Source organism: Paraburkholderia elongata (genome assembly GCF_013177735.1).
In the GTDB taxonomy this organism is placed as follows: domain Bacteria; phylum Pseudomonadota; class Gammaproteobacteria; order Burkholderiales; family Burkholderiaceae; genus Paraburkholderia; species Paraburkholderia elongata.
On record NZ_WOEZ01000187.1, the window covers coordinates 1 to 56,716 of the forward strand.

Sequence of the window (56,716 nt, forward strand, 5' to 3'; positions counted from 1 at the left end):
CAATCAGCCTTCAAATTGCTTTCATTGCGTGTCGACGACGAAGTGAGTCCGCAAACCGGCGCGAACTCAGTCGGACCTTGAAGTGTTTTGAATTACGCTTCACCTCAACTCCGACGGTCTCCTAGTGCTCGTCATTGCCGCTCTCGCGCTCGTCTACATTCAGGCGCGCGCTTCATGGTGGCTTGCCTTCATGATCGTCTGGGTGGCGGCCGCGCATGTTAGCGGAGTAGCGGGTCCGGTGGCGACGGCAGCGCTCGCGATCGTCTTCGTCCTCCCCGCCCTCGTCCTCACGATCAAACCGCTGCGGCGTGCGTGGCTCACGAAGCCGGTATTCGACATCTTCCGCAGAATCCTGCCGGAGATGTCGCCGACCGAGCGCGACGCAGTCGAAGCCGGCACCGTCTGGTGGGACGCCGAACTATTCTCCGGACGCCCGCATTGGGACACGCTGCTCGGCTACGGCCCGGCCACGCTCTCCGCTGAGGAACAATCGTTTCTCGATGTCGAATGCGAGCATCTGTGCGATCTCGCGAACGACTGGGAAACCACCATGGTGTGGCAGGACCTGTCGCCGGAAACCTGGCAATACATCAAGGAACGCGGCTTTCTCGGCATGATCATTCCGAAGCAGTACGGCGGCAAGCAGTTCTCCGCTTACGCGCATTCGCAAGTCATCATGAAGCTCTCCACGCGCTGCTCGGCCGCAGCCGTTTCGGTGATGGTGCCGAACTCGCTCGGCCCCGCTGAGTTGCTGATGCATTACGGCACCGAAGAGCAGAAGAACCACTATCTGCCGCGCCTCGCTCGCGGCGACGATATTCCCTGCTTTGCGTTGACGAGCCCTTACGCGGGCTCAGATGCGGCAGCGATTCCCGACGTCGGCATCGTCTGCAAGGGCACGTTTGAAGGCCGCGAAACGCTGGGTTTTCGCGTTACGTGGGACAAGCGCTATATCACACTCGGACCGATCGCGACTGTGCTCGGCCTCGCGTTTCGCGCGCTCGATCCCGACCATCTGCTTGGCTCGAATGAAGAACCCGGCATCACTTGTGCGCTGATTCCGACCGACCATCCGGGCGTCAACATCGGCCGACGTCACTGGCCGCTGAATGCGGTGTTCCAGAACGGCCCGAACTCGGGCAAAGACGTCTTCATTCCACTCGACTGGGTGATCGGCGGCCGCGCGCAAGTCGGCAACGGCTGGCGCATGCTGATGGAATGTCTCGCGGCGGGCCGCGCGATTTCACTGCCGTCCTCGAATGTGGGGATGGCGAAGATCGCCGTGCGCGGCACCGGTGCCTATGCCGCGATTCGCCGTCAGTTCCGCACCGCCGTCGGCAAGTTCGAAGGCGTGCAGGAAGCGCTCGGCCGCATGGGCGGCAATCTCTACGTGATGGACGCCGCGCGCCGCCTGTCCGCGCATGCGGTGGACCTCGGCGAAAAGCCGTCGGTGATTTCGGCGATCGCGAAGTATCACATCACCGAACGCGCCCGCATGGTCATCAACGACGGCATGGACGTCGCCGCCGGCAAGGGCATCTGCATGGGGCCGTCGAACTTTCTCGCGCGCGCCTATCAGCAGGTGCCGATTGCGATCACCGTGGAAGGCGCGAACATTCTCACGCGTTGCCTGATCATCTTCGGTCAGGGCGCGATTCGCTGTCATCCGTATGTGCTGAAGGAAATGGCGGCCACGCGCGAAACGGATCGCACCAAGGCGCTGCGCGATTTCGATGCAGCCTTCTTCGGCCACGTCAGCTTCACGCTTTCCAATGTGGTGCGCAGTTTCGTTTATGGCGTCACGGGCGGCGCATTCATCGCCAAGCCACGCACGGCGTACGCGCCGCTGCTGTCGTACTACCGCGCGGCGACCCGTCTCTCGACGGCATTCGCGTTGCTCGCCGACGTCTCCATGTTCGTGCTCGGCGGTGATCTGAAACGGCGTGAACGCATTTCCGGGCGTCTGGGCGATGTGCTCTCGCAGCTCTACCTGATCTCCGCGACGCTCAAGCGTTTCGAAGACGAAGGCCGTCAGGAAGAAGATCTGCCGCTGGTGCGCTGGGGCGTCGAAGATTCGCTGTACAAGGCGCAACACGCGCTCGACGGCGTGCTCGCGAACTATCCGAACCGCCTCGCCGCGGGTCTCGTGCGCGTGCTGGCATTCCCATTCGGCCTGCCGTATCGCGAGCCGTCCGATCGTCTCGGCACCGAGATAGCGGAGCTGATGCAAACGCCGGGCGCGGCGCGCAACCGCCTCGTGTCCGACTCGTACGTGCCGCATCCGGATGTCGATGCGCTCGGCTACGGCGAGCTCGTGTTCGAGCTGAATCCGCGCTTCACGCAGATCGACCAGAAACTGCGTGAAGCGGTCGAGCAAGGTCTGCTCGATCCGATGCCGCAGAGCCTGCCGCAACTGGCCGCGTGGACCGAAGCGGCCCAGCTAAAAGGCCTGATCGATGCCGACGATCGCCGCGTGCTCGAAGACTACGCGCGATATGGCGCGCAAGTCGTGCAGGTCGACGACTTCCCGCCCGACTTCGACATGCTCGCCAACTTGCAAAAACGCAAGGACACGCTCGAAAAGACGCTGGAGTTCGCGGCGTGAGCGCCTTAAAAAAACATCCAGCCGGGGCACACTCAGATGCCCCAAACTGGGTGCACACTGACACACGTCCGACGTACCCTTGCGGGACTTCCTTCGGCGCGTGGCCAGCGGAGCAACGAAAAATATGAACGACTCTTACCTGAACTTCGTCAATTCGCCGTTCGGCGCGCGCCTCGCGCGCTCGTTAGGCTTACCGAAGCCTGAGGTACTGCGCCGCTATCGCGCGGACCAGCCCGAATTCGACGGCCTGATCGCGATCGGCGCGGGCCGCGAACCGCATCTGCTCGACGCGCTCGCGAATCTCGTGACGAGCGTCGGCATGACCAGCGTTGCGCATGAAAGCGCGGGGCTGTGGGTGCCGCTCGCGAATCGCCATGGTCTGATGACGGGACGTTTCGAACCCGCGGAGTCCGGTTCGCACGGCAAGCTCAGCGCCCTGCTGTTCGATGCGAGCGGTATCGAAGACAGCAGCCAGCTTGAACCAGTGCACGGATTCTTCCACGACACGTTGCGCTCGCTCGGCAAGTGCGGCCGCATCATCGTGCTGGGGCGGCCGCCGGAAGCCTGCGCGACCCCGCGCCAATGGACCGCCCAGCGTGCACTCGAAGGCCTCACGCGTTCGCTCGGCAAGGAAGCGCGGCGCGGTATTACCGCGAATCTCGTCTACGTGGAGCAAGGCGCCGAGGACGGCATCGAAGCGACGTTGCGATTCTTTCTATCGCCGCGCTCCGCGTACGTGTCGGGCCAGGTGGTGCGCATTGGCGTGCGTGCCGGCGCCGATGCCTTGCCGGCGTTCGACTGGAATCAGCCGCTCGCGGGTCGGCGTGCCATGGTCACCGGCGCCGCGCGCGGCATCGGCGCGTCGATTGCGAGCGTGCTCGCCGCCGAGGGCGCGCACGTCATCGGCATCGACATCCCGTCGGCGCGCGACGCGCTCGATTCGACCATGCGCCAGTTGAACGGCACCGCCCTCGCCTTCGACATCGCCGCGCCCGAAGCGCCCGCGCAGATCGCCGCGGCGCTCGACGAACAGGGCGTGGATATCGTCGTGCACAACGCCGGTATCACGAAGGACAAAACCATCGCGAAGATGACCGACGCCGCTTGGCAAAGCGTGATCGACATCAACCTGTCCGCGCAGGAACGGATCGACGACGCCCTGCTCGCGGCCGGCATCTTGCGCGACGGCGGCCGCATCATCGGCGTGTCGTCGATCAGCGGCATTGCCGGCAATCTCGGCCAGACCAATTACGCCGCATCAAAAGCCGGCGTGATCGGCCGGGTGCAAAGCATGGCTCCGCATCTGCGCGGGCGCGGCATCACGATCAACGCGGTCGCGCCCGGCTTTATCGAAACGCAGATGACTGCGAAGATTCCGCTGACCATCCGCGAGGCCGGCCGCCGGATGAATTCGATGAGCCAGGGAGGCCAGCCGGTGGACGTCGCACAGACCATCGCGTGGCTTGCGCATCCGGGATCGGCGGGCGTGAGCGGCCAGATCGTGCGCGTGTGCGGACAAAGCCTGATTGGAGCGTGAGCATGGGTGAGCCGGGTGATCCGTTCACGAGTGGTCAGCGAGCGAGCGCGGCCCGTCCGAAGACCGTCGTCATCGAGCAGTTGCCCGCGCCGGCGAAGCTGTATGGGCGCGCGTTGTCCGGCATCGTCAAACGCGGGCGCGACACGCACTTGCCGGCGCTGCGCCTCGTGCGCCCCGCCGTGGCCCTCGACCCCGGGCCGATCTGGCGTTATGCGCGGGTCTGCGGCTTCATCCCCGAGCACGGTGTGCCGCTCACGTATCCGCATCTGCTGGCCTTCCCGCTGCATCTGCTGATGCTGACCGACCCGGCGTTTCCCTGGCCGGCGCTCGGCCTCGTGCATCTGGCGAACCACGTGCGGCTGCGCCGGCCGCTCGCTTACAAGGACATGTTGCGTGTCGAGGTGGAATTCGGCGCGCTGCTGCGTCACGACAAGGGCCAGGCGTTCGTGCTGCATACCCGCATGTACCGCCGCGGCGAAGCAGTATGGGACGGTGACAGCATCTATCTGAAACGTGGCGTGCCGGCGAGCGGCAGTCCGCTCGATCCGCTGGAACTCGGGCACGATGCGCTGGAACGCATCTCGCGCTGGCAACTGGCGCCGCAACTGGGCCGCGACTACGCGAGCGTGTCCGGCGACTACAACCCGATTCACCTGACTGCGCTGTCCGCGAAGGCATTCGGTTTTCCGCGCGCCATTGCGCATGGCATGTGGACGCTGGCGCGCGCCGCCTCCGCGCTGCAACCGCCGAAACCGCTCGCCGAAGCCACGCTTTCCGCCGAATTCAAGCTGCCGATGCTGCTGCCGGGCGAAGCGTCGCTGTGGAGCGCGTCGCCCTCGCTGATCGAACGCGACATCGAGGTACGCGACATTGCTGGAGAAAAACCGCATTTGCGCGGCCGTATGCAGTGGAAGCTGCTTTGACGCACCCGCAGGCACCTTCATGTTTTCGTCACCGCATGGAATTGAAGCCGCCCGAAAATCGTTGTTGAGCTAACAGACACACCAACGCAAAGAAGCCTTACTCACCAATCGCATCATTCGCACCGTTCAATAACCAGGGAACGACCCAAAGGAGCCGAGCATGTCCAACCCGCAGCCCGCCGTGCGCCGCGTCGCCATTATCGGCGGCAACCGGATTCCGTTTGCCCGCTCGAACACCGCTTACGCGACCGCGTCGAATCAGGATATGCTGACCTTCACGCTGCAAGGCCTGATCGACCGCTACAACCTGCACGGCGAACGCCTGGGCGAAGTGGCAGCCGGCGCCGTCATCAAGCACTCGCGCGATTTCAACCTCACGCGCGAATCCGTGCTGTCCACCACGCTCGCGAGGGAAACGCCGGCCTACGACGTGCAGCAGGCCTGCGGCACCGGGCTGGAAGCGGCCATTCTCGTCGCCAACAAGATCGCCCTCGGGCAGATCGAGGTGGGTATCGCGGGCGGCGTCGATACGACATCCGATGCACCGATCGGCGTCAACGAGCGCATGCGCAAGATCCTGCTCGAAGCGAATCGTGGCAAGAGCACCGGCCAACGCGTCGGTGCGCTGGCCAAACTGCGGCCGGGCATGTTTTTCAAACCGCTTTTGCCGCGCAACGGCGAGCCGCGCACCGGGCTTTCGATGGGCGAGCATTGCGAGCTGATGGCCAAGCGCTGGAACATCTCGCGCGAAGCGCAGGACGTGCTCGCTTACGACAGCCACCGCAAGCTCACCGAGGCGTATGCGCGCGGCTTCGTCAACGATCTGATGACACCGTACCGTGGCCTTGCGCGCGACAACAATCTGCGTTCCGACCTGACGCTCGAAAAACTCTCCGGTCTGAAGCCAGTATTCGATCGCGACGCAGGCACGCTGACTGCCGGGAATTCGACACCGTTGACCGACGGCGCTTCCGCCGTGCTGCTCGCAAGCGAAGAATGGGCGGCCAAACATGGGCTGCCGGTGCTGGCATATCTGAGCTGGTCCGAAACCGCCGCCGTCGACTTTTTCGACAAGAAAGAAGGCCTGCTGATGGCGCCCGCTTATGCCGTGCCGCGCATGCTGGCGCGCGCCGGGCTCACCTTGCAGGACTTCGATCTATACGAGATTCACGAAGCCTTCGCCGCGCAGGTGTTGTGCACGCTAGCGGCGTGGCAGGATGACGAGTATTGCCGCACGCACCTCGGATTGCCGGGGCCGCTCGGCGCGATCGATCGGGCAAAATTGAATCTGAACGGCAGCTCGCTCGCCACCGGCCATCCGTTTGCCGCCACGGGTGGCCGCATTGTCGCCGGACTCGCGAAAATGCTCGCCCAACTCGACAAGCCGGCCGGCACCGCGCGCGGGCTGATCTCGATCTGCGCGGCGGGCGGCCAGGGCGTGGTGGCGATTTTGGAACGCACACAAACAGATGAAGCCCCTGCTTCAGGAGACGACCGATGACACAGTCCACGCAAGCCCCGCTCCCGTCCGACGCCGGATCCACACCCCTCGCGAATGCAGCGGACCAGGTACCCGGTCAGGCGGCGAATCACGCGCCCAACACCGACGGCATCTGGTACGCCTCGTATCCGGCAGACGTGCCGCATGAGATCGACGTCAACCAGTACGAATCGGTCGTGCAGTTCTTCGACGAATGCATCGCGCAGTTCCGCGAGCGCGTCGCGTATGTGAGCGTCGGCGCGAACATGACGTACGGCGAACTCGGCCGCAAGGCGGCTGCGTTCGCCGCGTATCTGCAGAGCATCGGCGTGAAGTCCGGCGAGCGCGTCGCGATCATGCTGCCGAACACGTTTCAGTATCCGGTGTCGCTGTTCGGTGTGCTCAAGGCGGGCGGCGTGGTGGTCAACGTCAATCCACTCTACACGGTGCGCGAGCTTGCGCATCAACTGAAGGACAGCGGTGCGCAAACCATCATCGTGTTCGAGAACTTCGCGAAGACCGTTGAAGACGCGCTGCCTGGCACCAAGGTGCAGAACGTCATCGTGACGGGTCTTGGCGATCTGCTCGCCGACGGTTTGAATCTGAAGGGACGTCTGCTCAATTTCATGCTGCGCCACGTGAAGAAGATGGTGCCGAAGTACAACCTGCCGAAAGCGGTGCCGCTGCTCGAAGCGCTCTCGATCGGTTACACGCGGCCGCTGACGCCGGTGCGCCCCACTCACCACGACGTCGCCTTCCTGCAATACACCGGGGGCACCACCGGCGTGGCCAAAGGCGCGATGCTCACGCACAGGAACATCATCGCCAACCTGTTGCAGGCGAAGGTGTGGTCCGAAGGCCAATTGAGCGGCGACATCGAAACGGTGCTCACGCCGCTGCCGCTTTATCACATCTACTCGCTGACCGTGAACGCGCTGATCTTCATGGGACTCGGCGGGCGCAATATTCTGATCGCCAATCCGCGCGACATGAAGCGCGTGATGATGATCATCCGTCACGAGAAATTCACGGGCATGACGGCGGTGAACACGCTCTACAAAGCGTTCCTTGACAACGAGGAGTTCTGCAAGCGCGACTTCTCGAACCTGAAACTCGCGATGGCCGGTGGCATGGCCACGCAGAAGTCGGTCGCCGATCGCTTCAAGGCGGTCACCGGCAAGCCGATCATCGAAGGCTATGGGCTGACCGAGTGCTCGCCGATCGTGTCGATGAATCCGGTGGACCTGACCAATCTGCGCGACTTCGAAGGCTCGATCGGTTTGCCCGCACCGTCCACGCAAGTGCGCTTCAAGAAAGACGACGGTACGTGGGCGAACATCGGCGAAGCCGGTGAACTGTGCGTGAAGGGGCCACAGGTGATGAAAGGCTACTGGAATCGCCCGGACGAAACCGCCAAGGTGATCGACGACGATGGCTGGCTCGCCACCGGCGACATCGGCGTGATGGATTCGCGCGGCTTCATCCGTCTGATCGATCGGAAGAAGGACATGATCCTGGTGTCGGGCTTCAACGTCTATCCGAACGAAGTCGAAGACGTGATCGCGGCGCTTCCGGACGTGCGCGAAGTCGCCGCAATCGGCGTGCCCGATGAAGCGCAAGGCGAACGGGTGAAGGTGTTCATCGTCAAGCGCAATCCGTCGTTGACCGCCGAACAGGTGATCGCCCACTGCCGCAAGAACCTCACGGGGTACAAGGTGCCGAAGCTCGTCGAGTTTCGCGACGAGCTGCCGCAAACCAACGTCGGCAAGATTCTGCGCCGCGCGCTGCGCGACGAGGAACTCGCGAAGCAAAAACCTGCCTGACAGGCACGGCGCTCGATACCGCGCCTGGCGCCAACTTTTCGGAGAGATTCATGAAGCACAGCATGTCCGCACGCTCACGCCGTTTGTGCCGATCCGGCCGAGTGAGTGGTTCGAACCGCTCGCCGGCCTTCATGTGCCTCGCCCGTTTTTCGTCGGGGACCGCAACATTGAGTGCGTCCCTGACCGCTTCATTACGTGCGGTTTCATCGCGGGGACTCCTGGTCGGCGCGCTGGTGGCCAGCGCTGCTGCGATGGCGACGCCGCCGGCGTTCGCGCAGAACGACGATGCGCCGCCCGCGCTCGATACCGCCAGCGCCGGCGCCGTGAAAGCGCCCACCACGCCGTCCTCGCAGGTCGGCAAGCTCACGCTCGATCAGCAGGTCAAGTGGCTGCGCGCCGCGCAACAAAGCGGCGCAATGGAGAAGCTCGACGACGCGCAACTGGTCGCCCTGTTCCAGTCGCTCGATCCGCTTGCGTTGCCGCGTTACATCAAGGAAGGGCCGAACGGTTACCCGTCGTACGAGTTCATCATGTCGCGCTCGGAACGCATTCACGGCCAGTGGCCCGACAAGCCCGATCACATGCTGGTGCGCATCGCCCACGATCCTCTGCGGATCTACGCCAAGTGGCTGCCCGACGGTGCGCACGCCGGTCAGGAAATCATCTACGACGAATCAAGACGCACCGACGAAATGTATGGCCACCTCGGCGGCATCATGAACGTGATGCCGCTGTGGACCTCGCTTAACGGCGCCCTCGCCCGTGCGCAATCGAACCACCAGGTGCGCGATCTCGGCACCGAGTACATTGCCAATCAGTACCTCTCCGAAGACAAGAAATACATCGAGGCCGGCTTGTCACACTCGACCCAGGTGGAAGTGAAAACGATCGACGGCGTGCGCGTGGTGGCCTTCACCTTCGAAACGCCGACCGGCCAGCCGCAGTTCTATGCGAAGAAAGAAACGCTCGGGCTGGATCTGCGGCATCCGTATTTCCGCACGGTCGAGTCATATAACAATGACGGCAAGATCTTCGAGAAGATCGTCTTCGAAAGCATCACGCCGAAAACCTTCGACGACTCGACCTTCGATCCGAAGAACAAGGCCTATAAGTTCTAGCGAACAAGGCGCGGTGTCAGCGCGAAGGCGACATGCGCGATGGGCCCCGCGCCCTGCTCGTAGCTGTGCTCGCCCATGTGGCCTACGCGGGTGGCCAGTTCCTTGAGCACGAAATAATCGGATGCGCGTATGAGGCCGATCAGCGACGCCGGTGATTGCGCGGGCGTTTGCCTGAGACGCGGCGCAAGTGTGGTGTACCAGAGCACGCCGATGTCGTCGCCAGTTTCGAAAACAGGCAGCTTCATGTGGGCGACGTAGTCGGCGAATGCGGGGCCGCCCGCGAGGGTGGAATCGATCACGGCGAGCGTGTCGTGGCGAGCGGCTGCATGCGCGAGCCACGGCCACGCACCACCTGCCGCGGTCGAAAGCCATGCTCCGGTCATCATGAAAGTGCGGCGGTCCATAGCCTGGTCACGCCATCAGGTCTCGAATGTCACTCACGGCATTTGCCTCCCTCACACTTCACATCCGTCACGTACCTCACGCGCCTCACGTATAACCCCGCCGGTCGCGCCACGCCGCCGGCCAGATCCCTTGCTTGCCCGGCGCGAGAATACCGTTCGGGTCGAGTGCGTCCTTGATCGTTTCCGAGAGCCGCAGCAACGCGCCGTCGTTGAAACTGTACTGCGCCGCGGCGAAATCCATATACGCGAGATGCGCGCGATATTCGCCGTAACCCGCCGCGCGCGCATCGCTCATCAGCGAACGCACTAACTCGCCGGCCTGCTCGACCTGATTCGCGTCGTTACGGTCGAAGATCGCCGCGAAGATGTGATGCAGATGACGCACGCCCGCCGTAAAACCGCCGTAGTAATCGAAGCCGTATTCCGCCGCGCGCGCCTTGACCATCGTGTATTGGCGCAGCGCGTCGCGCCCGGTCGCCGGGCACACCGGCGCGAAGTCCACATGCGCGCCCGCGCCGCCGCGCCAGTCGAGCATGCGGAACGCGCTCATCGCCGGGATGCCGGCCAGGTTGCGATCGCCGCCCGCGGTGGGTTGCGCATCGCCCGCATAGCGAGCGGCCAAAAGTTTCGCCTGCGGCACGCGGGCGAACGCGCGCTGCACAATCGCATAGCGCGCGTCGATCAATTCAGGCGTCCCGTACAGCGCGAAATGCAGATTCCAGCGGCCCACATTCAGCTTGTCGAGCATCGCCGCCACCGCGTTCTCGGGCATCGCGCCTTTGCCTTCGTACCACTGCTGACGTGCCGACAGTCCCGCGGCCCGGCGCAAACCGCCTTCGATCACCGCGTTATTGCGGATCGTTTCATCGAGCCGCAACGGCCGCAAGAGTTCGACGATCGCTTCGAGATCCGCTTCGTGCCGAAACTGGATTTCGCCGAGCAGATACGCGGGCGGCGCGGGCATCAGCCAGACACCGAGCTTGGTGACGATGCCGTAGTTCGACTGCATGAACATCGCGTCGAAGGAAGGCCCATAGCCCGGTTGATACAGTTGCCACGTGGTACCGATTTCGATTCCGCCCATCCCGGTACGCAGCACGTCGCCGTTGGCGAGCACCACTTCCATGCCGCACTGCGCCGCCGCGTGATCGCCGTACGCGGTATAGCCAAAGCCGCGCTCGAGCGTATTGCCGACCACGCTGCCCCAACCCGCCGCGGGCGGATCGACCCAGAGCTTGTAGCCTTTGTCGCGCAAATGCGTGTAGAGATCGAAGTAGCTGACGCCCGGTTCGACCAGCGCGTAGGCGAGTGTTTCGTTCACTTCGATGATGCGGTTCATTCGCTGCAGATCGAGCACCACCGAACCCGCCAGCCGCGGCGCGGCGCCACCGTACGCGAAGTTGCGTCCGGTCGAGACCGTCCACAATGGAATGCGAAATTGATTGGCAATCCGCAACACCGCGCGAATCTCGTCGACGGATGCGGGCAGCAACGCGGCGGACGCGGAGAACGCTTCGCGCTCGCCGGGCGCGAACGGATCGAGATACGCGGCGAGCCCCGCCGCCGAGACTATCACCTGCGGCTCGCCGACGATCGAGCGCCAGCCGGCGAGCGCCCGATCGAACCCGGCGGCGGAAACTTTCGGCGGCAAGCTGCGCGTCAAGGTGTCTCCTTTGCGGCCACACGTGCGGGCGACGGCAAGCTAGCGGTGCATCCCCCCGCCGCTACCGGCGCCGTGCGACATGCCGCTCCATATGTGAGTCGACCCGCCGCCATGCCAGTTGCCGTGTGCACCCATTCCATGTGATCCGTGTCCATCACGCACGTGGTCCATGTGATGAAAATGATGGAAGCGGTCGACGAATACAACCGACACGCCAGCACCAAATATCACCGGCGGCCCCCAGTACCATTGATCGTAATAATACGCCGGTGCCGCTCCGAAGACCTGCACCGCGCCATCGTCTTCGACGATCTGCCAGCTGCCGTCCGGCTGCAAGCATGCACGGCCGGTAATCTGCTGCATGACGCCGTCAATTTCCGCTTGACCCACGACTAAGCGGCACGTCGAAGTGTCGTTCAACGGCGCATTCGCGTCCGATTGCGCCTCGACCGGCGCCGCGCAAGCGGTGCACAGGCACAGACACGCTACGCCGGAACACAGCCCCGTGCCGAACTGATGAAAAGTAAACATGATTTCGCTGCCTCGACGCGCCGGTGTTGCGACTTGCAAAAAGCGTGTCGCCACCGTAAAGACCCCGTCGGTTCGCCTCGCACGAGACCGTGCCGTCCCGGCGCGCATGCAGGGCGGGACAGCACGATCCTGCAGCAAGTAAACGAAACGCTGCGCGACGCTATTCCGACGGCGCGCGCGAGTGCAAGGCGTTTCTGTTACAGGGTGTTGCAGCGAGATCTTATGGGCGGCGTTTTGGCTGCCCAGGTGCTTTCCGTGCTTTCCGCGCTACTGCCAGGTCTCCGGTTTGCCGCCGAGCGCGCTGCACACCTCGATGGCAATCGAGCGCAGCTTGTCTTCCGCAATCGGCCCGGACAACGCGTAGCCCATGCGGTCGCTGACCCAGTAGAAAGTCCGGCGGTTACCGTCGCGGAACAGGCGGAACGCGGTTTCGTCGCGAGAGATCCCCGTGATGTACAGCGTGAGCCGCGCGCCGCTGCGATTCTCGTACATGAACTGCGCGGCCGGTCCCGCTTCGCCGGGCAACAAACGTCCACCCACCAGCGAGTAGCCGTACTCCTGCAACGACGGCACTGAAAGCGGCCGGTTCAGGCGCTTGGACAGCCAGGTGATCAGATGCTCTTCCTCGCTCGCGGCCACTTCGACTGGATGACGCCGCTCAGGTGTGTACACCGCATAGGCGATGTCGGCGCGCTCGGCAAAGCTCGGCGGCTGGCCGCCCAGACCATTCCACGCGCCGCCCGTCAGACGCGGCGCGAGCGGCCCCAGAGCGAGCGCGAGACCCGCGCCGGCCGCGAGCCAGCACGCCGCGAGGCCGACGCGTTGCCACCACGGCGCCGGCCGCCGCACCACGATGAAGGCCGGTTCGTCGGCGTCGCTCTGGCCCATCCCCCCGACGCTCCCGCTGTGCTCGTCGCGCTCGCGGTTGCGCTGTGATGCCCCGCACAGCGCCTGCAGCGCCGCTTTCTGCGCGCGCCACGCGGCCACTCTCGCAGCAGCCTGCGGCTGCTGCGGCAGTTGGGCCTCGATCGCGGCGCGCTCGACAGGCGGCAACTCGCCGTCGACAAACGCCGACAGCGCTCGCAAATCGAGCCCCTCAGGCAGGTTAGTATCGTGGTCGTTGTTCATCACGGATTTCTCACTACTTTCAGCGGCGGGACTTTAAGCGCCAACCCCACGGCGCCCCCTTCAACCGGCCCCTCCGTCATCAGCACGCGCATGTGTTCCCGCGCGCGCGACAGCCGCGACATCACCGTGCCGATCGGTACTCCGAGCGCCTTCGACGCTTCCTGATAAGACAGTTCCTCCACGCAAACGAGCAGCAGCACTTCCCGTTGCTCGACCGGCAGGCAATACAGCGCGCGCTGCAGATCGCGCAACACGAGACCGTCGACTTCGCCATGCGGCGCTTCGAGATTGCGCCACGGAGCGCTTTCGTCGTCGACGGCAATCTCGCGACGGCCGCGCAACTGATCGATGTAAAGATGCCGCAGGATCGTCAGGAGCCACGCCCGCAGGTTGCTGTTCGGACGAAACGCCGCCCAGCGCGCAAGCGCGCGCTCCGCCGTATCCTGCACGAGGTCGTCGGCCCAGGCGCGGTCGCCCGTCAGTGCGCGCGCATACCGGCGCAACTGCGGGAGCCACGAAATCACTTCCGCTTCGAAACTCACCTGGCGTGGCAACGCTCAGTAGCCGCCGCCGCTGCCGCCTGTGTTACCACTGGTGCCCGAGGCGCCGTTGTCAGTCGCGGAGGTGCAGGCGCTCGTTGCGAGCGAGCCTAGCGCAAGCGCCACCAGCACGAACGCGGCGGAAAGAATCCTCGATACTTTCATGGTAAGTCTCCTGATGAGCGTCCGGCCGGTGCCTGCGAGCCGGGGATCCGATCGGCCGCGTGCGATATGCAGCGCCGCCATGTCTGAATTAACGTGAGTGGGCCGTGATTTATTCCACGCGGGGCAGCGGCAGGCACCCTCTTTTTACGCCATCCCCGGCGGGTTCGCTCGAACGTGGCTGAAGAAGACGCTATTCGTCCGCAGATTCGTAACTCAACGTTACAGTGAATAGTTATCAGATGCTTATGTGCGCGCAAGCCGTTATAGTGGACGCAGTTCGGCCGCCGACGCGTTCCGCCCCCACACAGGGTAGAATCGCGGCGAACAACCGTCTTACTAACCTGAATTGTCCATGGCTTCCGCAGAATCGCATCCGCAAAACGACTTCATGAACGCTGCGCGCAAAGAACGAAAGCGCGTTGAGATCTACCTTGTCAACGGCATTCGCCTGACCGGGTGCATCGAGTCGTTCGATCAGTATCTGGTGATGCTGCGCACGCCTGTCGGCCTGCAAGGCATCTACAAGCGCGCCATCTCGACGATCCAGCTCGACACCGGCACGCGTCCGGCGCCGCGCGCCGGAAGGCCTTCGCACGGTGAGCACACCACGCGTGGCCCGCACGGCTCGCGTGAACCGCGCGACCATCGCGAGTCGCGCGAACCGCGCGAGTCGTACGGCGCGCCGGCCTCGGATCGCCCTGCGTCCGATCGTAGCAGCAGCACGTCCGAGGGTCCGGTGGTCGTAACACGCCGCCGGCGTTTGTTCGGCACGGGCGGCGGCGACGGCGGCAACCATGGCAGCGGCAATCATGGTGGCAACGGTGGTAATGGTGGCAACGGTGGTAATGGTGGTAACGGTGGCACCAGCAGCGGCGGCAACGAATAAACCGCCGCCGCAGCGGCCGGCTACTCCGACGGATAGCCGAGCCGCTGCAAAATCTTCTCCAGTCTCATCACCTGCAAGTCCGTCAGCTCGAATCCGCATTTGACCGCCAGCACGCGGCGCCGCCAGTACCGGGCGTCCAGCATGCGCAGCGCCGGTTGCCGTGTCGCCCAATCCAGATGTTCCAGTTCGGCTTCTACCACGTGTGATGCGTTGAAGCGCTGCGCGCGCGCAGGGTTTGTTCGGTCCATGTCGTTCGCTGCCTTGTTGTTCGCTACTTTTGTTTACTCCCCTCCCGAGCTGGATGTTGCCCGTTCACGGTGTGCCGTGCGGTGTGCCGTGTGGTCTGCCGATCGGTGCGGCCGGCGGATGCTTTTGTTGTCAGGCGACATTCGGAAAACGACTTGATGCGGGATGGTTTTAATTTTTGCTTTTTTCCCGGTGTTTTCTGATCTGGTTTTTGGGGTTTGAAGGAAATGCTTACGGTGCGAGTGCCCTGGTCGTTCGGCCGATGCTCGCGCGGGCCCGCTTTGCACTATGCTGAATTGTTGACTTTCTTCTTCTAACGGAGCACGTCATGAGCAAGCAGAAGCAACAGGCACCTCACCATAAGGAAACGGCGCAGCCCGCTGAGTCCGCAGATAGCCGCCTCGACGAGGCTCTTGAAGAAAGCTTTCCTGCCAGTGATCCGATCGCAGTCGATATGACGGATCCGCATCACTCACCAGTGGAAGAGGCGCCTTCGGCGGGGAAGAAACGGCATTAGATGTGTGCCTTTTTGCCTTGCGCAGCGGCATTTGTCGGTGCGCTTCTGGCGTTGGCCTTTCCTTGAATTCTATTGGTCTATTAGCGTCGCCCCTGTGCGGGGCAGGCACTTACTTTCTTTGCCGCCGCAAAGAAAGATAAGCAAAGAAAGCGGCTTCACACCGCTAATTCTTAAGCGGGTCCCTCGCACAGTTGCGGTAGTGGAGCATCTGGAATCCGTGTCCTCGCACCTTCCGCGCTAGTGACAAGGCCGTCATACTTCCGGCGGCGCTGCGCGCGTCGAAACGTAATTCTCTTAAAACCAACTACTACGTTTTCGCACTCGCATTTTGCTCAGCACCGCGGCTCGCCGTAGCATTGCCATTGCCATTGCCATTGCCATTGCCATTGCCATTGCCATTGCCATTGCTACATCCCGGTGTTTAATTCGAACTGCGAGTTCGCGCTTTCATTCGCTGGTGGCACTTGTCCTTTGAATGCTTGGGCGCTTCGCCGAGGCGAAGCCGAGGGCTCTTGTTGCGCCACATCGGCTCCGCTTAAGGAGTGTGCTCATGCTGCTGCACAATCCCGGCCCGGTGACGCTCACCGAACGCGTCCGCATCAGCCTGTTGCAAACGGATCTGTGCCACCGCGAAAGCGAATTTTTCGACTTGCAGGAAGAGGCGCGCACAAGTCTGGTCGATCTGTACGGCCTCGACGCAAACGAATGGCAAGCGGTCTTGATGACCGGTTCCGGCACGGCGGCTGTTGAAAGCATGACCGCCGCACTGGTGCCGCAAAACGGCAAGCTGCTGGTCGTGGAAAACGGCGTGTACGGCGAGCGTATTTCGCAGATCGCCACGCAATACGGCATCGCGCATGAGTCGCTGAAACACGACTGGATGCAGGCGCCGGATCTCGCGAAAATCGCCGAACGCCTCGACGCGGAGAAAGCGTTCACGCACGTCGCGGTGATTCATCACGAAACAACGACAGGCCGTCTGAACGATCTGCAGGCGCTCGGCGCGCTGTGCTGCGAACGTGGTCTGCGTTTGCTGGTGGATGGCGTGAGCAGCTTCGGCGCGGAAGCGATCGATTTCACCGACGCCAGCCTCGACGCTGTCGCGGCGACCGCGAACAAGTGTCTGCATGGCGTGCCTGGCGCGTCGTTCGTGCTGGTGCGGCGCTCGCGCAGGCGGCGAGCCGCACGTATTACCTGGACCTCGGGCGCCTCGCGCGTTTGCAGGATCAGCGCAATACGCCGTTCACGCCTTCGGTTCATGCGTACTACGCGCTGATCGAAGCACTCGCGAACTCGCCGGCGAGGGCGGTTGGGGTGCGCGCCACGCGCGCCACGCGCGTTACGCAGCGCTCGCCGAGCAGGCGCGCACGGGCCTGGCCGAGCGGGGCGTCGGCAGTGTGTTGCCGCCGGAGCACTCGTCGGTGGTGCTGCGCGCGTATCGCCTGCCGGACGGCGTGTCGTATCCGCAACTGCACGACGCGCTGAAGGCGTGTGGTTTCGTCACCTATGCCGGTCAGGGCGGGTTGTCAGCCGAACTGTTCCGCATCTCGACGATGGGCAACATCCACGCCGCCGACATCGACCGTCTCCTGCAAGGCTTTACCGAGCTGACGCGCTAAAGCACGCGTTTATTCGCGCGTCCGGTAAAAATCCGGCAACGATCCGGCAACGATCCGGTAACAAGCGCACGGCGGCGTCACACCGGGTCTTTGTCCGGCGGTCCCTCGGGCCGCTGCGGCTCCTCGGTGTGATGACCCGGCGACGGCGGCACTAGCGGATCGGCTTCCGGGTCCCGGTTCGGATCGGCATTCGGATCGGGAATCGGGCTGGTATGCATGTCGTAGCTCATTGCATCACCTTTTAGTTGAGACGCGAACTGAAAGCGGGCGATACGGCCGCTGGCGGTCGAATCCACCTACACGCTGGCCGTTTCCTTTTAGCGTAGGCGATCCAGCACGCCGCGCGCCCCTTACTTTTTCCTGCGACGGCCCACGCTCAATTGCCAGTAGCGCTCGGCGGCGAAAACGTCGTCGTAATTGCCCGCGCCGAAAGCGCGCAACTGGCTTTCGTAGGCGTTGACCGCTTCGCGTTTGAGCTGGGTGCGGCGCGCGAGATCAATAGTATGGCTCGCGCTCGGATAGGCGGGTGTGGCGACGATGCCGCGTTGCGCGAGGTCGGCGAGGCGCGCCTGCACGACACCGGGTGTGCAGCGGTGAATCGCGTCCTCATAGGCGAACCACGTGAGATGCGACAGGCGCGGCAAGATTTCGCAGCAGGCTTCGAACACCCGTACGTGATCCTCGTGATGCAGGCCGAGCGGCATCAGCAGCGTGTTCGCGGTCGTGCGGTAGATGGTCTCTTCAAGCGCCGCGGCTAATCTGGCGATCGACGGCGAGTCCATGTATTGGTCTTCGCGAAACGGCATGCGCAGTGGAATCGCGTCGAGCACCTCTAGCGCGAGGTTGTCTTCGAGCGTGCGGGCGTGGATCGCCTGATGGGCGCTCGTGAAACCCGACTTTTCATCCCATTCGGTATGCATCTCCTGCTCGGGCGGCGCGGCAAACACCGTGCAGACCGCGGCGTCTGGATGGGCGGCGAGTAATGCGCCGCAACTGAAGACGGCGTCGTCGAAATGGGGCGAGACGATGAAAAGGCGTGGGCTGGTTTCACTCATGGGGCATGTGGTGGTTTCGAAACGCGCGAGGCCGCATTTGACGCTTCAATGTTGCGGAATTGGCGGCGTCACATCAGCTTAGGCGGAATTGGCGCGGCTTGTGTAATCGTTGTGATCGGCGCAAACCGTGTGCCTGGCTGGGCCGGTTCTGCCGTGGCTTCCCGCAGAGGTTCACCTTTGGCGGGTGCGCTGCCGTGCTTGCATCGCGCACTCGCAACCGCTCAGATATGAGCGGTTAGCCTGATTAATCACTCACCTGTGAGCGGTTACGTTTTTGCTCCTGCTGGCTACGCGCTATCGCCCGCCATTGTCCGCCAGCGCCGCTGCGCGGCCGAACGCCGCCGCAATGGTCGCCACGATGTCGTCGCGCAACCTGGCGTCGGCCATTCCTAGCGCATACGACGGATGCCAGGCCGGCACGATCAGGCGTCCGTCGTGGGCGATGGTTTGACCGAGGTATTCGGACAGATTGACGTGCGCGCCGGTCAGCGCTTTCAGTGCGGTCGCGCCGAGCGTGACGATGACGCGCGGCGTGATCCGCGTCAGTTCTTTTTCCAGCCAGTACTGGCAAGCCTCGACTTCGCGCCGCGCGGGCGTGCGGTGAACGCGCTGCTGGTCAAGCGTTTCCCATTTGTAATGCTTGACGGCATAAGTCAGATACAGCGCCTCCCGTTTCAGACCGGCGCGCGCAAGCACGGCGTCCAGCAGTTGACCGGCTGGGCCGGTGAACGGCTCGCCGTGCTGGTTCTCGTACTCGCCAGGCTGTTCGCCGACCACCATGATCGCCGCTTGTGCGGGCCCGGCGCCCGCAACCGCCTGTTTCGCGTTTCGCCATAACGCGCAGCGCCGGCAGGTGGCGAGCGGGCCAGTGGGCTCCTGCAAGGGCGGCGTCATTGCCGAAAACTCGACCGGTGGCGCGGGAGAAACGGTGACGGCGGCGCTTTGCGCTCCGAGACGGCTGCGCTCGCGAGCAAGGCGTGCGGGCAGCGGTCGACCCGCGGGCGGCATTCTCCAGTAGCGCAGCGGCACGGACGACGGCTCGCCATTGAAGGCGCTGGCGTAGTACGCGAGCCAGAGCGCCTCCGTGGGCGTGCTGGTGATGGCTTCGCCGGTCATGGTGCTGGCCGGTAACGCGTGCGCGGCTTGCTCGCGTTCCCCCGCTGCCGGCCGGCCGATGCGCAGCAGCATGCCGTTCCAGAACGACGCGCCGTGCGGCGTGGCCAGCATCCACGTGGAATCGCCCATGCGAGCGGCGAACAGCGCGGCGGCACGCTCCAGCAAGTCATGATGCGGCTCATACCAGCCGACGAATTCGGGTGGCCCCATCGACGGATCACGCCGTCTGAACAGCGTAAGTGTCACCAGATCCTCGGTTTCGTGTTCAATAGCCTGGATGCGTTGATCCAGCAGCGAGCCGTCGGGGTCGTTCAGATCGAGGACGTCGCGCTCGCCGCGGGTCCAGCGCCATAGGACGCGGTACAGCAGCGCCCAGCGGTCCGGCGCGCGGAAGCACGCAGCCGTTTTCAGCCAGGAGAGCAGTTCGCGGGGAATCGCGGGAGCGGACAGGACTGGGGCAGGGCCAGTAGCGATTCCTGTTTCGGAGGCACCTACAGTGGCGAGCGCGGATTCAGTAGCCAGCGTGTTTGGAGCCGCCGCTTCACCTTCAGACTCAACCCACTCGATCTGCGCCGGCTCGACACCTTGCCGCAGCAGCGCCCGCGCGGCGCGCCGCCATACGGCGAAAGACGGTTCGATCGGAATGCGTTTCATGCTGACGCGCCGTGGATACGCACATCGTGATGCGCGTACCTATGCGGCCAAAATACTGTATAGATATACAGTATGCGCCCAATCGCCGGCCTGGATCAAGTCCGCCGGTTCGCAGACGGCGCTGTCGCGCGAAACCTAAACGTTGCGCAGATCTTCCGGCGTGTCCACGTCCCGCAGAATCCCGGGGTCGTCGACGTCGAGCCGCATCACTCGCTGCGAAGTCAACAGCGCGCGCGCGCCGGTGTCGCCGTCGAGTGTCATCAAGGCGTCTCGATGCTCGACGCCGAAGCCGACCGGATGGCCGCGCTGTCCCTGATAAAACGGCGCGACGATCGAAGCGCCGCCGTCGAGCGCAAGGGCCACCGCTTCGATCGTCGTGACGGCGATGCGGGGCATATCGGCGAGCGCGACAATCCAGCCTTCGGCGTCTTCGCTGGCTTCAATGCCGGCTGCAAGGCTCGCGCCCATGCCGCGTTCGGCGTCCGGGGCGAACATGACGTCACAACCGGCGTCGTTCAAGAGGCGGGCTAGGGCGTCCGAGCCCGGCCGCACCACGGCCAGGACACGCGAGACGACCTGGAGCAGTCGGTGCGCGGCTTCGTGCGCGACCGGCGTGCCGTCGGGCATGCGCGCGAGCAGTTTGTTGTGCCGGCCGTCCGGGTCGAAGCGAGAGCCGAAGCCGGCGGCGAGCAACACGCCAGTAGCGAGCGAGGCGTAGGCCATGGGCGGGCACCGGTAGAAAGGATGAGGCCGATTGTGCGATGCAACGCACTGGCAGGCAAGCGGCAATGCATGGGCCGACGTGTGCCGCGATTCGCGGCAGTGCCCGTACAATGAGCCGCTTCCCACACATCACAGCGAAACTTCATCGCCATGAAGCGTCTCGACGACAATGCCGCGCTGATCCTGATCGACCTGCAAAAGGGTATTCAGCTTCCCAAGCTCGGCCGCCGCAACAATCCTGACGCCGAATACCATCTCGCGGCCTTGCTCGCCCATTGGCGCGAAACCGCACGGCCTGTTGTGCACGTGCGCCACATTTCCCGTGAGCCGGGTTCGGTGTTTTGGCCGGGGCAGAGCGGCGTCGAGTTTCAGGTGGCGTTCGAGCCGAACGGTCACGAGCATGTCGTCGAAAAGAACGTGCCGGATGCGTTCATCGCGAGCGGACTCGAGCGCTGGTTGCGCGCACGGCAGATCGCTCAAGTGGTGATCGCGGGCGTGATCACGAACAACTCGGTCGAATCCACCGCGCGTACGGCGGGTAACCTCGGCTTTGCCACCTTGGTGGCGAGCGACGCAGCCTTCACGTTCGACATGTGCGATCTGAACGGTCGCGTGTGGGCGGCCGAAGACGTGCATGCACTGTCGCTCGCCAACCTCGCGATGGATTATGCGCAGATCGCGACCACCGCCGAGATCGTCGGCCGCGCATCACGCGCTTAGCGCGTCCTCGGCGATTCGTTCCGCGCATGCAGCGCAACCGCACCGCATGCGTGGCGGATCTTATCTACATGCGCCCATTACACCTGCCTCACCCTCATCACCTTATCGAGCGTTACCGGCAGATCGCGCACGCGCATGAACGAGAAAGTAAATACGCGGAAGGGCCTTCTTTCTGGGTACAAATAGAAAGACTGTTTTGCGTGGGATGAGGAGTCCGTTAAATCAAGAGTCGGCCCAGCGGCGTAGCAGATTGTGATAAATACCGGTGAGACTTACCACGGTTGAATCGTTGGAACCTTTTTCGGCGGCGAGGCGCTGCAAGTCGTTGTCGAGTTGAAACAGCATGGCGCGTTCGCCGTCGTCGCGCACCATGCTCTGAATCCAGAAAAAGGACGCGACTCGCACGCCACGCGTCACCGGGCTCACGTGATGCAGGCTCGAAGCCGGGTAGAGCACCATGTCGCCGGCCGGCAGCTTCGAACGGTGCATGCCGTAGGTGTCTTCGATGCAGAGTTCGCCGCCGTCATAACTATCCGGTTCAGCGAGAAAGAGCGTGGCCGACAGATCGCTGCGGATGCGGAAGTCGGTGCCGCGCAACTGGCGGATCGCGTTGTCCACGTGCGTGCCGAAACCGTCACCGCCGGCATAGCGGTTAAAGAGCGGTGGAAAGACTTTCAGCGGCAAGGCAGCGGAAAAGAAACGCGGATTGCGCCCGAGCGCGTCCTGAATCGCATCGCCCACCGCGCGTGCGGTGGGGCAGCCTTCGGGCAATTGCTGGTTGCGCTTGGCCTGCGCCGACTGTGCGCCGGAAGTCGCATTGCCGTCGATCCATTGGGCCGCGTCGAGGACTTCGCGGCATTGCGCGACCTGTTGTTTGCTAAGTACGCCTTGCAGATGCAACATCATGCGCGCGACTCTTCATTGACGTCTTCAGCCAGTGCACGAAATGCACCAACCGGCGAAGCGGCTAGCCACGCCCTCATTTTCTCGACGAACGCCGCCGTAGCCGTCAGCGGCACGCGCCGCAACCACGTCAACGCGGCGTCGATCTCGCCGCGCCCGGCCAGTAGCCTCGCATAGTTGAACTGGCCGCGGAAGTCACCGCCCACCGCTGCGCGCCGGTAATAGTCGAGTGCGATGCTTGCGTCTGCATCGACTTCCCAGCCGTCCTCGTAAAAGCTGCCGATAAAGTTGAGCGACTTCGCGTGACCCATTTCGGCGGCGCGCCGAAACCACTGCAGAGCCTGCGCACGATCGCATTCCACACCATTGCCGAGTGCCAACGCCGACGCATAGTTGTACATGCCCCAGTCGAGTCCCGCCCGTGCCGCGAGCCGGTACCAGTAGACCGCGACCGGCGCGCACGCGGTGGTTCCCCAACCGTGTTCGTAGCATCGGCCCAGCATGTTCATCGCCATCGGATGATCCTGGCGGGCCGCGTGCTTGAACCACGTCAACGCTTCTTCGGCATTGCGCTCTACGCCGTGACCGTCGAGCAGATACTGGCCGTACACCGCCTGGGCTTCGACGATGCCGTTATGCGCGGCTGCGGCCACCCACGCGGCGGCTTTGGCGGGCGGCCCGGAGAGAATCGCGGCGAGCTCGTCATGCGACACGCTCGCCAGCGCCTTCAGCGTCACCTGTTCCATCATGCCGTGCTTAGTAATGCGCGTTGAGCGTCAGGAAGGCAGTGCGGCCGGCTGCGATCGACGCGTAGTGCGCCGGATACGCCTGGTCGTAATACGTCCGGTTGAAGATGTTCTGCACGTTCAGTTGCAGATCGACCTTCTTGTTGATCCGGTACGTTGCCATGCCGTCGAAGCGCCAGTACGAGGGCACCGCACGCAGATTCGCCGTGTCGCCGTACACCTGCGACATGTAGAACGCGCCGCCACCGATCGTGAACTTCGGCAGCGCGTCGTAGTTGGTCCACAGGCTGATGCTGTTCTTCGGTGTGTTCGGGAACTGGTGGCCGTTATCCGAGGTGGTCTTGCCGTTGTCGCGCAACTGGCTCTTCATGTAGGTGTAGCCGCCGAACACCTGCCACTTGTTCGTCAACTGACCGGCTACGCCGAATTCGAAGCCTTGCACGCGCTTGTTACCGACCATCGCGTATTCGTTGTTCGGCAGCGTGACGCGCGCGTTCGTCGTGTCGATCTGGAACAGCGCGCCCGTCAGCGAGAGGTGGTTGTTCAGCACATTCCACTTGGTGCCGAGTTCGATGCTGCGGTTCTTTTCCGGGGCGAGCTGATCCGCGTTCGCACCGACACCGCCACGGCCCGGCGTCAACGATTGCGTTTCGCTGCCCTGGCCGAGCAGCGCGCCGGCCGGCGTCGACGACGTCGCGATCGACGCATACACGCTGCCGTTGGAAGCCGGTTTGAAGACGAGGCCGAGCTGGTAGTTGAACAACGTGTCGTCGCGCGAGGTGCGCTTGCCGCCGTTGGCCACCGTGTTGCGGAAATCGGTCGAGTAATCGTCGACGCGCAAGCCGACGTTGGCCTGCCAGCGCTTCGTGAGTTCGATCGTATCGAACGCATACAGCGATTTGGTGGTAGTGCGCTGCTCGCTCGGATCGTTCGCTTTGCTAACCGAACCGGCCCACGGGTCGTTCGGATTCGGTGACCACAGGCTCGTGCAGTTATAGCCCGACGCCGCGCCGATACCCTTGGTTTTGCAGATCGCACCGGTGGCTGCGGCCACGGCGTACGAATCGTTCACGCTGGTTTCGCGCGACACTTCGAGGCCGGTCGTGAAGCTGTGCTTCAGGAAACCGGTCTTGAATTCGCCGAACAGTTCGGTCTGGTTCGCGAGGCTGTAGACGTCGCTGGCGCGGGTATTCGCGCGGCGCCACACCATGCCGTTGACGACGTTGCCCTGGCTGTCGTCCGGCTGCGTCCAGATGTAGTCCTGGGTGGACTTCGTATAACGCGTGGTGTTGCGGATCGTCAGATTGCTGTTGATGTCGTGTTCGATGCGCACCGTGCCGACGTCTGAGGTCGTCTTGCGGAAATCGCGGTCGATCAGGCCGTAAAAGTTGTGGCGGTCCACCTTGGCCGCATAGATCGTGTCGACGTTGGCCGGCTTGTTGGTGGTTGTGTAGAAGTACGGAATACCGCTGTCAGGCAGGTCGTCGGTCGAGAGGTGGTAGTAGCTCGCCGTGACGCGGGTCGGCGTGCCGAGACCGTAGGTGAACGACGGCGCGATGCCCCAGCGCTCGTTGTTGACTGCATCGCGGCCGGCCACGTCGTTGTTGTGGCTCATCACGTTCAGGCGGAAGGCTGCGTGATCGGCCATTTGCCAGTTGCCGTCCGCAGTGAAGCGGCGGTAGCGGTCGGTGCCGAGGCCCGCGCTGCCGTCGGCGGAATTGCCCAGATGCGGGGTCTTGGTGATCAGGTTGATGCTGCCGCCCGCGCCGCCGCGGCCGCCGTACGCGCCGTCCGAACCCTTGGTCACTTCCACGCTTTCGATGTTGAACACTTCACGCGTGGTCGCACCGATGTCGCGCATGCCGTCGACGAAGGTGCTGCCCTGCGCGTCGTAGCCGCGAATGAACGGCCGGTCGCCGAGCGGATTACCGCCTTCGCCAGCACCGAACGTGATGCCCGGTACCGTGCGCAGCGCTTCAGTCAGCGTCGAGGCGCCCGTGCTCTTGATCAACTCCTGCGGAATCACGGTCACCGACTTCGGCGTATCGACCAGCGGCGCCGTGAATTTGACCGACGCTGAGTGGTCGGTTTTGAAGCCGTCGTCCGGCTGGCCTTGCACGGCGATCGGCGCAAGCTGGCTTTCCTTGTCGGGCGGCGCCGTGCCGACCGTGCCCTGCGCGAGAGCGGGACCTGCCGCCAACATGCTGCACAGCGTCGTGCTGATTTTGCCGAGCTTCGGTTCGTCGGACCGCAACTTCATTTTTATCCCCGTCGTTGAGTGCTGGTGGCCGGGCAGGTAACGCGTTCCTTACCCGGATATTCCATGTTTATTACAAAGTGTTTGCGGCATGCATTCTATGCAACATGTTTGCAATTGAGAAGCGTTCTCAACAAAAAATCTCGGAACGTGGGGTTGAGTGCGTGAGCCGCCGCCTGGAATTGGCGGGTTGATGGACGGAGATGGATGCGAAATACGTGGATTTTGAGGCTGCAGAGGCATGGTGGTGACTGTGCGCCCGTCGCGCGAGAGGCTCTTGCAGCGCGTGATGCTTCCTTTCTGATCGAACGGCAGGCCGTGCCTCGCTCGATGTCCTACCGTGCCGCCAGTTCGGCCAGCGCCTCCCGCAGCCACACGAGTGCCGGATCGGCCTGGTTGCGCGGATGCCACCCGGCGTACAACGTGAAGCCGCGCGCGTCGAACGGCAGCGCAAAGGTGTCGAGCCGGTCGGCGTAGCGTGCCGCGAAGCGCGATGGCAGGGTCGAAACATAGTCGGTATTCGACAGCAACTCCGGCACCAACGTGAAGTGCTGGACCGACAGCGCGACGCGCCGCTCGCGGCCGAGTTCGTCGAGATGCTCGTCCATGAAGCCGTGAAAACTGCCGCCGCTGGTCGACACCAGAACGTGATCGAGCGCGCAGTAGGTGTCGAGATCGAGCGGGGCGGTGCCGCGCGGGTGGCCCTTGCGCTGCACGAACACGAAATGCTCGTCGTAGAGCTTGCGGGCTTTCATCGACGGCGGAATCATCCGGTCGGAACCGAGCAGCAGGTCGATCTCGCCGCTTTCGAGCCGCGACGCGGCGGTGGGCTGATCGCCGATCACGAACGCCACGCGCACACCCGGCCCAGCCAATGCCGGCAAGCGCTCCATCAGGCGCATGCCGAGCACCACGGTGGCGTTGTCATGCGCGGCGATCACGAAGCGCCGCGTGTCGGTCAAGGGATCGAACGCAGGTCGGTGGCGCACCACTGCTTCGAGATTCTTCAACGCTGCATGCAGCGGCGTCATCAACTCCAGCGCCCGGGCCGTGCGTGTCATGCCGCGGCCGGTTTCGGAGGGCAGCAGCAGCGGATCGCCGAAGATCTGCCGCAAGCGCGCGAGTTGCGTGGAGACGGCCGGTTGCGTCAGATGCAGCCGCTCGGCCGCACGCGTAACGTTCGACTCGGCGAGCAGCGCGTCGAGTGAAACCAGCAGATTCAAATCGATGCCGCGTAGATCAATCATGTTGATAGGTCGCATATGAGCAATTGATTTCTAGAATACGTACCGCGCTTCTACAGTTCAAGCACCGAAACGAACTGAAGGAAGACCGAAATGAAAGCCTGGATGCTCGATGAACCCGGCAAGCCTTTGGCCTTGCGCGACGTAGCACAGCCGCAGCCGCGCCGTAATGCCGTGCTGGTACGGATGGAGGCGGTACCGTTGCTGAGTTACACGCGCGACTATGTCGACGGGAAGTTGCCGTACGCATACCCGCCGGGACCGTTTTCGCCCGGCACCAATGGTGTTGGCCGGATCGTCGCGGTCGGCGAGGGCGTGGTGGCATTTCGCGCCGGGCAACGGGTCGCCGTGAATCCGTACTGGATTGCCGACGAAACGGTGCGTGAGCCCGCGCAGGCGCTTTTAGGGCTCACCGGCATCAGCGCCGACAGTGGTGCGCTGCTGGCTGAGTTTCCGCACGGTACGTTGCGCGAAGTGGCCGAATTCCCGGCCTCGACGCTCATCGCACTGGACGGTCTGGACGAGATCGATGCCGCGCGTCTCGCGGTGCTGGGCAAATTCTCGGTGCCGCTCGGCGGCTTGCGACGCGGCCGTCTGTCGGCGGGCGAAACGGTGGTGGTCAACGGCGCGAGCGGTTACTTCGGCTCGGCGGCCGTACTCGCGGCGCTGGCGCTCGGCGCGAGCAAGGTCGTCGCGCTCGGTCGGCGTCTGGAACCGCTGCAAGCGCTGGCCGAGCACGGGCGCGGGCGCGTGGTCCCCGTCGTGCTGAGCGGCGACGCCGCGCAAGACATAGCGGCGATTCGTGCCGCAAGCGGTGGCGGCGTGGACCTCGCGTTCGACATGGTCGGCCAGGCCACCGACGCTAACGCGACCCTGGTCGCATTGCGCAGCCTGCGCCGCGGCGGGCGGCTCCTGCTGATGGGTAGCATGCAAGTGGACTTGCCGATTACGTACAGGGAGATGTTGCTGAACAACTGGGAATTGATCGGCCACTTCATGTACACGCGCGCCGACTATCTCGCGCTGGTTTCGCTGGTGGCGTCGGGGCTGATTCCGCTCGATTCGGTCGAGTTGAAGTCGTATCCGTTTGCTGAACTGGAGTCGGCCATCGACGCGGCTGGCCGCATGTCGGGTCTGCAATGCACGGTCGTGGAAGGCAAGTCGCCGCAAGCGTGGGGGTGAGCGTGTAACGGCTCGATCGCGGCAGCGTAAAAAAGCGGCCTTGCTGATTCACAGCAAGGCCGCTTTGCATGAGCGAATCGTGGTCGCTCAATCAATCGATGCCGTGAAACACCGCATCGTCCGGACCGAGATAAACGGGCGGGCGCCACGCGGCGTCGCGCATCGAATGCTGGACCAGTTTTTCGACACCCAGCAGCACCGCGAAAATCGCCATCCGCACTGGAATGCCGTTATCGGTTTGCCGGAAAATCGCCAGCCGCGAATCATGATTCAGATCGACGCTCAGATCGTTCGCGCCCGGCCGGCTGTCGCGCGGCAGCGGGTGCATGATCAGCGTGTCGGGGCCGCATACGCTATCCATCAGCGCCTGATTGATCTGGAAATCCGGCGTATAGCCTTCGAACGATTCGTCGGTGAAGCGCTCTTTCTGGATGCGCGTGGCGTACACCACGTCGGCGCCGCGCAGCCCGGCGGGCAGATCGTTGGTTTGCTCGATCACGTGGTCGTTGCGCGAGATCTGCTCGATGATGTAGCTCGGCATTTCAAGCATGGGCGGCGAGATCAGCGTGAACTTGATGCCGCGATACAGCGCCAGCAGCTTGACCAGCGAATGCACCGTGCGGCCATATTTCAGGTCGCCGACCAGCGCGATATGCGCACCGTCGACGATCTTGCCGAGCCGCGAGAATTCGCGCTGGATCGTGTACAGGTCGAGCAGCGCCTGGCTCGGGTGTTCGCCCGGGCCGTCGCCGCCGTTGATCACCGGCACGTTGGTGGCGCGCGCGAATTCGGCCACCGAGCCTTGCTCCGGATGGCGGATCACCAGCGCATCCACATAGCCGCTCATCACGCGGCTGGTGTCGTAGATCGACTCGCCCTTTGCCATCGACGAAAACGTGAAGCCGGTGGTGTCGCACACCGAGCCGCCGAGCCGGCAGAATGCCGCGCCGAAACTCACGCGAGTCCGCGTGCTGGCCTCGAAAAACAGGTTGCCGAGCACGGCGCCTTCGAGTACGCGGGAGATTTTCCGGCGCCGCGCGATCGGCTGCATGATGTCGGCGACGCGGAACAGCGCCTCGACCGAGTCGCGCGAGAACTGATCGACCGACAGCAGTTGTGGCTTGCCCTCGAACAGCATCTGGCTCGCCAGCGACTGCGAGTCTACGCTTTGCGTATGCTTTTCACCCGGCTCGCCATGCACCACGATTTCCGACACGAAACGCTCCACGATCTCCGGCATGGCCCGCGATTCCTGCGAATCGTCCGGCAGCAGCCATGTGTCGAGCGCGCGGCGCGATACGCCGATGCGGCTTGCGAACGTCTCGCGGGTCATGTTCAGGCGACGCATCGCATCGCGTAGGAAGGCTTGTTGCGGGACGCTCATGCGGGCACCTGTCGGGAATGGGTTACGTACCGGATATGTACGCGCTGCGTATATTAGTTTCCCTGTCGCAGAAGTCAAGTAATTTTGCGATGAGTTTTGCAAACTCGTGCCGGACGCGGTTACACTGCGTTTCATGCATTCCGGCCAAACGCTCCGACTCCGCCCGTCAACCACCGCACGTCTCGCTTTTGCGAGCGTCGTGGCCGCGCGCGCGAATGTCGCAAGCGTTAGCGCCAAAGCCAAAAAACAGCCGCTCATCTGACCGGAGCAGCTGTTCCGTCAGATGTGCGACGGAACAGCCGGTCAACGCCCACCCGCGGCATTCCCTGTTTTTCCTCCCTCGCACCGCTGATCGGAATCGATACGGTCGTCATCGAGGTAAAGACATGTCTATTTTTTCGGGTATCTGGGTTCCGCTTATCACACCATTCGCCGACGGCGAGGTGGATCATGCCGCGCTGCGCGCGCTGGTGCGCCGCTATGCCGACGCGGGCATTGCCGGGCTGGTCGCGCTCGGCACGACCGGCGAGCCGGCCGCGCTCGACGCCGCTGAGCAGGACGCCGTACTGGCGACGATTCTCGACGAAGCGCAAGCCGCCGCCCGCGGCGCAGACGCACAAGCGCTGCCGGTGCTGGTCGGCGTGTCGGGCAATCACACGGCGAGCATGCGCGAGCGCATCGAGCAACTGAACGCACTGCCGATAGCCGGTGTGCTGATGGCTGCGCCGTACTACATCCGGCCTTCGCAAACGGGCATCGTCGGGCATTTCATGGCGCTTGCCGATGCGAGCGACAAGCCTGTCGTGCTGTACGACATTCCCTATCGAACCGGCGTGCGGCTCGAACTCGACACGCTTCTGACGCTCGCCGCGCATCCCCGAATTCAGGCGGTGAAGGATTGCGCCGGGTCGCTCGACACCACGCTCGCGTTGATTCGCGACGGCCGTTTGCAGGTGCTGACCGGCGAAGACATCAACATTTTCAACACACTGTGTCTGGGTGGGAGCGGGGCGATCGCGGCCTCGGCGCATCTGCGGCCGGAGCGGTTCGTCGCGCTGTATCGCGCGCTATCGGCGGGCCGGCTCGATGAAGGACGGCGTATTTTTCAGGAGCTCGCGCCACTGATCCAGGCGCTGTTCGCCGAACCGAATCCGGCGCCGCTGAAGGCCCTGCTCGCTGCGCTTGGCCTGATACGCGACGAGTTGCGCATGCCGATGACGCGTGCCGGCGATGGGCTGGTCGCGCGGCTCAGGGCATTGGAAGGGCTTGATCGGATAGCGCCGGACGAGGCGGCATTGTCAGCTTGAGTGCGGATTCGCTTGCGGCCATTTTCTGCCATTTGTATTTGAGATGATGGTTCGCGATGCCAGGCGATAATCGGCGCCCTTTGTATATTATCGCCACCGGTATGTTGTCCGGTCGATACCGCATGCAGTCAATCTTGTCCGCCGATCTCCGGTCCCGCTTTAGCAAGCTCAGCACGCTGGGCGCGCCCAGCACGTTCAACACGCCGAACACGCTGAACGTGCGTTGTGCCGCCCGTGCGCGGCCTTGCACGCGTCGCACGGCGCGTGCCGGGGGCCGCTGATGTCCTCCGTGTTTCGCGCCGGCAATCAGCTTTCCAGCGGCTCGGTCAGCTTCGTCACGCGCCGCACCGCGCTGACCATCGCGGTTGCGACAGCGTTCGGCGCAGCCGCGCTGGCGCTCGCAGCAGGCATCGCGATCGGCCTGCATTGGCCGGCGCACGGCGGCTCCGGCGACCAGGCGGCGAACCGTGTCGAGCACGACTATGCAATCGATCAACTCGGCAAGCTGAACGCGTCCGTGGCACAGATCGAACCGCGCATCGCGCGCCTGACGATGCAGGTCGGCGCGTGCGCGATTTCGAAGCACGTCTGAATACACCGCGGCCGGCGCCGCGCGCACCGGGCACGACAGCCCCCCCAGCTACGCCGGGCGCCGCCTCTGAACCCGACACGTCCGCTACCGCCGGCGAAGGCGAGGGCGGTCCTTCCTTGCCACCGCGTCGCTGTTACGGATGTCATGCCGCAACCGGCCGGCCATGCCGATGCCGAGCACACCCGGCAACAACTGGGTTGCATCGCCGCGACGCTATCCGCGCTCGAGCAACAAACCGCCGACCACGCGATCGCGTACTCCGCCTTTCCCGGCCGCATGCCCGCCGACGGCGCGCGCTTCGGCTCGCCGTTCGGCAACCGCACCGATCCCTTCACAAATCGTTTGAGTTTCCATCCGGGCATCGACCTGGTCGCCAAAACCGGCACGCCGATTCTTGCGGCAGCGGGCGGCCGGGTGATCTTCGCCGGCCAGAAATCGGGCTATGGCAACGCGGTCGAAATCGATCACGGCAACGGCCTCGTGACCCGTTACGGCCACGCGTCGCGCATCGTCGTGCATGTCGGCGATCTGGTGCTGCCGCGCCAGTATGTCGCCGATGTCGGCTCGACCGGCCGCTCCACCGGCCCGCATCTGCATTTCGAAGTGCTGGTCAACGGCGCGCCGGTCGACCCGGCGGCCTACCTCGCGCTATTCGCGCCCGTTGGTGAAGAAGCGGTCGATCTTCAACTGCTTGACGCGAAAGCGTTGCAGATAGGCGAGGCTGGAATAGCCGGTGCCGAAATCGTCGATGGCGATTTCAAAGCCGCTTGCCTGGAACTCGCGGATCATTTCGATGGTTTTCGGCGCGTCCTGCATCGCGACGGTTTCGGTGATTTCGAACATGATCTGTTCGCATTGCACGCCTTCCGCTTTGACGATCTCGAGCATCGTTGCGACGAGGTTCGGTTGCGACAGCTGGCGCGGTGACAGATTGATCGCCACTTTCATCGACGGCAGGCCTTGCTCGACCCAGCGGCGAATCTGCCGGCAGGTTTCGCGCAAGACCCAGTAGCCGATCTGCACGATCTGGCCCGAGCGCTCGGCAATCGGAACGAACTCGAGCGGCGCCAGCGCGCCGAGCTGCGGATGATGCAAGCGGATCAGCGCTTCGGCACCCGCCAGCGAGTTGCCGCTGCCGTGAAACTTCGGCTGGAAGTGCAGCGAGAAATGGCCGACGCTGAGCGCTTCATGCAGTGCACTTTGAATTTGCAGCGTGCGCGTCGCGGCTTCGTTCATGCTTTGTCCGAAGAAGCGATAGGTGCTGCGGCCGGCGCGTTTGGCCTCGTACATGGCCGCGTCGGCATGCTTCAGCAGCGTGTCGACGGTGTCGCCGTCGTTGGGATAGAGCGCGATGCCGATGCTCGGCATCACCTGCAGCGGTTGCGAATCGGTCCATATACCCTGACGCATCCGATCGAGCACGCCTTCGGCCATCGTGCCGGCATCTTCACGTGAATCCAGGTTCTCGGACAGCACGACGAATTCGTCGCCGCCGAGACGCGCGACGGTATCGCTCGTCCGCACGCACAGCAGAAGACGCTGTGCGAAGGCTGACAGCACTTCGTCGCCGGCCGAGTGGCCGAGCGAATCGTTGATGGTCTTGAAGCCGTCGAGATCCATGAACAGGATGGCGAACAGCGAGCGCTGTCGGCGCGCGCTATGGATCGCGCGTTCGATGCGGTCGGTGAGCGTGCTGCGGTTGGGCAGGCCCGTCAGCGTGTCGAGCGTGGCGAGCCGCACGATCTGACCGTTGAGACTCGATACTGAGCCGATCAGAAAGCTGGTGCGCGCATCGAAACGCGACAGTATCAGCGTGACGATCAGAATGGCAAAGGTGAACAGGATCACCGAAGTCGCGAGCCACGTGGCGTTCACACCCTTGGCCGCGCCGCACACGGCGCCGAGCGGAAACTCGGCGGCCGCCATGCCGGTGTAATGCATGCCGCTGATCGCGATGCCCATCACCAGCGCCGCGCCTAAACGCTTGTGCACCACGTGGCGTTCGCCGTCGTTACTGAGCGCGCGCGCCATCCACAGCGCGGCGGTCGACGCGCCGATCGCGATCGCAAGCGAGCCAGCGAACCAGGCCGGCTGATAGTGGATGCCAGGCTCCATTTCCATCGCCGCCATGCCGGTGTAGTGCATGCCGGCGATGCCGAAGCCCATCAGCACGCCGCCAGCCACGAGCCGAAGCGGCGTGAGCCGCGCTTGGGTAGTCACGACCAGCGCCAGATACGACACGCCGATCGCGAGTCCAAGCGAATAAGCGGTCGTCGCGAAGTCGTAGCCGAGAGGAATCGGCAGTGAGAAGGCGAGCATCGCGATGAAGTGCATCGACCAGATACCGACACCGAGCGCCGCGGCGCCGCCCAGGCGCCACGCGCGCCGCAGACCTGCCGACGCCAGCAGGAAGATGCGGCCCGTCAAATCGAGCGCCGTGTAAGACGCCAGCACCGCGACGGCGAACGAGATTGCGACCAGCCAAAAATTGTATGAGCTCTGCATGTTAAGTCCAACCGCGGGGGAGAAGCGGCTGAACTTGTTATCGACAGTTGGCGGCGTTTATTTAATTGATTTCCAAGATGTTAGGTATTGGCATTGAGCATCTCCCGGCTGGCCGTGGCTTGGGTCAGTGTGAAGCCCTCGTCGAGCCAGCCCGCGACGCCGCCGATCATCAATTTGACGGGCCGCCCCAGTTGCGCGAGGCGCAATGCACCGCGTGCAGCGCCGTTGCAATGCGGGCCCGCGCAGTAGGTGACGAACAGCGTGTCCTGCGGGTACGCCGCGAGCTTCGACGCCACGATCTTGCCGTGCGGTAGGTTCAGCGCGCCCGGCACATGGCCTTGCTCGAACAGTGCCGGGCTGCGCACGTCGAGCAGCACGAAGCCGGGCGAGCCGCTCGCGAGTGCTGAGGACACGTCCGCGCAATCGGTTTCGAAATGCAGTGACGCCTGGAAGTGGGCGAGGGCGGCGGCGCTATCGGCAGCGGGGATGGCGGTGACGGCGTTCATTGCATTGATCGCGTTGTGAGTGGGCATGGCAAGGTTCCTGTAGGACAGCGAGTGTGATTGCGTGGCGAAGCGATTCTGGAGCCTTCATTGTCGCGACGCCGCACGCAACGGGTAAGTGGCGTAATCGTCAATCTCCGGTAACATCACGCCATGCATAATCATCTTGTCGTTGCGCTGGCTTACGACCGGCTCTGTACGTTCGAATTCGGCTGCGTGACCGAATTGTTCGCGCTCGAACGTCCTGAGCTCGGCGTGGACTGGTATCGCTTCGCGGTATGCGCGAGCGAACCCGGTCCGATTCGCGCAGCCGGCGGCATCACCGTCGCCGCGCCGTACACGCTCAAGCTCCTGGATCGCGCCGATACGATCGTCATCCCCGGCTGGCGCGACGCTGACGAGTTGCCACCCGAACCGCTGCTGAAGAAGATTCGCGCCGCCTGCGATCGCGGCGCGCGCCTCTGTTCGATCTGCTCCGGCGTGTTCGTGCTGGCGGCTGCGGGTGTGCTCGACGGCAAGGCTGTCACGACGCACTGGCGCTACGCCGAAAAATTGCAACAGCGTTATCCGCAATTGCGCGTGCAGCCGGATGCGTTATATGTCGACGAAGGACAGATCATCACCTCGGCGGGATCGGCGGCAGGGCTCGACATGCTGCTGCATCTGGTGCGGCGCGATCACGGCAGCGCTGTAGCCAACCGCGTCGCGCAGCGGCTCGTGGTGCCGCCGCATCGCGAGGGCGGTCAGGCGCAGTTCGTGCCGCGGCCGATGCCGCAAGACGAAGGCGGGCGCCTCGCGAAGCTGATGGACTGGGTGCGCCGCCATCCCGGGTTGCCACACACCTTACGCTCGCTGGCCGAACGGGCGGCGATGAGTCCGCGTACGCTGCAGCGGCAGTTTCACGACGCCACCGGCATGGCGCCCTACGAATGGCTGGTGCGTGAACGCGTGGCAATTGCGCGGGAACTGCTTGAAGCGCCGGTCCCATTGGCGATGGCGCGCGTTGCGGAGCTGGCGGGCTTCGGTTCCGAAGAATCGCTGCGGCGGCACTTCCGGCGTATCGCGTTGACGAGCCCAGGCGCGTATCGTAAGAAGTTCGGGGTGCAGGTCGGGGCGCAGACGCCCGCGTAGATACGCGTCATTGTTCGCCTTGCCGTTCTCGCATGCGTGAACCGTTTCAAACGGGCGCTTGCCGATGTGCAAAATCGTACACGGCTCGTGCATGGCAAGCCATTCGATGCGTGCCGCATGACGTGCCGAATGCGTTTCATGCATGCTCAAACGTCACGGAGCGCCGCGTGCCGGGCGTTGCGATTGAATCGCACGATTGACTGCTCGCTTCGGCGGCATGCAAGGGTTCGCGCAATCGCCGGTTTTCTGTCAGCATCACGGCCAGCGTCCGTGGCAATCCACGTCAAATGTGCCACGCATACGGCTGCTTGAAGGCGTCACCGAAACGCATCATCGCCATCGTCCTCTCTTACTCATGAACGCCAAAACCGCCGTCGTCGCTGCTGCCGTTGCCGTCACTGCTATTGCAGCGCTTACGCCCGCGCTCGTCGCGGCGCAAACGGAAGCCGCCGATTCGCGCGCCGAACTCTATCGCCGCAACCTGCTGGCGGGCAAGGACGTGCCGTGCCGCACGAACGCGTCATGCGCGGCGTTGGGCGTGGCCGCGCTTGAAGCCGGGCGCATCAAGGAAGCGCAAACGCTGGTCGAGATGGAAGCCGCGCTCGCCGAGGCCACCGCCATGCAGGCGGGCGAGGAGAACTCGCCGAAAGCGACCAGTTCGGCGCGGGCTCGCGTGGCGATGGCGTTGGTCCATCAGGGCGATGTGCAACTGAAGCTGGGCGCGTTGCCGAATGCGCGCGCGTACTACCGGACGGCGGTGAGCCGTGGCAACGATTATCCGAACGACGCGCTGCTCGGCCGTGCCGTAGCGGCTGCGCGCCAACGCCTCGAATCGATCGCCGGCAAAGCAGTGGTGAACGGCGTGCCGCCGAACGGCGCGCGCTTCTCCAGTTATATGTTTTTCGGCGCGTGGAACAGTGTCGAGGTGAAGCCAGTGAAAGGGCGGCGCGGCGTCTATCGGATCGACGGCGACTTCGTGTATCCCACCGTTAGTGCCGACGGTCAACCGAGCGCGAACATGGGCAGCCTGTCGGCCTACGTGCGTTTTTACGACGGTGTGGCGCGCGTGCCGATGACCGATGGCGTCGGCGATGCGCCGCTCGACGCCACCGCGAGGATCACCAACCTCGCGCCTTATGACAAACCAGCGGACAAGCCATCGGACAAACACACGGACAAACCAGCGGATAAATGCCTGATCGAATTCAAGCTCTCCGCACCGGAGACGCTCGACATACGGACGCATGGCTCGCCGACGGAATGCGGTTTCGGCTTCAATGTCAGTGCGGACGGACGTTACTATCTGATGACAGGCTCCTGACGCCCGGCATGCTACCGGCCACGTGCCAATTCAGCTTCGCCCGCATGCTTCCCCATCCGCGTGGCGTCTCTTATGATGCAGTGGCTGTGCACGTTTAATCGCCATCCAAAGCGTTCCCGTTAACAAATCTCCGATAAGAAAAACGCTCGCCCATGCAAACCCTATTCGACCATCCGCCACTCGTCTTCATTATTTGCTTTGTTGCGATGTGGTTGTCGGCGCGCATCGGCGCGTCGGTGTTGCGGAGATTCAGAAAAATCGACGAGGCCGCACGCGACGACTTCAGCGTGATTCAGGCCGCCACGCTAACGCTGCTCGCGCTGATCATCGGTTTCACTTTTTCGATGGCGGTAGGCCGCTACGATCAACGCAAGAACTATGAGGAAGAAGAGGCGAACGCGATCGGCACCGAATACGTCCGCGCCGATCTGTTGCCCGCCGCCGATGCGGCGACCGTGCGCGGCTTGCTGAAGACCTATCTCGACGAGCGCGTGCTGTTCTACACGACGCGCGACACCGGCGAACTCGCCCGGGTCAATGCCGAGACATCGCGCCTGCAGGACGCAATGTGGTCTACAGTGAGGAATGCCGCTGCCGCGCAGCCCACGCCCGTGGCCGCGCTCGCTGTCGCCGGAATGAACGACGTGCTCAATACGCAGGGTTACACGCAGGCCGCGTGGTGGAATCGCATTCCTTTCGCGGCGTGGGCGCTGATGGTGCTGATAGCGGTGTGCGCCAACGTGCTGGTCGGCTACGGCGCGCGCGGTTTGAAAGCGGGAGCCGGATTGTTGCTGATCGTTCCGCTGATCGTGTCGCTGTCGTTCATGCTGGTCGCCGATATCGACAGTCCGCGCGGCGGTGTGATTCGTGTGAAGCCACTCAATCTCCATGCGCTCGCGGATTCGATCCGCTCGCATTGAACCTGTACCGAACCCATACTGAAACCACATTGAGCCGCATGAAGGAGAAACACATGTCCGATATCGCACAGACCATCGCCAGCTTCAATACCGGCCGCGATCCTGAACGGCTCGCGATGAAATACAAGCTTATGCGCAGCTCGCCGTTCGTGTTTCTGCGCGGCGCCTGTCATCTGTTTTACGCGCGTCTGCCGCGCGACAAGGTGCTCGACGATGCACCGCCGGTGTGGATTTGCGGCGATATGCATCTGGAGAATTTCGGCAGCTACAGGGGCGACAACCACCTCATCTATTTCGACAATAACGATTTCGATGAAGCCTGCCTCGCGCCAAGTCTTTACGAACTGGTGCGGCTGCTCACGAGCGTGCTGGTCGGCGCGAGCGACCTCAAACTGAGCCGCGCGGAGGCACTCGCGCTCTGCCACACCGCGGTCGACGCTTATAGCGCGGCGCTCGCCTTCGGCAAAGCGCGCTGGATCGAAGCGGAGACCTCGGTCGGCATGGTGCGCGATCTGTTCGACGCACTGGCAAGCCGCACGCGCGCCGCGTATCTCGACCGGCGCACCACGCTCAAGGGCAAGACCCGCGTGCTCAAAGTGGACGGCAAAAAAGCGCTGGCGATCAGTGACGAGGCGCGCGCCGCCGTCACTGCGTTCATGCATCAGTTTGCCGCCGGTCAACCCAATCCGGACTTCTATCGCGTCATCGACGTGACGCGGCGGATTGCCGGCACCGGCAGCCTGGGCGTGGATCGCTACGCGATTCTCGTCGAAGGCAAAGGCTCGCCGGACGGCAACTATCTGCTTGACCTGAAAGAGGCGCTGCCTTCTTCGGTGACGCCGCATGTGCGCACACCGCAGCCGAAGTGGCAGAGCGAGGCACAGCGAGTGGTTGAAGTTCAACGGCGCAATCAGGCGGTCTCGCAGGCGTTCCTGCATGCGGTCGAATTCAATCAGCGCTCGTATGTGCTGCGCAGCTTGCAGCCTTCTGAAGACCGCGTCGCGTTGAGCGACTGGGACGGCAAGCTGCCGCGGCTCGAAGAAGTGATCAACAGCATGGCCCAGTTGAGCGCGTGGGCGCAACTGCGCAGCGGTGGCCGGCAGAAGTCGTCGATTGCGGACGAGCTGATCGCGTTCGGCAATCGCAAGGATTGGCAATTGCCGTTGATCGAACTCGCGGCGCAATGCGAAGCGCAGGTGGGGGTTGATTGGAAGGCGTATTGCGAGGCTTATGACCGGGGTGCGTTTAATCTGCCGGCGCAGAAGTCTTAACGGCGGGTCACGCTGGGCGCTTAACGCGGCGCTCAGCGTTTTGTATCGCTCTTTTGGGGCGGCTGCCGCCGCACCCCGTCATTTTCCTTCTAGCTGTCTCAGATCGGACCCTCGGTCCCCATCAATCTTCATGCAGGTATATCTCGCGTCAAACGGGACCGCGTGCAGCCGGTTCACGTCTGACGTTCGGGTTTTCTTACTGCGATGCGTTGATGGCTGACGGGCTCTTGCGTAACTCCATACGGATTACGTAGGAAGTCTGAAAGAAGCGTGTACGGGAATTCTGGAAATTGTAATTTTAGGAATTATTGGATAGTGGGGATGGAATGCTCCTTATAGGGCGCTTGTGATTAAACCAAGTAAAACCAATAAGGATGACTATGAAAAACAGGAAAATTACTGAGAGTCAAACGGGCATGGCGGCTCGCCTGCTGGCCGCATTCATGCTGCTTATAGTCGCGTTTGGCGCCAACGCGGCAGATTACATGCAATGTATGCAGGCATATCAGAAGTCTCTCGGGACGCCCGGGACCCCGACCTGCGCTATCCAGGTGGCCGGCACGACACCTATGTCGAGGGGCGCAGACGATCCGTACAGCAGCATGAATTACTATAACTGTCCCAATGCTTCGGACTGGATAAAGGACTATTGCGGTGGCGCACCGGTTCCCCCTTCTCCAGAAGGTTCGTGCCCGGTGGCGGACCCGGTATTGCCGGCGGAGGGCATCGTCACACTTTCCGAGACTGATTTTGCGAGCGGCGATGCGCTCCCACTCGTCTTTGGGCGCACGTATCTTTCGAGGCTTTATGACACCTCGCAGATAGCGATGGGCCGCAACTGGGTCAACAACTGGCAGCGCAGGATTGATCTGACGGCGGTTAATGCGAGCACGCCGCAAATCGTTGTTTATCGGGGTAACCAGCAACCGCTGACATTCAAGTGGAACGGTAAGGCGTGGGCCATGCTGGGAAATCGCGGGCTCTCCCTGACGAAAGATGGCGCTGGATACTACTACCTGAAAGACGACCTGCTCGGTACAACGGAAGCGTATTCGGGCAACGGCAATCTCTATTCCGAGACAACCCGCACGGGTATGCTCCGCAAGTTTCTGTTTGACTCCAGACAGCGGATGGTGCAGATCAACCAGTGGCCGGTCGATCAGATAGGACCGAACGGATTCAAGATCAATCTTCAGTATGACGATAGCGATCGCATCGTTGGCATGGTAGATCCCTTGGGCAAGGTCACGCAGTATGCGTACGACGTAAAAGGTAATCTTGCTTCGGTAACCCATCCAGACGGATCCATTCGTCAATATTTGTACGAAGATGCACGCTTCCCCAAGGCGTTGACGGGCGTAAAGGACGAATCCGGATCAAGGATAGCGACGTGGACTTACGATGCCAATGCACGCGTGATATCGGTCAGCCATCCCGACACGACGCGTAATACATCGCTTAACTATGGTTCCGGCAAGACGACACTCAGCGACATGTACGGCACGAGCACGTACAGTTTCAGTTTCCCGGACGCCTGGCGTCCTGGTTCAATCGTTACGCCAGCCGGAACGATATCGCGCAAGTGGGATATCGCAGGGAATCTGACGCAGAGAACGACTCCAGAAGGCGATACGCAGTACACGTGGGACAGCGCCAATCGGCCAACGAAGGCGATTGCAACGGTCGCTGGGAAGAAGACGGTAATAACGATTGAGTACAACGATGCCAGCTCGCTGCGTCCGAATCTGGTTGCTACACCGGGCAAGATCCGCGCGTTCATTTATGACTCGAGCGGCAACGTCACGGGCTACGCAGAACGGGAAACGACGGACCTGACAGGCGAACAGGGGCTGCAGGCGGTCGGGACGGGGAGCCAACTGACGGTCGGCGCACGCTACGACAATGCGGGCCGTCTTCTGTCGGCCACGACATCCCAGAATGGCGCGAAGATTGAAGATTGGACCTACACGTACGACGCAAGGGGCAACATCGCAACGACGCGGGATGCCGTGTCGGGTTGGTCGATGCGAACGCTTAGCCGTGACGCCGCGAATCGTGCAACAGCTATAGCAGGCAATAGCGGTCAGGCGGACATCAGTTACGACGAGCGCGGGCGCGTATCTGTTTTTCGGTACGACGAGAAGGCAGGTGTGGTCAACGGCGGACTCGCCCGCAAACTGGTGGTCCGGTATGGCTATGCTGCGAACGGCACGGTGTCGACGCGTACAGCGGCGGTGGCAACGAATGGCGGCGTTCAGCAGCCGATCAGCGATGCTGAACTGGGTGTGTGGCTCACCAACTGGGCGTTGGGTAACGATCCTGTTTCGCCACCTGCCAACCTCACAGGTCTTCAGTCTGACTCCAAGGCTTTCGTTCCAAGCCTCTGCGTTGAATGTTACATGGCCTGGAAAGCCAAGTTGACGGGGAAGCTTTTTGGTAGTGAACTGAGCGAACCGCTGCCGAAGTGGGGCGAGACAACGGAGCTGATGCTGAGCGATCAGTTGCAGGTTCCTTATCCTGCTCTTGTGCCGGACCTGACGGATTCTGCGAAGAGATCGATGCTTTATAGCGCTCTCTTTGGGACCGGAAGTGGTGATGGTGGAATGGTAAAGTGCGGTGGCAGGGAAAGTCGCGAGAGTGAATGCTTCGCGCGGTATGAAAACGATTTGGATCTGTGCGATCTGCTTGGTGGCCCAATGGGTGGCCCAATGGGTGGCCCGAAAGGTGGCCCGCGGGCCCGCGCGTTGTGCAAAGAGAACGCATTCCAGAGGTATCAACAGTGCAGAGGGTTTTGATGGCCAAACATTCGCCGTATTCCGTGGTTCTGACCTACAACGAAGATCTGCAACAGTTAATCGTTCACGCCATTGATCCAAACAGGCTGGCCCTGCTCATGGCTGAAGCACTCGAAATGCCGATCCTGCTGGACGAATACGATTTCAAGCTTGACGATGAATTCGCACGACGGCTTGGAGTCGCAATGCTCAATCTGATTGGGGCAGGTCAACCTAACATCAAACGATACATGACCGTCACGCAAGAGCCTATCGACAAGCCGTAGAGGGTATCGATGACTAGTTTTTCGCCGTGTTCCGTGGTTGTAACCTACGACGAAGATCGTCAACAGTTGATTTTGCAATCAGTTGCCCCAACCCGGCTGGCCCCACTCTTGGCTAGAGCAGTTGAAATGCCGATCCTGCTAGACGAATTCGATTTCAGGCTTGATGACGAATTCGCGCAAGGGCTTGGCGCGACCATGCTGAATCTGATTGCGCTTGGTCAGCCGGGCATCAAGCAATATATGAGCGTGACACAACGGCCGGATGACAGACCGTCAGAAGAGTAATTGGCCAGAGGTTAAGTGGTATGACCGACTGACGTTTGGCCATTGCACTGAGGGGGCGCGAACGGGCCTGATGGGGCCCGTGGGAAAAGCGCGAACTGCTCTCTTGTCAACACCGTCCGGCGGCGCGGATTGCGCGCCGCCGGAGATCTCTAGGGCGAATGCTTTGCGCAGTATGAAGCTCAATCGAAATGTGCAATGCGATTGCTCTCCACATGGGCGACGCGCGGGCAGATCCGCTGTGTAAGCAGAGGGCATTCAAAAATCTATCAAGAGTGCAGGCGGTATTGATGGTTAGGCATACGCCTTATTCCGTGATTGTGACCTATGTCGAAGATTGCCAACAGTTGATTGTGCAAGCTGTTGAACCAGCCAAGTTGACCACGCTCGTGGCCGGAAAACTCGAAATGCCAATCTTGTTGGACGAGTACGATTTCAAGCTTGACGACGAATTCGCGCGACGGCTTGGAGTCGCAATGCTCAATTTGATTGCGCTGGGCCAGCCTAACATCGAGAAATACATGAACGTCACGCAGCAGCCAATCGAGGACTAGCAGGACAACGAGATAGCGAGCCTCAAGGTAAGTGACTTGAAGCTACCACGAAGGATGGGCAGAGGACGACCCATTGCCTATTCGTATATCAACAGTGCAGAGGGTATTGATGGCTAAGCATCCGCCGTATTCCGTGGTTCTGACATATATCGAAGATCGTCAGAAGTTTGCCGTGCAGGCTATTGATCGAGCCAGATTGGCACCGGTCATGGCCGGGACGCTCAAGGCACCGATTTTGCTGGACGAGCACAATTTCAGCCTTGACGACGCGTTCGCGCGACGGCTTGGAGCCGCGATGCTTAGTCTGATTGCGCTGGGTCAGCCGGACATCAAGCAATACTTGAGCGTTACACAACGGCCAATCGACGAGCTGTCAGGACAGTAGGGTACGGAGGGTATCGATGACTAAATTTCCGTCATGTTCTGTGGTAGTAACTTACGACGAAGATCGTCAATGGTTGATTGTGCAATCTGTTTCACGGGCTAGGGTGGCCCCAGTTCTGGCTGGAGAACTCGAAGTGCCGGTCCTGCTGGACGAATTCGATTTCAGGATTGACGACGAATTTGTTCGTCGGTTTGGTGGTGGCGTGCTTAATCTGATTGCGCTGGGGCAGCCGGAGATCAAGCAATACATGACCTTTACGCAGCATCCAATCGACAGGCCGCCAGAAGAGTAATTGGCCAGAGGGTTGAGCGCCATGACCGACCGACGTTTGGTCATGGCGCCGAGGGGACAGGAACCAGCCCGGTGAGGCCTGTGGGAAAAGTGCGAACTGTCCTCTTATCACCACCGTCCGTCGGCGCGGGCCGCGCGCCAACGGAGACCTCCAGAGCGAATGCTTCGCGCAGTATGAAGCTCAAATCGAAATGCGCAATGCGATTGCTTTCCGCAAGGGCGGCGCGCGGGCCGTCGCACTGTGTAAACAGAGCGCATTCCAAATCTATCAAGAGTGCAGAGGGTATTAATGGCTAATCATCCGCCGTATTCCATGGTTTTGACCTACACCGAAGATCCTAAGCAGTTGATCATGCAAGCTGTAAATTCAGCCAGGCTGGCCCCGGTCGTGCGCGGAATTATGGAAGTGCCGTTTTTTCTGGACGATGAAGAGTTCAAGTTTGACGACGAATTAGCACGACAACTTGGAGTTGCAATGCTCAATACGATTGCATTGGGCCGACCGGACATCAAACAACACCTGAACGTCACGCCGCACCCAATCGACAAGCCGAACAGTGCAGAGGGTATTGATGGCGATTGATCCCCCGCGTTCCGTGGTTCTGAACTATGACCAGGGCAGTCAACGGTTGAACGTGCAATTGGTCGAGCCAGCCAGGCTGGTCCCGATCTTGACTGGAATATTCGCAGTACCGATCCTGCTAGACGAATTCGATTTCAGGCTTGACGACGAGTTCGCGCGTCGGCTTGGCGTCGCAATGCTCAATGCGATTGCGCTGGGTCAGCCTGACATCAAGCAATACATGACCGTCTCGCAAGAGCCAATTGACCGGCCGTCAGCACAGTAAATGGCTAACGGTTGAGTGCCATAACCGACCGACGCTCTGTCATGGCGCAGGGCGGACCCGAGGCGCGGCGCATCCCAGCCCCCTCTCCAGACAAACCCTGATTGCTGCGGTGAATCCGCCACTGCTATCGTTCGCTGGTCATTGTGGAAGCGCTTCCACATCTGCTGTCAAGCAGGTTCCGCGTAACTTCTACATCGAGTTTCGCCGTACCCGGTTCAACGACCTCAGCGCAGGAGAATCCGTGGCAAACGACGCATCCGCTGTATCCGACGCTCTATCCCCTGCAATTTCCAACGACCCGCTCGCCGACCCCTTCACCCCGCCCGCTGACTCCGCGCTGTGGCGCAAAAACTTCCTGCTTGGCGCCGCCACGGCTTCGTATCAGATCGAAGGCGCGGTGGATGAAGACGGCCGCCTGCCTTCGATCTGGGACACCTTCTCGGCGACGCCCGGCAAGGTGCTGGCCGGCGACACCGGCGCCGTTGCCTGCGATCACTATCACCGGTGGGAAGCGGACGTCGACATGCTGGCCTCGCTCGGCCTCGAAGGCTATCGGCTCTCGATTGCATGGCCGCGCGTGATGGACGCGGCAGGCGTGCCTAATCGCAAAGGGCTCGACTTCTACAAGCGCCTCCTGAACCGCCTGAAAGAGAAGGGCATCACGACCTTCGTGACGCTCTATCACTGGGACTTGCCGCAGCATCTGGAAGATCGCGGCGGCTGGCTCAATCGCGACACCGCTTACCGTTTCGCCGACTACGCCGACCTGATGAGCCGCGAACTTGCCGGCACGGTCGACGCATGGGCGACGCTCAACGAACCGTGGTGCTCGGCGTATCTCGGCTACGGCAACGGCCACCACGCGCCGGGCCTCGCCGACGGACGCTTTGCGACGCAGGCGATGCATCATCTGCTACTCGCGCACGGTCTCGCGGTGCCGGTATTGCGCGCCAACGATCCCGCTTCGCAGAAAGGTATCGTCGCCAACATTGGCCGAGGCACGGCCAATAGTGGCAGCGCGGCGGATCAGCGCGCGGCGCATCTGTTCGAAGTCCAGCACAATGCGTGGATTCTCGATCCGCTGCTCAAGGGTGCGTATCCGCAGGACCTGTTCGAGTTGTGGCCGGGAACCGAGCCGCTGGTGCTCGACGGCGACATGCAGACTATTTCCGCGCCGCTCGATTTTCTCGGCATCAACTATTACTTCCGCACCAACGTTGCGAGCGACGGCGCGCATGGATTCCGGGACGTGCCGCTCGCAGGCGTCGAGCGCACGCAGATGGGCTGGGAGGTGTATCCCGATGGCTTGCGCGATCTGGTGACCGGTTTCAAGAGGACGTATCACAACCTGCCGCCGATTTACATCACCGAAAACGGTATGGCCTCGGACGATCAGGTGACCGACGGTCATGTGGAGGATACGCAGCGCATCTCGTTCCTCAAGCGCCATCTCGCGGCGGTCGATCAGGCGATCAAGGCCGGCGTGGATATTCGCGGCTATTTTCTGTGGTCGTTGATGGATAACTTCGAGTGGGCGTTTGGGTATGAGCGTCGCTTTGGTGTCGTACATGTCGATTACAGTACGCAGAAGCGTACGATCAAGCGCAGCGCGGAGTGGGTGGCGAAGTTTTTGAAGGAGCGTAAGGCACGGGTTTAAGGCACAGGTCTAACGGCAGGTGGAGCTGGTTTGTATGTCGACTTGAAACACGGGCGCAAAGCCTGGCGCAACTATCGTGCATGGGACCAGAGTAAGCGCTAAAGCGCTAACTCTGGTCGACAGGAGACGGAATGAACAGCAGAAAAATGGTCTTAAGAGGCGTGGTTGCGGCACTGGCGTTGTATGGCGTCGTCGCGCAGGCGGAGCCCTTGAAAGCCAACGTGATTCACTGGTGGACCTCGGGCGGCGAATCGGCCGCGATTCGCCAGTTTGCCGATGCATATAACAAGGCCGGTGGCCTTTGGATCGACAATGCAGTGGCCGGCGCCGATCAGGCGCGCTCCACCGCGATTAACCGGATCGTCGGCGGCGATCCACCCACCGCTGCGCAGTTCAATACGTCGAGGCAATTTCACGACCTGATCGACCAGGGCCTGCTGAACAACGTCGACGACGTTGCCGCGAAAGAGAACTGGAACAACGTGTTCCCGCAGTCGATCATCGACAGCATCAAGGTGAAGGGTCATTACTACGCCGCGCCGGTCGATATTCACATGCCGGCCTGGTTCTTCTACTCGAAGCCGGTGTTCCAGAAGGCCGGCATTGCCGCCGAGCCGAAGAGCTATGACGAATTCATCGCCGATCTCGGCAAGCTGAAGGCCGCGGGCGTGATCCCGCTCGCGCTCGGTGGTCAGCCGTGGCAGGAAAAGATCACGTTCGACGCGGTATTCGCCGACGTCGGCGGTCCCGATCTTTATCTGAAGGTGTACCGCGATCGCGACATGAACGCGGTCAAGTCGGATGCGTTCAAGAAGGTGCTCGCGTCGTTCAAGCGCTTGCATGATTTCGTCGATCCGGGCTCGCCTGGCCGCAACTGGAACGATGCCACCGCGCTGGTGATTTCCGGCAAGGCGGGCGTGCAGATCATGGGCGACTGGGCCAAGGGTGAATTCTCGGCGGCCAACCAGAGTGCCGGCAAGGACTTCGGCTGCTTCCCGGGTTTCGGTCCGCACTCGCCGTATCTGGTCGCGGGTGATGTGTTCGTGTTCCCGAAAACCGACAACGCCAACGCGATCAAGGCGCAAAATCTGCTTGCCACGGTGATGACCTCGCCGGCCGCGCAAGTTGCATTCAGCGCGAAGAAAGGCTCGATTCCGATTCGTCCCGATGTGGACGCCAGCAGTCTCGACATCTGCGCGAAGGAGGGCATGGCGATCATGAAGGACAAGTCGCGTCAGTTGCCGAATCCGGAAATGCTGCTCTCGCCTGACACACAGGGCGCGTTGATCGACGTCATCACGAACTTCTGGAACAAGAACCAGTCGGTCGACGACGCGCAGAAGGCGTTTGCCAGTGCGTTGAAGAGCTAGGCGCTCACCATGCACGCGCTCAAGTTGCAAGCCACCGATTCCAAGCCTCGCAAAAGGCCCTTGAAAAAGCCGCTAAGAAAGCGTTTGCCGATAGCGGCATGGGTGGCGTTGCTGCCGATGGTCCTGACCGTCGTGTTCGCGTATCTCGGCACGATGGTCTGGACCGCGCGCGTGTCCCTCAGCAACTCGCGTACGTTTCCTTCCGGCGACTTCGCGGGTCTCACGCAATACACGCGGCTGTTTAACAACGACCGCTGGTTGCTCTCGCTGCAAAACATCGTGATCTACGGCGCGTGCTTCATTATTGCGTGCATGGTGATCGGTTTGTTGCTGGCGATTTTCATCGATCAGCGCGTGGTGGCCGAAGGCGCGTTGCGCACGGTGTTTCTCTATCCGTACGCAATGTCGTTTGTCGCAACCGGTTTGGTCTGGCAGTGGATTCTGAATCCTGAGTTGGGTGCGCAGGCCGTGTTGCACAAGCTTGGTTTCGTGCATGCACGCTTCGACTGGATCGTCGATCAGGACTGGGTGATCTACACGATCGTCATCGCGACGGTATGGCAGGCATCCGGCCTCGTGATGGCGCTGCTGCTGGCCGGCCTGCGCGGTATCGACGACGAACTGTGGAAAGCCGCGCGTATCGACGGGATTCCGCGTTGGCGCGTGTATGCGAGCATCGTCGTGCCGATGCTCGGGCCTTCCATGTCCACCGCCTTCGTGCTGCTCTTTGTGATGGTCGTGAAACTCTACGACGCCGTAGTCGCCATGACGCAAGGCGGCCCAGGCACGGCGAGCGAAGTGCCGGCGAAGTTCATCATGGATTACCTGTTCGGCCGCGCGAATATCGGCCTCGCGTCGGCAGCGTCGATCGTGTTGCTGGCAACGGTGCTGGCGATTCTCGCGCCGTTCTTCTATGCCCGCAGCCGCGCTGCGTTGCGCAAGGAGGTGTGATGAACACGCTCAGCCCTCCGCTGAAAGGCGGCACGCCGAGCCGTAGCCGCCGGCGCCGCCGGGCTTTTACGCCCGCACGTCTCGGTGTCTACGCGTTTCTGCTCACGGCCGCGTTGTTCTTCCTGCTGCCGTTGTACGTGATGCTCGTCACGTCGGTCAAACCGATGAGCGAGATTCGCCTCGGCAATCTGCTCGCTTTCCCCACGCATTTCACACTTGATGCATGGAGCGCCGCGTGGCAATCCGCCTGTACGGGGCTCGATTGCAATGGCATTCAGGTCGGCTTCTGGAATTCGGTGCGTATCGTCGTGCCCAGTACGATCTTCTCGATCGTGATTGGCGCGGTGAACGGCTACGCGTTGTCGTTCTGGCGGCCGCGCGGGGCCGGACTGCTGTTCGGCGTGCTGCTGATGGGCGCCTTTATTCCCGTGCAGGTGATGGTCTATCCGCTCGTGCGCGTGCTCGCGAGCGTGCATCTGTTCAGTTCGCTGCCGGGCATCGTGGTGATCCATACCATCTTCGGCATGCCGGTGATGACGCTGCTGTTTCGCAACTATTACGCGTCGATCCCGCAGGAGTTGTTCAAGGCGGCGCGCATCGACGGCGGCGGTTTCTGGCGTATCTTTTTGCAACTGATGCTGCCCATGTCCACGCCGATCATCGTCGTCGCGGTCATCATGCAGGTGACGAACATTTGGAACGACTTCATTCTCGGCCTGGTGTTCGCCGGCACGAAAAACCTGCCGATGACGGTGCAATTGAACAACATCATCAATACGACGACCGGCGAGCGGCTCTATAACGTCAATATGGCGGCGACCATTCTCACCTCCATGGTGCCACTTGCGGTCTACTTCATTTCGGGCCGCTGGTTTGTGCGCGGCATTGCGTCCGGCGCCGTCAAGGGGTAGGTCAAGGGATAAGGGATGGCAAACCTGGTGAATGGGGCAAATGCGTTGACAAATGCGGGGGTAAACGACGTGGCAAATGCGATGCCAAACGCGGCAGCAGATGCGGCAGACGTGGCGAACCTCGGCAACGCGGCGGATGCGGCCGGTCTGTCGAATCCGGCCAACGTATCGGTGCGCAATCTGAAGATCCAGCTGGGCGCGAATACGGTGATCGAGAATCTCGATCTCGACGTGCGAGCCGGTGAGTTCGTCGTGTTGCTCGGGCCATCGGGTTGCGGCAAATCCACTTTGCTGCATAGCATTGCGGGCTTGATCGACGTGACCGACGGCAGCATCGAAATCGCCGGCGAAGACATGACCTGGGCCGACCCGAAAGATCGCCGTATCGCGCTGGTGTTTCAGTCGTATGCGTTGTATCCGACCATGAGTGTCGAGCGCAATCTGTCGTTTGCGTTGCGCATCAACGGCACGCCGAAGGCGGAAATCGAACGGCGCGTGGCGCGCGCGTCCGAGATGCTGCAACTCGGCCCGCTGCTCAAGCGCAAGCCGGGCAACTGTCGGGCGGGCAGCGCCAGCGCGTCGCGCTCGGACGCGCAATGGTGCGCCAGCCCGCGGTCTTTCTGATGGACGAACCGCTGTCGAACCTCGATGCGGCGCTGCGCGTGTCGATGCGCGCGAGCATCAAGGCACTGCATCAGTCGATGCAGACGACCTTCGTGTACGTGACGCACGATCAGGCCGAAGCGCTGACGCTCGCCGACCGCATCGTCGTGATGCGCCAGGGCGTCGTGCAGCAGATCGGCTCGCCCGACGACATCTACGAGCGGCCTGCCAATAAATTCGTCGCCAATTTCCTCGGTAGCCCGCCGATCAACTTTATCGACGGCGTGCTGATGCAAGGCGACCATGGTTTGCATTTTCGCAGCGGCGATCTTTCGCTCGCCCTCGATGAAGAGACACAGCGCCTGCTCGCAGGATGCAGTGGCCGGGCAGTGTCGGCCGGTATTCGTGCCGAGGACATCGACGAGCATGGCGACTCGACCGATTGTTCACTGACAGGCGACATCGCCTCGTTGCTGCCGGTCGGCTCCGATCAGTTTATCGGCCTGCACTGTTTGGGGCAGTCGATGTTTTTTCGTGTTGGCAAGGAGCGTTCCTGCAAGGTCGGTGAACGCGTGTCCCTGTCGATCAACCGCCGCCGTCTGCACCTTTTCGATCAGGCGAGCGGCGTGAACCTGAAGGCGCAGAACGCATGAAACCCGCGGTATTTTCGTATCACCGGCCTCACACGCTTGAAGATGCGCTGTCGCTGCTCGCGCTGCACGGCTTCGACGCCAAAGTCATCGCGGGAGGGCAAAGCCTCGCGCCGATGATGAACATGCGCTTTGCGCAGCCGGCGCATCTGATCGACCTCAACGCGTTGCCGCAACTCAGCGGCGTGACGCTTGCGGGTGAGTCGCTATCCATTGGCGCGATGACGCGCCATCACGAGGTGGCCACCAACAGCACGGTGCGCGCCGCTTGCCCGCTGCTCGCGGAAGCGGCCGCAACCATTGGGCACTACGCGATCCGCCAGCGCGGCACGCTTGGGGGCAGCCTTGCGCATGCGGATCCTGCTGCGCAAATGCCGCTCATCGCGAGCACGCTGGGCGCTTGCATCGAGATTGACGGACCGGACGGCAGCCGTGAGGTGCCGGCCACAGAGTTCCTGATTGCGGTGATGACGACCGATCTCGCCGCTGAAGAAATCATTCGAGCCGTGCATTTCCCGGTTGCACGCCCGGGCGAGCGGCACGCATTTGAAGTCTTTAGCAGGCGGCACGGCGACTTCGCGATTGCGGCTTGCGCACTCACCGCCGTGCTCGACGGCAACAGATTCTCCAGGCTGCGCATTGGCCTTGGCGGCGTGGCGGACGTCCCGCTTGTGCTGGACGAACTCGCTGCAGGCTTCACCGGCGCTCCGGTCGATGCGCCGACGCTTGCTGCAATCGCCGACGCGGTGGCCGGCGCTATCGATCCGTACGATCAACCGGACATCAGCGCCGCTTACCGGCGCGATCTCGTCAAGGCGCTCACGGCGCGCGCGTTGCAACGCGCGACGCAGTCGGCCAACACGACCTCGAAGTGAGTCATGGAAAAGAAAGCAATTTATCTCAGTGTGAACGGCACCCGTCACGAAGTGCATTGCGAGCCTCGCAAGCTCCTTTCCGATGCGCTTCGTGAAGACTGCCGTCTGACCGGCACGCACGTCGGCTGCGAGCACGGCGTATGCGGCGCATGCACCGTGCTGATCGACGGCCGTCCGGCGCGCTCGTGCCTCGCGTACGCTGTTCAGATGGACGAAGTGCAGATCACCACGATCGAAGCTGTCGCGCAGGACGGCCGCCTCTCTCCGCTGCAGCAGGCGATGCACGAATGTCATGGTCTGCAGTGCGGATTTTGCACGCCCGGCATCGTGATGACCTTCGAGGCTTATCTGCGCGAGCACCCAAGCCCATCTGAGGCCGAGGTGCGCGAGACGCTTTCCGGCAACCTGTGCCGTTGCACCGGGTACCAGAATATCGTGCGGGCGATCCTGCGCGCGGCCGCGCGGATGCGTGGGGAGAGCGCCGATGTCTGAGCAGGCGTTTCGCTATCTCAACAAGGCGGTGCCGCGCACCGAAGACTATCGCCTGCTGACGGGCTATGGCCGCTATCTCGACGACATCGAAATCGCGGGCGCGCTGCACGTGAGCTTCGTGCGCTCGCCGCATGCACATGCGCGGATCGTTTCAGTGGATACCGCCGCGGCTGCCGGCATGCCCGGTGTCGTGACAGTCGTCACCGGACGGGAGCTGGCGCAGTGGACCACGCCGATGCGTGTCGCCGCGCCAGTCGAGGGCTTGTTGCCGGTCGAGTTCCCGACGATGCCGACCGACATCGTGCGCTTTCAGGGCGATCTTGTAGCGTGTGTGGTTGCCACGGACCGGTACCTCGCGGAAGATGCGGCGGAGCAGGTAATGGTCGAGTTCGAGCCGTTGCCAGTGGTGACCGATATGTGGCAGGCGCTCGAAGCCGATGCTGCGCAAGTCGACCCCGGGGTGCCCGGCAACCTGGTGTCGCACCAGACGTACTCGAACGGCGACCCGCAGAGCGTGAGCAAGCACGCTTACCGCGTGGTCGAGGCGACCTTCCAGCAGCAGCGGCAGACCCATGTGCCCATCGAGACGCGCGGTTGCGCAGCAGTCTGGGACGCCGGGCGCGACCACCTGACGTTCCACATCGGAACCCAGGTGCCGCATCCTTTGCGCACTCAGCTCGCGCAACGGCTCAGGCTCAGCGAGTCGCAAGTGACGGTGATTTCGCCTGATGTCGGCGGGGCGTTCGGTCAGAAAATCGCCTTGTACCGCGAAGAGCTGACCGTCGCTGCACTCGCGCGTCATCTGAAGCGGCCGGTGCGCTGGCGTGAAGACCGTCTCGAGAACCTGACCGCAGCGGCCAATTCGCGCGAAGACTTCTGCCGCACGCGCGCCGCAGTGGATGAGCACGGCACGCTGCTCGCGCTCGATCTGGAGATCCGCGAAGACTTCGGCGCGTATTGCTTCTTTCCGGCGAACTACCTCGCACGCGTCGTCGCGATGGTGTTGAGCGGACCGTACCGGCTGCAGAACTACGCGTTCGACGTGAAGGTCGTGCTCAGTCACAAATGCGGCAATGCACCCATGCGCGCGCCGATGTCGATCACCAGCTGGGTCATGGAAGGCACGATGGAAGCCATTGCGCGCGAACTGAAGCTGGACCCGGTCGAAGTACGCCGCCGCAATCTGTTGACGCCGGAAGAACTGCCGTACCGCACGGCCACCGGCGAATTGCTGGCGGACATCACGCCGTCGCAGACCTTTGAGGCGGTGCTGGCGGCCTTCGACTACGACGCCTTTCGCGGACGCCAGCAGGCGGCGCGGGCGGCCGGCCGCTATCTTGGGCTTGGCCTGTGCAATGTGGTTGAGCCGACGACGTACGGTTCGCGCTTTTATAAATCGGCCGGCATTCCGGGTTCGGGACACGAGGCAAGCTGGATCCGTATCGAGCCGAGTGGTGTCGTGAACGCGTCGGTGGGTCTCGGACCCAGCGGACAGGGCTATGAAAGCGCGATGGCCAATGCGGTGGCCGAAGGCCTGGGTGTGCATCCGTCGAGCGTGCGTATTCATCTGGGCCACACCGATATCGCGCCATACGGGATGGGCAGTCGCGGCGCCCGCAGCGGCACGGCGGGCGGCGGCGCGCTTTATTTGTGCGCGCTCGATGCGCGCCGCAAGGTGCTCGCAATTGCCGCCGGTCGTCTCGACCTGCCCGATAGCGACTCGCTTCGCCTTGTCGATGCGCGCGTCGAGCGCCGTAGCGGCGACGCGTGGGTCGACGCGGGTCTAACGCTCGCCGACGTGGCGCGGAGTGCCTATATGGATCCTACTTCGCTGCCGCAGGGCCTCACGCCTGGCCTCGAGTTTCACCTGACCTACGATCCGCCGCCGATGACCTACTCGAATTCGACGCACGGATGCGAGATCGAGCTGGACGTGGCCACTGGTGCGATCCATTTTGTGCGCTACGTGATCGCCGAAGACTGCGGCACGCTGCTCAATCCCACCGTGGTGACAGGGCAGCAACATGGCGCAGTGGCGATGGGATTGTCCGGCGCGTTGTTCGAGCATACGCGCTACGACGAAACGGGACAGAACGTGACCGGCTCGCTTGCGGACTACCTGATCGCCACTTCGACCGAATTACCCAATTTCGAGATCATCCCGTTGCATACGCCGAGCCGCGCGACAGCGGCGGGCATCAAAGGGATGGCCGAAGGCGGTGTGATGGGCGCGCTCGGCGCTTTGACCAACGCCGTGAACGACGCGCTAGCGCCATTCGGCGTGGTCGCCGACCGTCATCCTTTGACTCCCATGCTGTTGCGCGACCTGTTGCGCGACAAACTCTGACCGGATCAGACAATCATGAATCAATCTGCAAGCAAACCTGCTATCGGCTTTATCGGCCTCGGCATGATGGGCGCCTCGATGGCGGCGCGACTCGCCGCAGCCGGCTATCCGCTGCACGTCTATAACCGTACGCGTGCGAAGGCCGAGCCGCTCATCGAGGCGGGCGCATCCTGGCACGCTACCCCGAAGGCGCTCGCTGAAGCATCCGACGTGGTCATCACGATCGTCGGCATGCCCGACGACGTGCGCGCGCTGTACCTCGGCGACAACGGTCTGATCATGAACGCGCGGCGCGATGCCGTGCTGATCGACATGACGACCTCAAGCCCGCAACTGGCCGAAGAGCTAGCCGCGCACGCTGCAGCCAGCGGCGTGCACATGCTGGACGCGCCGGTTTCGGGCGGCGATGTTGGCGCGCGCGAGGGGCGGCTGTCCATCATGGTGGGCGGCGCGGCCGATGTGCTCGCACGCGTCGAGCCGATGCTGCGCTGCCTCGGCACGAACATCGTGCTGCAAGGCGGACCGGGCGCGGGTCAGCACACCAAGCTGTGCAATCAGATCGTGATCGCATCGACGATGCTGGGCGTGTGCGAAGGCCTGGCCTATGCGCACAGCGCTGGACTGGATGCGCAGACCGTATTGAGCGCGATCGGCGGCGGCGCGGCTGGCGGCTTTCAGTTGAATAACATGGGGCCGCGCATCGCGAAAGGCGATTTCGCACCCGGCTTCTTTATCGAGCATTTCATCAAGGATATGCGGATTGCGCATGAGGAAGCCGCTCACATGGGACGTGAGTTGCCGGGTCTGGATCTGGTGCGCAGCCTTTATCAGAAGCTCGCTGAGCAAGGCTTTACGCGCAACGGCACCCAGGCGCTGTTCAAACTCTACGAGTGCTGAGGAACGGCAATGAAGCTAGCTGATCAATGCATTCTCCCCGCGCGGCCCGAGGCCGTTTGGCGTGCGCTGAACGATCCTGCCGTGCTCGAGGCGTGTCTGCCCGGGTGTAAATCGCTCGCGATGCTGGACGAGCGGCATTTTGAGTCAACCGTGCAGATCCGCGTGGGTCCGGTGGCGGCGACCTTCAAGAGCAATGTGGAGTTGTCGGATCTCGATCCGCCCAAGGCTTACACGATTGTCGGCACGGGCAACGCGGGCGCGGTTGGCTTTGCCAAGGTCACGGCGCGCGTGCAGCTCGAACCGCAAGCCGAGGCCACCGTACTCATGTACGACGCGGATGTCGAAATCGGCGGAAAGCTAATGAGCGTGGGATCCCGCCTGATTCAGTCCGCGGCGGGCAAGAATCTCGACGCCTTCTTCGGCGCGCTGAAGGCGCACATCGAACAAGAGGCGGCGCCCGTGGACTCTATGCAAGTCATCGAGCCGGCGCCGCAGACACAGCCCGACGACGCGCCACTGACCGGCGGCGTGCAACGTCAGGCGCACGGCGAGACGAAGCTGTCCACCGTCACGCCCAAACCTGGCCCGACACCGGGTCTGCGGGTCTGGCTGGTCGGTGCAGGTTCGGGTCTGCTCGGTTTGCTGGTGGGATTTTTGATTGGGCACGTGGCCTGACGGTCCGCGTTGCGATGGTGGTTTTCATTCGACAGGAATTCTCGTGAGCAAAAAAATAGTTGTCCTAATGGCGCTGACCTGCCTTGCAGAGGCAGCTCAGGCGCAAAGCAGCGTGACCCTGTACGGCGTCGCGGACGATGGCATTACCTACACCAACAATCAGGGCGGACATGCCAATTACCAGACCTTCAGCGGTGGTCTGGGCGGAAGCAAGTTCGGCCTGCTGGGCAGCGAGGATCTAGGCGGTGGCACGAGTGCAATCTTCCAGCTCGAGAGCGGCTATGACCTGAACAGCGGCAAGCTCGGCTATAACGGCCGGTTGTTCGGCCGTCAGTCATTTGTGGGCTTGTCCGGCGACTACGGCAGCGTGCGCCTCGGGCGGCAGTATGACTTCATGGTGACCAATCTGCAGTCGCTGACGTCTGCGCAACTGTTCGGCGGGTCGCTGTCGTCGCATGCGGGTGACGTCGACGGAATCTGGGGCACGTATCCCGTCAGCAACTCGGTCAAGTATGTGAGCCCGACGTATCACGGCATCACGGCGGGCGCGCTCTATAGCTTTGGCGGCGTGGCGGGTTCGGTCGGCGCGTCGCGGCAGTACGGCTTCGGCCTGAGCTATGCGAACGGTCCGCTGAAGCTGGCGGCCGCCTATCTCTACGTGAACAATCCGGCGGTGACGCGTTTTGACGGCACCACGGGGGCGACAGCCGGTGGGGCGTTTACGAACCCGGTGACGAACCCGATCTACAGTGGCTACGCCACCGCGCACAGCATGCAGACCCTCGGCGTGGGCGGCAACTATCAGTTCGGTGCGACGACGCTAGGCGCGCTTTACACCGACACGCGCTTTAACAACGCAGTCGCGACAAACAGCACCACGTTCCAGGGTTCGGCAACGCTCGATTCGTACGAAGCATTCATCAGCCATCGCTTTACGCCGGCAGTCATGGTCGGTCTCACGTACGACTACACGTCCTCGCCGCGCGCGCATTACAACCAGGTGGCAGCGGGTTCCGAGTACTCATTTTCCAAACGCACTTTCACCTATCTGATCGTCGCCTGGCAACGCGCGAGCGGGATCGATTCGACGGGACATACGGCGGTGGCGGATCTGACGTACCTGTCGCCCTCGTCGACGCCAAATCAGGT

At 62.6% G+C, this 56,716-nt stretch carries 52 protein-coding genes and 4 pseudogenes (1 of these 56 cut by a window edge); 38 read left to right on the forward strand and 18 right to left on the reverse strand.

The window, feature by feature from the left end:
• Positions 1-124: 124 nt before the first annotated feature.
• The 6 genes from GNZ13_RS32755 (at position 125) to GNZ13_RS32780 (ending at position 9,486) form a co-directional block, all read left to right on the forward strand.
• On the forward strand, positions 125-2,605 hold the full coding sequence (locus GNZ13_RS32755) for an acyl-CoA dehydrogenase (protein ID WP_172172320.1): 2,481 nt from the start codon (positions 125-127) through the stop codon (positions 2,603-2,605).
• Between the two features lie 124 nt (positions 2,606-2,729).
• Complete coding sequence (locus GNZ13_RS32760; RefSeq protein WP_172172322.1) at positions 2,730-4,142, forward strand: 3-oxoacyl-ACP reductase; 1,413 nt, start codon at positions 2,730-2,732, stop codon at positions 4,140-4,142.
• A 2-nt stretch (positions 4,143-4,144) separates the two neighbouring features.
• Positions 4,145-5,065, forward strand: coding sequence for a MaoC/PaaZ C-terminal domain-containing protein (locus GNZ13_RS32765; RefSeq protein ID WP_172172324.1), 921 nt, complete (start codon positions 4,145-4,147; stop codon positions 5,063-5,065).
• Between the two features lie 160 nt (positions 5,066-5,225).
• Entirely contained in the window at positions 5,226-6,566 is a 1,341-nt protein-coding gene (locus tag GNZ13_RS32770; protein WP_172172326.1) for an acetyl-CoA C-acetyltransferase, read from the forward strand.
• Positions 6,563-8,368 carry an AMP-binding protein gene (locus GNZ13_RS32775; RefSeq protein ID WP_172172328.1) on the forward strand — a complete coding sequence of 602 codons (1,806 nt, stop codon included), beginning with the start codon at positions 6,563-6,565 and terminating at the stop codon, positions 8,366-8,368. Before GNZ13_RS32770 ends, GNZ13_RS32775 begins: the two co-directional genes overlap by 4 nt.
• A gap of 251 nt (positions 8,369-8,619) precedes the next feature.
• On the forward strand, positions 8,620-9,486 hold the full coding sequence (locus GNZ13_RS32780) for a DUF1571 domain-containing protein (RefSeq protein ID WP_236002301.1): 867 nt from the start codon (positions 8,620-8,622) through the stop codon (positions 9,484-9,486).
• On the opposite strand, the gene GNZ13_RS32785 is transcribed toward GNZ13_RS32780, so the two are convergent.
• From GNZ13_RS32785 to GNZ13_RS32810, 6 genes are all read right to left on the reverse strand, one after another.
• Complete coding sequence (locus tag GNZ13_RS32785) at positions 9,483-9,890, reverse strand: hypothetical protein (RefSeq protein ID WP_172172330.1); 408 nt, start codon at positions 9,888-9,890, stop codon at positions 9,483-9,485. The genes GNZ13_RS32780 and GNZ13_RS32785 overlap by 4 nt on opposite strands.
• An 85-nt stretch (positions 9,891-9,975) precedes the next feature.
• The gene (locus GNZ13_RS32790) at positions 9,976-11,553 is read right to left on the reverse strand and encodes an FAD-binding oxidoreductase (RefSeq protein WP_172172332.1); all 1,578 of its coding nucleotides are present in this window, start codon (positions 11,551-11,553) and stop codon (positions 9,976-9,978) included.
• 39 nt (positions 11,554-11,592) lie between these two features.
• Complete coding sequence (locus GNZ13_RS32795; protein WP_172172334.1) at positions 11,593-12,084, reverse strand: hypothetical protein; 492 nt, start codon at positions 12,082-12,084, stop codon at positions 11,593-11,595.
• Between the two features lie 267 nt (positions 12,085-12,351).
• Positions 12,352-13,212: an anti-sigma factor family protein gene (locus GNZ13_RS32800; RefSeq protein ID WP_172172336.1), complete on the reverse strand. Its 861-nt coding sequence runs from the start codon at positions 13,210-13,212 to the stop codon at positions 12,352-12,354.
• A complete protein-coding gene (locus GNZ13_RS32805; RefSeq protein ID WP_172172338.1) occupies positions 13,212-13,754 on the reverse strand; it encodes an RNA polymerase sigma factor in 543 nt (180 codons plus the stop codon). Before GNZ13_RS32805 ends, GNZ13_RS32800 begins: the two co-directional genes overlap by 1 nt.
• A gap of 15 nt (positions 13,755-13,769) precedes the next feature.
• A complete protein-coding gene (locus tag GNZ13_RS32810) occupies positions 13,770-13,916 on the reverse strand; it encodes a hypothetical protein (RefSeq protein WP_172172340.1) in 147 nt (48 codons plus the stop codon).
• 352 nt (positions 13,917-14,268) lie between these two features.
• Between GNZ13_RS32810 and hfq the strand changes: the two genes are divergently transcribed.
• Positions 14,269-14,802 carry an RNA chaperone Hfq gene (gene hfq, locus GNZ13_RS32815; protein ID WP_172172342.1) on the forward strand — a complete coding sequence of 178 codons (534 nt, stop codon included), beginning with the start codon at positions 14,269-14,271 and terminating at the stop codon, positions 14,800-14,802.
• Positions 14,803-14,822: 20 nt separating this feature from the next.
• Here hfq and GNZ13_RS32820 read toward each other — a convergent pair whose 3' ends face one another.
• Positions 14,823-15,050 (reverse strand): hypothetical protein, encoded by a 228-nt coding sequence (locus GNZ13_RS32820; protein ID WP_172172344.1) that lies wholly within the window; start codon positions 15,048-15,050, stop codon positions 14,823-14,825.
• 326 nt (positions 15,051-15,376) lie between these two features.
• Here GNZ13_RS32820 and GNZ13_RS32825 point away from each other — a divergent pair, with 326 nt between their 5' ends.
• Both GNZ13_RS32825 and GNZ13_RS32830 read left to right on the forward strand, forming a co-directional pair.
• Entirely contained in the window at positions 15,377-15,565 is a 189-nt protein-coding gene (locus tag GNZ13_RS32825; RefSeq protein WP_172172346.1) for a hypothetical protein, read from the forward strand.
• A 550-nt stretch (positions 15,566-16,115) separates the two neighbouring features.
• Positions 16,116-17,184 (forward strand): annotated as a pseudogene (locus tag GNZ13_RS32830) (2-aminoethylphosphonate aminotransferase).
• A 77-nt stretch (positions 17,185-17,261) separates the two neighbouring features.
• Here the strand turns inward: GNZ13_RS32830 and GNZ13_RS32835 are convergent.
• The 4 genes from GNZ13_RS32835 to GNZ13_RS32850 form a co-directional block, all read right to left on the reverse strand.
• A complete protein-coding gene (locus GNZ13_RS32835) occupies positions 17,262-17,414 on the reverse strand; it encodes a hypothetical protein (protein ID WP_172165674.1) in 153 nt (50 codons plus the stop codon).
• A 120-nt stretch (positions 17,415-17,534) separates the two neighbouring features.
• A complete protein-coding gene (locus GNZ13_RS32840; protein WP_172165672.1) occupies positions 17,535-18,239 on the reverse strand; it encodes a PIG-L family deacetylase in 705 nt (234 codons plus the stop codon).
• Positions 18,240-18,533: 294 nt separating this feature from the next.
• Entirely contained in the window at positions 18,534-20,009 is a 1,476-nt protein-coding gene (locus tag GNZ13_RS32845; protein ID WP_172165670.1) for a UdgX family uracil-DNA binding protein, read from the reverse strand.
• Positions 20,010-20,144: 135 nt separating this feature from the next.
• The gene (locus tag GNZ13_RS32850) at positions 20,145-20,732 is read right to left on the reverse strand and encodes a nucleotidyltransferase family protein (protein WP_172165668.1); all 588 of its coding nucleotides are present in this window, start codon (positions 20,730-20,732) and stop codon (positions 20,145-20,147) included.
• A gap of 150 nt (positions 20,733-20,882) precedes the next feature.
• Between GNZ13_RS32850 and GNZ13_RS32855 the strand changes: the two genes are divergently transcribed.
• Positions 20,883-21,452, forward strand: a complete 570-nt coding sequence (locus GNZ13_RS32855) for a cysteine hydrolase family protein (RefSeq protein WP_172165666.1) — start codon at positions 20,883-20,885, stop codon at positions 21,450-21,452.
• Between the two features lie 222 nt (positions 21,453-21,674).
• Here the strand turns inward: GNZ13_RS32855 and GNZ13_RS32860 are convergent, their stop codons facing one another.
• The 4 genes from GNZ13_RS32860 to GNZ13_RS32875 all read right to left on the reverse strand — a co-directional run bounded on the left by GNZ13_RS32860 (position 21,675) and on the right by GNZ13_RS32875 (position 26,605).
• Complete coding sequence (locus GNZ13_RS32860) at positions 21,675-22,358, reverse strand: Fe2+-dependent dioxygenase (protein WP_172165664.1); 684 nt, start codon at positions 22,356-22,358, stop codon at positions 21,675-21,677.
• The gene (locus tag GNZ13_RS32865; RefSeq protein ID WP_172165741.1) at positions 22,355-23,101 is read right to left on the reverse strand and encodes a tetratricopeptide repeat protein; all 747 of its coding nucleotides are present in this window, start codon (positions 23,099-23,101) and stop codon (positions 22,355-22,357) included. The genes GNZ13_RS32860 and GNZ13_RS32865 overlap by 4 nt, the downstream gene beginning before the upstream one ends.
• 10 nt (positions 23,102-23,111) lie before the next feature.
• Positions 23,112-25,361, reverse strand: coding sequence for a TonB-dependent receptor (locus GNZ13_RS32870; protein WP_172165662.1), 2,250 nt, complete (start codon positions 25,359-25,361; stop codon positions 23,112-23,114).
• A gap of 332 nt (positions 25,362-25,693) precedes the next feature.
• Positions 25,694-26,605 carry a LysR family transcriptional regulator gene (locus GNZ13_RS32875; RefSeq protein ID WP_172165659.1) on the reverse strand — a complete coding sequence of 304 codons (912 nt, stop codon included), beginning with the start codon at positions 26,603-26,605 and terminating at the stop codon, positions 25,694-25,696.
• A 90-nt stretch (positions 26,606-26,695) separates the two neighbouring features.
• Here GNZ13_RS32875 and GNZ13_RS32880 point away from each other — a divergent pair, with 90 nt between their 5' ends.
• Positions 26,696-27,784, forward strand: a complete 1,089-nt coding sequence (locus GNZ13_RS32880) for a zinc-binding dehydrogenase (RefSeq protein ID WP_172165656.1) — start codon at positions 26,696-26,698, stop codon at positions 27,782-27,784.
• A gap of 91 nt (positions 27,785-27,875) precedes the next feature.
• Here the strand turns inward: GNZ13_RS32880 and GNZ13_RS32885 are convergent, their stop codons facing one another.
• Positions 27,876-29,168 carry an aspartate carbamoyltransferase gene (locus GNZ13_RS32885; protein WP_172165653.1) on the reverse strand — a complete coding sequence of 431 codons (1,293 nt, stop codon included), beginning with the start codon at positions 29,166-29,168 and terminating at the stop codon, positions 27,876-27,878.
• A gap of 386 nt (positions 29,169-29,554) precedes the next feature.
• Here GNZ13_RS32885 and dapA point away from each other — a divergent pair, with 386 nt between their 5' ends.
• From dapA to GNZ13_RS52940, 3 genes and pseudogenes are all read left to right on the forward strand, one after another.
• A complete protein-coding gene (dapA, locus tag GNZ13_RS32890) occupies positions 29,555-30,475 on the forward strand; it encodes a 4-hydroxy-tetrahydrodipicolinate synthase (protein WP_172165650.1) in 921 nt (306 codons plus the stop codon).
• A 280-nt stretch (positions 30,476-30,755) separates the two neighbouring features.
• Positions 30,756-31,067 carry a hypothetical protein gene (locus tag GNZ13_RS52935; RefSeq protein WP_236002004.1) on the forward strand — a complete coding sequence of 104 codons (312 nt, stop codon included), beginning with the start codon at positions 30,756-30,758 and terminating at the stop codon, positions 31,065-31,067.
• Positions 31,068-31,343: 276 nt separating this feature from the next.
• Positions 31,344-31,640, forward strand: a pseudogene (locus GNZ13_RS52940) (M23 family metallopeptidase); the annotation flags it as partial.
• A gap of 75 nt (positions 31,641-31,715) precedes the next feature.
• On the opposite strand, the pseudogene GNZ13_RS32900 reads toward GNZ13_RS52940, so the two are convergent.
• Positions 31,716-33,575, reverse strand: a pseudogene (locus GNZ13_RS32900) (putative bifunctional diguanylate cyclase/phosphodiesterase); the annotation flags it as partial.
• 77 nt (positions 33,576-33,652) lie between these two features.
• Positions 33,653-34,105, reverse strand: coding sequence for a rhodanese-like domain-containing protein (locus GNZ13_RS32905; protein ID WP_236002002.1), 453 nt, complete (start codon positions 34,103-34,105; stop codon positions 33,653-33,655).
• Between the two features lie 123 nt (positions 34,106-34,228).
• On the opposite strand from GNZ13_RS32905, the gene ftrA reads away from it, so the two are divergent.
• The 24 genes and pseudogenes from ftrA to GNZ13_RS33020 all read left to right on the forward strand — a co-directional run.
• Entirely contained in the window at positions 34,229-35,206 is a 978-nt protein-coding gene (gene ftrA, locus GNZ13_RS32910; RefSeq protein WP_172165647.1) for a transcriptional regulator FtrA, read from the forward strand.
• Positions 35,207-35,402: 196 nt separating this feature from the next.
• Entirely contained in the window at positions 35,403-36,527 is a 1,125-nt protein-coding gene (locus GNZ13_RS32915) for a tetratricopeptide repeat protein (RefSeq protein ID WP_216674850.1), read from the forward strand.
• A 152-nt stretch (positions 36,528-36,679) separates the two neighbouring features.
• The gene (locus GNZ13_RS32920) at positions 36,680-37,447 is read left to right on the forward strand and encodes a bestrophin-like domain (RefSeq protein WP_172165641.1); all 768 of its coding nucleotides are present in this window, start codon (positions 36,680-36,682) and stop codon (positions 37,445-37,447) included.
• 53 nt (positions 37,448-37,500) lie between these two features.
• Positions 37,501-38,718, forward strand: coding sequence for a DUF2252 domain-containing protein (locus GNZ13_RS32925; RefSeq protein ID WP_172165638.1), 1,218 nt, complete (start codon positions 37,501-37,503; stop codon positions 38,716-38,718).
• A gap of 380 nt (positions 38,719-39,098) precedes the next feature.
• Complete coding sequence (locus GNZ13_RS32930; protein WP_172165635.1) at positions 39,099-41,513, forward strand: DUF6531 domain-containing protein; 2,415 nt, start codon at positions 39,099-39,101, stop codon at positions 41,511-41,513.
• Positions 41,513-41,779: a hypothetical protein gene (locus tag GNZ13_RS32935; protein ID WP_172165632.1), complete on the forward strand. Its 267-nt coding sequence runs from the start codon at positions 41,513-41,515 to the stop codon at positions 41,777-41,779. Before GNZ13_RS32930 ends, GNZ13_RS32935 begins: the two co-directional genes overlap by 1 nt.
• Positions 41,780-41,788: 9 nt before the next feature.
• Positions 41,789-42,064 carry a hypothetical protein gene (locus GNZ13_RS32940; RefSeq protein WP_172165629.1) on the forward strand — a complete coding sequence of 92 codons (276 nt, stop codon included), beginning with the start codon at positions 41,789-41,791 and terminating at the stop codon, positions 42,062-42,064.
• Positions 42,065-42,252: 188 nt separating this feature from the next.
• Complete coding sequence (locus GNZ13_RS32945) at positions 42,253-42,615, forward strand: hypothetical protein (protein ID WP_407945635.1); 363 nt, start codon at positions 42,253-42,255, stop codon at positions 42,613-42,615.
• Between the two features lie 109 nt (positions 42,616-42,724).
• Positions 42,725-43,000, forward strand: coding sequence for a hypothetical protein (locus GNZ13_RS32950; protein ID WP_172165626.1), 276 nt, complete (start codon positions 42,725-42,727; stop codon positions 42,998-43,000).
• Positions 43,001-43,016: 16 nt separating this feature from the next.
• On the forward strand, positions 43,017-43,292 hold the full coding sequence (locus GNZ13_RS32955) for a hypothetical protein (RefSeq protein ID WP_172165623.1): 276 nt from the start codon (positions 43,017-43,019) through the stop codon (positions 43,290-43,292).
• 288 nt (positions 43,293-43,580) lie between these two features.
• Positions 43,581-43,874, forward strand: coding sequence for a hypothetical protein (locus tag GNZ13_RS32960; RefSeq protein ID WP_172165620.1), 294 nt, complete (start codon positions 43,581-43,583; stop codon positions 43,872-43,874).
• A complete protein-coding gene (locus GNZ13_RS32965; protein ID WP_172165617.1) occupies positions 43,864-44,139 on the forward strand; it encodes a hypothetical protein in 276 nt (91 codons plus the stop codon). The genes GNZ13_RS32960 and GNZ13_RS32965 overlap by 11 nt, the downstream gene beginning before the upstream one ends.
• Before the next feature lie 241 nt (positions 44,140-44,380).
• A complete protein-coding gene (locus GNZ13_RS32970; protein ID WP_172165614.1) occupies positions 44,381-45,796 on the forward strand; it encodes a GH1 family beta-glucosidase in 1,416 nt (471 codons plus the stop codon).
• Between the two features lie 131 nt (positions 45,797-45,927).
• Positions 45,928-47,166, forward strand: coding sequence for an ABC transporter substrate-binding protein (locus GNZ13_RS32975; RefSeq protein ID WP_172165611.1), 1,239 nt, complete (start codon positions 45,928-45,930; stop codon positions 47,164-47,166).
• 9 nt (positions 47,167-47,175) lie between these two features.
• Positions 47,176-48,117 (forward strand): carbohydrate ABC transporter permease, encoded by a 942-nt coding sequence (locus GNZ13_RS32980; RefSeq protein ID WP_172165608.1) that lies wholly within the window; start codon positions 47,176-47,178, stop codon positions 48,115-48,117.
• A complete protein-coding gene (locus GNZ13_RS32985; RefSeq protein WP_172165605.1) occupies positions 48,117-49,028 on the forward strand; it encodes a carbohydrate ABC transporter permease in 912 nt (303 codons plus the stop codon). Before GNZ13_RS32980 ends, GNZ13_RS32985 begins: the two co-directional genes overlap by 1 nt.
• 81 nt (positions 49,029-49,109) lie before the next feature.
• Positions 49,110-49,606 (forward strand): annotated as a pseudogene (locus GNZ13_RS54425) (ATP-binding cassette domain-containing protein); the annotation flags it as partial.
• A gap of 18 nt (positions 49,607-49,624) precedes the next feature.
• Complete coding sequence (locus GNZ13_RS54430) at positions 49,625-50,284, forward strand: ABC transporter ATP-binding protein (protein WP_407945679.1); 660 nt, start codon at positions 49,625-49,627, stop codon at positions 50,282-50,284.
• On the forward strand, positions 50,281-51,156 hold the full coding sequence (locus tag GNZ13_RS32995) for an FAD binding domain-containing protein (protein ID WP_172172348.1): 876 nt from the start codon (positions 50,281-50,283) through the stop codon (positions 51,154-51,156). Before GNZ13_RS54430 ends, GNZ13_RS32995 begins: the two co-directional genes overlap by 4 nt.
• Positions 51,157-51,159: 3 nt before the next feature.
• The gene (locus GNZ13_RS33000; RefSeq protein ID WP_172172350.1) at positions 51,160-51,648 is read left to right on the forward strand and encodes a (2Fe-2S)-binding protein; all 489 of its coding nucleotides are present in this window, start codon (positions 51,160-51,162) and stop codon (positions 51,646-51,648) included.
• Positions 51,641-53,995: a xanthine dehydrogenase family protein molybdopterin-binding subunit gene (locus GNZ13_RS33005; RefSeq protein WP_172172352.1), complete on the forward strand. Its 2,355-nt coding sequence runs from the start codon at positions 51,641-51,643 to the stop codon at positions 53,993-53,995. Before GNZ13_RS33000 ends, GNZ13_RS33005 begins: the two co-directional genes overlap by 8 nt.
• A 15-nt stretch (positions 53,996-54,010) precedes the next feature.
• Positions 54,011-54,892 (forward strand): NAD(P)-dependent oxidoreductase, encoded by an 882-nt coding sequence (locus GNZ13_RS33010; protein WP_172172354.1) that lies wholly within the window; start codon positions 54,011-54,013, stop codon positions 54,890-54,892.
• Positions 54,893-54,901: 9 nt separating this feature from the next.
• On the forward strand, positions 54,902-55,567 hold the full coding sequence (locus GNZ13_RS33015) for an SRPBCC family protein (RefSeq protein ID WP_172172356.1): 666 nt from the start codon (positions 54,902-54,904) through the stop codon (positions 55,565-55,567).
• A gap of 43 nt (positions 55,568-55,610) precedes the next feature.
• A protein-coding gene (locus GNZ13_RS33020; RefSeq protein ID WP_328807334.1) for a porin crosses the window boundary here: on the forward strand, positions 55,611-56,716 show its 5' portion. 34 nt of this gene lie beyond the right edge of the window; the window shows 1,106 of its 1,140 coding nt (coding positions 1-1,106); the start codon lies at positions 55,611-55,613; its stop codon lies off the right edge, out of view.

Excerpts from the sequence above, each read along its gene's own strand:
- GNZ13_RS32795 (WP_172172334.1), bottom strand. The coding sequence starts at position 12,084 with ATGTTTACTTTTCATCAGTTCGGCACGGGGCTGTGTTCCGGCGTAGCG.
- GNZ13_RS32870 (WP_172165662.1), bottom strand. The coding sequence starts at position 25,361 with ATGAAGTTGCGGTCCGACGAACCGAAGCTCGGCAAAATCAGCACGACG.
- GNZ13_RS32940 (WP_172165629.1), top strand. The coding sequence starts at position 41,789 with ATGACTAGTTTTTCGCCGTGTTCCGTGGTTGTAACCTACGACGAAGAT.
- GNZ13_RS32955 (WP_172165623.1), top strand. The coding sequence starts at position 43,017 with ATGACTAAATTTCCGTCATGTTCTGTGGTAGTAACTTACGACGAAGAT.
- GNZ13_RS32935 (WP_172165632.1), top strand. The coding sequence starts at position 41,513 with ATGGCCAAACATTCGCCGTATTCCGTGGTTCTGACCTACAACGAAGAT.
- GNZ13_RS33015 (WP_172172356.1), top strand. The coding sequence starts at position 54,902 with ATGAAGCTAGCTGATCAATGCATTCTCCCCGCGCGGCCCGAGGCCGTT.
- dapA (WP_172165650.1), top strand. The coding sequence starts at position 29,555 with ATGTCTATTTTTTCGGGTATCTGGGTTCCGCTTATCACACCATTCGCC.
- GNZ13_RS52935 (WP_236002004.1), top strand. The coding sequence starts at position 30,756 with ATGTCCTCCGTGTTTCGCGCCGGCAATCAGCTTTCCAGCGGCTCGGTC.
- GNZ13_RS32945 (WP_407945635.1), top strand. The coding sequence starts at position 42,253 with ATGTGCAATGCGATTGCTCTCCACATGGGCGACGCGCGGGCAGATCCG.
- GNZ13_RS32885 (WP_172165653.1), bottom strand. The coding sequence starts at position 29,168 with ATGAGCGTCCCGCAACAAGCCTTCCTACGCGATGCGATGCGTCGCCTG.
- GNZ13_RS54430 (WP_407945679.1), top strand. The coding sequence starts at position 49,625 with ATGGTGCGCCAGCCCGCGGTCTTTCTGATGGACGAACCGCTGTCGAAC.
- GNZ13_RS32875 (WP_172165659.1), bottom strand. The coding sequence starts at position 26,605 with ATGATTGATCTACGCGGCATCGATTTGAATCTGCTGGTTTCACTCGAC.
- GNZ13_RS32770 (WP_172172326.1), top strand. The coding sequence starts at position 5,226 with ATGTCCAACCCGCAGCCCGCCGTGCGCCGCGTCGCCATTATCGGCGGC.
- GNZ13_RS32985 (WP_172165605.1), top strand. The coding sequence starts at position 48,117 with ATGAACACGCTCAGCCCTCCGCTGAAAGGCGGCACGCCGAGCCGTAGC.
- GNZ13_RS32920 (WP_172165641.1), top strand. The coding sequence starts at position 36,680 with ATGCAAACCCTATTCGACCATCCGCCACTCGTCTTCATTATTTGCTTT.
- GNZ13_RS32825 (WP_172172346.1), top strand. The coding sequence starts at position 15,377 with ATGAGCAAGCAGAAGCAACAGGCACCTCACCATAAGGAAACGGCGCAG.
- GNZ13_RS32850 (WP_172165668.1), bottom strand. The coding sequence starts at position 20,732 with ATGGCCTACGCCTCGCTCGCTACTGGCGTGTTGCTCGCCGCCGGCTTC.
- GNZ13_RS33000 (WP_172172350.1), top strand. The coding sequence starts at position 51,160 with ATGGAAAAGAAAGCAATTTATCTCAGTGTGAACGGCACCCGTCACGAA.
- GNZ13_RS32960 (WP_172165620.1), top strand. The coding sequence starts at position 43,581 with ATGGCTAATCATCCGCCGTATTCCATGGTTTTGACCTACACCGAAGAT.
- GNZ13_RS32995 (WP_172172348.1), top strand. The coding sequence starts at position 50,281 with ATGAAACCCGCGGTATTTTCGTATCACCGGCCTCACACGCTTGAAGAT.
- GNZ13_RS32845 (WP_172165670.1), bottom strand. The coding sequence starts at position 20,009 with ATGAAACGCATTCCGATCGAACCGTCTTTCGCCGTATGGCGGCGCGCC.
- GNZ13_RS32980 (WP_172165608.1), top strand. The coding sequence starts at position 47,176 with ATGCACGCGCTCAAGTTGCAAGCCACCGATTCCAAGCCTCGCAAAAGG.
- GNZ13_RS33005 (WP_172172352.1), top strand. The coding sequence starts at position 51,641 with ATGTCTGAGCAGGCGTTTCGCTATCTCAACAAGGCGGTGCCGCGCACC.
- GNZ13_RS32810 (WP_172172340.1), bottom strand. The coding sequence starts at position 13,916 with ATGAAAGTATCGAGGATTCTTTCCGCCGCGTTCGTGCTGGTGGCGCTT.
- GNZ13_RS32855 (WP_172165666.1), top strand. The coding sequence starts at position 20,883 with ATGAAGCGTCTCGACGACAATGCCGCGCTGATCCTGATCGACCTGCAA.
- GNZ13_RS32925 (WP_172165638.1), top strand. The coding sequence starts at position 37,501 with ATGTCCGATATCGCACAGACCATCGCCAGCTTCAATACCGGCCGCGAT.
- GNZ13_RS32835 (WP_172165674.1), bottom strand. The coding sequence starts at position 17,414 with ATGAGCTACGACATGCATACCAGCCCGATTCCCGATCCGAATGCCGAT.
- GNZ13_RS32840 (WP_172165672.1), bottom strand. The coding sequence starts at position 18,239 with ATGAGTGAAACCAGCCCACGCCTTTTCATCGTCTCGCCCCATTTCGAC.
- GNZ13_RS32905 (WP_236002002.1), bottom strand. The coding sequence starts at position 34,105 with ATGCCCACTCACAACGCGATCAATGCAATGAACGCCGTCACCGCCATC.
- GNZ13_RS32930 (WP_172165635.1), top strand. The coding sequence starts at position 39,099 with ATGAAAAACAGGAAAATTACTGAGAGTCAAACGGGCATGGCGGCTCGC.
- GNZ13_RS32760 (WP_172172322.1), top strand. The coding sequence starts at position 2,730 with ATGAACGACTCTTACCTGAACTTCGTCAATTCGCCGTTCGGCGCGCGC.
- GNZ13_RS32860 (WP_172165664.1), bottom strand. The coding sequence starts at position 22,358 with ATGATGTTGCATCTGCAAGGCGTACTTAGCAAACAACAGGTCGCGCAA.
- hfq (WP_172172342.1), top strand. The coding sequence starts at position 14,269 with ATGGCTTCCGCAGAATCGCATCCGCAAAACGACTTCATGAACGCTGCG.
- ftrA (WP_172165647.1), top strand. The coding sequence starts at position 34,229 with ATGCATAATCATCTTGTCGTTGCGCTGGCTTACGACCGGCTCTGTACG.
- GNZ13_RS32965 (WP_172165617.1), top strand. The coding sequence starts at position 43,864 with ATGGCGATTGATCCCCCGCGTTCCGTGGTTCTGAACTATGACCAGGGC.
- GNZ13_RS32775 (WP_172172328.1), top strand. The coding sequence starts at position 6,563 with ATGACACAGTCCACGCAAGCCCCGCTCCCGTCCGACGCCGGATCCACA.
- GNZ13_RS33010 (WP_172172354.1), top strand. The coding sequence starts at position 54,011 with ATGAATCAATCTGCAAGCAAACCTGCTATCGGCTTTATCGGCCTCGGC.
- GNZ13_RS32780 (WP_236002301.1), top strand. The coding sequence starts at position 8,620 with ATGGCGACGCCGCCGGCGTTCGCGCAGAACGACGATGCGCCGCCCGCG.
- GNZ13_RS32785 (WP_172172330.1), bottom strand. The coding sequence starts at position 9,890 with ATGGACCGCCGCACTTTCATGATGACCGGAGCATGGCTTTCGACCGCG.
- GNZ13_RS32880 (WP_172165656.1), top strand. The coding sequence starts at position 26,696 with ATGAAAGCCTGGATGCTCGATGAACCCGGCAAGCCTTTGGCCTTGCGC.
- GNZ13_RS32820 (WP_172172344.1), bottom strand. The coding sequence starts at position 15,050 with ATGGACCGAACAAACCCTGCGCGCGCGCAGCGCTTCAACGCATCACAC.
- GNZ13_RS32865 (WP_172165741.1), bottom strand. The coding sequence starts at position 23,101 with ATGGAACAGGTGACGCTGAAGGCGCTGGCGAGCGTGTCGCATGACGAG.
- GNZ13_RS32800 (WP_172172336.1), bottom strand. The coding sequence starts at position 13,212 with ATGAACAACGACCACGATACTAACCTGCCTGAGGGGCTCGATTTGCGA.
- GNZ13_RS32975 (WP_172165611.1), top strand. The coding sequence starts at position 45,928 with ATGAACAGCAGAAAAATGGTCTTAAGAGGCGTGGTTGCGGCACTGGCG.
- GNZ13_RS32950 (WP_172165626.1), top strand. The coding sequence starts at position 42,725 with ATGGCTAAGCATCCGCCGTATTCCGTGGTTCTGACATATATCGAAGAT.
- GNZ13_RS32765 (WP_172172324.1), top strand. The coding sequence starts at position 4,145 with ATGGGTGAGCCGGGTGATCCGTTCACGAGTGGTCAGCGAGCGAGCGCG.